General features: G+C 66.5%; 49 protein-coding genes and 2 pseudogenes (1 of these 51 cut by a window edge). 31 read left to right on the top strand and 20 right to left on the bottom strand.

Translation table 11 applies throughout. The features are described from left to right. Positions 1-161: pseudogene (locus A5777_RS24210) on the bottom strand (HAD hydrolase family protein); the annotation flags it as partial. Between A5777_RS24210 and A5777_RS24700 the strand changes: the two are divergent. The 3 genes and pseudogenes from A5777_RS24700 to A5777_RS13885 all read left to right on the top strand — a co-directional run. Next, positions 153-278, top strand: a pseudogene (locus A5777_RS24700) (phosphoserine phosphatase); the annotation flags it as partial. The pseudogenes A5777_RS24210 and A5777_RS24700 sit on opposite strands and share 9 nt — an antisense overlap. Beyond that, a complete protein-coding gene (locus tag A5777_RS13890) occupies positions 275-1,024 on the top strand; it encodes a peptidyl-tRNA hydrolase (protein WP_064863092.1) in 750 nt (249 codons plus the stop codon). The pseudogene A5777_RS24700 and the gene A5777_RS13890, both read left to right, overlap by 4 nt. After that, positions 1,021-1,485, top strand: a complete 465-nt coding sequence (locus A5777_RS13885) for a cupin domain-containing protein (protein WP_064863091.1) — start codon at positions 1,021-1,023, stop codon at positions 1,483-1,485. Before A5777_RS13890 ends, A5777_RS13885 begins: the two co-directional genes overlap by 4 nt. Before the next feature lie 7 nt (positions 1,486-1,492). Here the strand turns inward: A5777_RS13885 and A5777_RS13880 are convergent, their stop codons facing one another. Further along, positions 1,493-2,467 (bottom strand): metal-dependent hydrolase, encoded by a 975-nt coding sequence (locus A5777_RS13880; RefSeq protein WP_064863090.1) that lies wholly within the window; start codon positions 2,465-2,467, stop codon positions 1,493-1,495. A 98-nt stretch (positions 2,468-2,565) separates the two neighbouring features. After that, complete coding sequence (locus A5777_RS13875) at positions 2,566-3,564, bottom strand: LLM class flavin-dependent oxidoreductase (RefSeq protein WP_064863089.1); 999 nt, start codon at positions 3,562-3,564, stop codon at positions 2,566-2,568. Between the two features lie 132 nt (positions 3,565-3,696). Here A5777_RS13875 and A5777_RS13870 point away from each other — a divergent pair, with 132 nt between their 5' ends. Both A5777_RS13870 and A5777_RS13865 read left to right on the top strand, forming a co-directional pair. Beyond that, complete coding sequence (locus tag A5777_RS13870; protein ID WP_064863088.1) at positions 3,697-4,545, top strand: ABC transporter ATP-binding protein; 849 nt, start codon at positions 3,697-3,699, stop codon at positions 4,543-4,545. A gap of 121 nt (positions 4,546-4,666) precedes the next feature. Further along, positions 4,667-5,497: an NUDIX hydrolase gene (locus tag A5777_RS13865; RefSeq protein ID WP_064863087.1), complete on the top strand. Its 831-nt coding sequence runs from the start codon at positions 4,667-4,669 to the stop codon at positions 5,495-5,497. 33 nt (positions 5,498-5,530) lie between these two features. Here A5777_RS13865 and ligD read toward each other — a convergent pair whose 3' ends face one another. Then, complete coding sequence (gene ligD / locus A5777_RS13860; protein WP_064863086.1) at positions 5,531-6,547, bottom strand: non-homologous end-joining DNA ligase; 1,017 nt, start codon at positions 6,545-6,547, stop codon at positions 5,531-5,533. 77 nt (positions 6,548-6,624) lie between these two features. Between ligD and A5777_RS13855 the strand changes: the two genes are divergently transcribed. From A5777_RS13855 to A5777_RS13845, 3 genes are all read left to right on the top strand, one after another. After that, the gene (locus A5777_RS13855) at positions 6,625-7,413 is read left to right on the top strand and encodes an enoyl-CoA hydratase/isomerase family protein (protein ID WP_064863085.1); all 789 of its coding nucleotides are present in this window, start codon (positions 6,625-6,627) and stop codon (positions 7,411-7,413) included. A 141-nt stretch (positions 7,414-7,554) separates the two neighbouring features. Beyond that, on the top strand, positions 7,555-8,541 hold the full coding sequence (locus tag A5777_RS13850; protein WP_064863084.1) for a class I SAM-dependent methyltransferase: 987 nt from the start codon (positions 7,555-7,557) through the stop codon (positions 8,539-8,541). Positions 8,542-8,624: 83 nt separating this feature from the next. Beyond that, positions 8,625-9,851 carry a THUMP-like domain-containing protein gene (locus A5777_RS13845; protein WP_064863083.1) on the top strand — a complete coding sequence of 409 codons (1,227 nt, stop codon included), beginning with the start codon at positions 8,625-8,627 and terminating at the stop codon, positions 9,849-9,851. A gap of 124 nt (positions 9,852-9,975) precedes the next feature. Here the strand turns inward: A5777_RS13845 and A5777_RS13840 are convergent, their stop codons facing one another. Beyond that, the gene (locus A5777_RS13840; RefSeq protein WP_064863082.1) at positions 9,976-11,265 is read right to left on the bottom strand and encodes an alpha-amylase family glycosyl hydrolase; all 1,290 of its coding nucleotides are present in this window, start codon (positions 11,263-11,265) and stop codon (positions 9,976-9,978) included. Beyond that, a complete protein-coding gene (locus A5777_RS13835; RefSeq protein WP_064863081.1) occupies positions 11,265-12,593 on the bottom strand; it encodes an outer membrane protein assembly factor BamB family protein in 1,329 nt (442 codons plus the stop codon). The genes A5777_RS13840 and A5777_RS13835 overlap by 1 nt, the downstream gene beginning before the upstream one ends. A gap of 161 nt (positions 12,594-12,754) precedes the next feature. Between A5777_RS13835 and A5777_RS13830 the strand changes: the two genes are divergently transcribed. After that, positions 12,755-13,510: an acyltransferase gene (locus A5777_RS13830; RefSeq protein WP_064863080.1), complete on the top strand. Its 756-nt coding sequence runs from the start codon at positions 12,755-12,757 to the stop codon at positions 13,508-13,510. Between the two features lie 47 nt (positions 13,511-13,557). Here A5777_RS13830 and A5777_RS13825 read toward each other — a convergent pair whose 3' ends face one another. Genes A5777_RS13825 through A5777_RS13815 form a run of 3 tightly spaced genes read right to left on the bottom strand, consistent with a single transcriptional unit; the run spans position 13,558 to position 17,205 of the window. Then, the gene (locus A5777_RS13825) at positions 13,558-14,832 is read right to left on the bottom strand and encodes a glycosyltransferase family 4 protein (RefSeq protein WP_064863079.1); all 1,275 of its coding nucleotides are present in this window, start codon (positions 14,830-14,832) and stop codon (positions 13,558-13,560) included. Further along, positions 14,829-16,394 carry a 1,4-alpha-glucan branching protein domain-containing protein gene (locus A5777_RS13820; protein ID WP_064863109.1) on the bottom strand — a complete coding sequence of 522 codons (1,566 nt, stop codon included), beginning with the start codon at positions 16,392-16,394 and terminating at the stop codon, positions 14,829-14,831. The genes A5777_RS13825 and A5777_RS13820 overlap by 4 nt, the downstream gene beginning before the upstream one ends. A gap of 16 nt (positions 16,395-16,410) precedes the next feature. Next, the gene (locus A5777_RS13815) at positions 16,411-17,205 is read right to left on the bottom strand and encodes a class I SAM-dependent methyltransferase (RefSeq protein WP_064863108.1); all 795 of its coding nucleotides are present in this window, start codon (positions 17,203-17,205) and stop codon (positions 16,411-16,413) included. Between the two features lie 328 nt (positions 17,206-17,533). Here A5777_RS13815 and A5777_RS13810 point away from each other — a divergent pair, with 328 nt between their 5' ends. From A5777_RS13810 to A5777_RS13760, 11 genes are all read left to right on the top strand, one after another. Further along, positions 17,534-18,319, top strand: coding sequence for an electron transfer flavoprotein subunit beta/FixA family protein (locus A5777_RS13810; RefSeq protein WP_064863078.1), 786 nt, complete (start codon positions 17,534-17,536; stop codon positions 18,317-18,319). 83 nt (positions 18,320-18,402) lie between these two features. Further along, positions 18,403-19,356: an electron transfer flavoprotein subunit alpha/FixB family protein gene (locus A5777_RS13805; RefSeq protein WP_064863077.1), complete on the top strand. Its 954-nt coding sequence runs from the start codon at positions 18,403-18,405 to the stop codon at positions 19,354-19,356. Positions 19,357-19,468: 112 nt separating this feature from the next. Next, positions 19,469-20,371 (top strand): GNAT family N-acetyltransferase, encoded by a 903-nt coding sequence (locus tag A5777_RS13800; RefSeq protein WP_064863076.1) that lies wholly within the window; start codon positions 19,469-19,471, stop codon positions 20,369-20,371. 7 nt (positions 20,372-20,378) lie between these two features. Further along, on the top strand, positions 20,379-21,317 hold the full coding sequence (locus A5777_RS13795) for a lysophospholipid acyltransferase family protein (protein ID WP_064863107.1): 939 nt from the start codon (positions 20,379-20,381) through the stop codon (positions 21,315-21,317). A 115-nt stretch (positions 21,318-21,432) separates the two neighbouring features. Beyond that, positions 21,433-21,936, top strand: a complete 504-nt coding sequence (locus A5777_RS13790) for a DUF4334 domain-containing protein (RefSeq protein WP_064863075.1) — start codon at positions 21,433-21,435, stop codon at positions 21,934-21,936. Between the two features lie 267 nt (positions 21,937-22,203). Further along, the gene (locus tag A5777_RS13785; RefSeq protein WP_064863106.1) at positions 22,204-23,664 is read left to right on the top strand and encodes an MFS transporter; all 1,461 of its coding nucleotides are present in this window, start codon (positions 22,204-22,206) and stop codon (positions 23,662-23,664) included. 8 nt (positions 23,665-23,672) lie between these two features. Beyond that, entirely contained in the window at positions 23,673-27,245 is a 3,573-nt protein-coding gene (locus A5777_RS13780; protein ID WP_064863074.1) for a BTAD domain-containing putative transcriptional regulator, read from the top strand. 146 nt (positions 27,246-27,391) lie between these two features. Beyond that, a complete protein-coding gene (locus A5777_RS13775) occupies positions 27,392-28,768 on the top strand; it encodes an FAD-binding oxidoreductase (protein ID WP_064863073.1) in 1,377 nt (458 codons plus the stop codon). Between the two features lie 81 nt (positions 28,769-28,849). Next, positions 28,850-30,052, top strand: coding sequence for a cysteine desulfurase family protein (locus A5777_RS13770; protein WP_064863105.1), 1,203 nt, complete (start codon positions 28,850-28,852; stop codon positions 30,050-30,052). After that, a complete protein-coding gene (mnmA, locus tag A5777_RS13765) occupies positions 30,052-31,197 on the top strand; it encodes a tRNA 2-thiouridine(34) synthase MnmA (RefSeq protein ID WP_064863072.1) in 1,146 nt (381 codons plus the stop codon). Before A5777_RS13770 ends, mnmA begins: the two co-directional genes overlap by 1 nt. A gap of 11 nt (positions 31,198-31,208) precedes the next feature. Further along, on the top strand, positions 31,209-32,243 hold the full coding sequence (locus A5777_RS13760) for a vitamin-B12 independent methionine synthase (protein WP_064863071.1): 1,035 nt from the start codon (positions 31,209-31,211) through the stop codon (positions 32,241-32,243). Positions 32,244-32,393: 150 nt separating this feature from the next. On the opposite strand, the gene A5777_RS13755 is transcribed toward A5777_RS13760, so the two are convergent. Continuing rightward, a complete protein-coding gene (locus tag A5777_RS13755) occupies positions 32,394-32,777 on the bottom strand; it encodes an MmcQ/YjbR family DNA-binding protein (protein WP_064863070.1) in 384 nt (127 codons plus the stop codon). 66 nt (positions 32,778-32,843) lie between these two features. Between A5777_RS13755 and ligA the strand changes: the two genes are divergently transcribed. Then, complete coding sequence (gene ligA / locus A5777_RS13750) at positions 32,844-34,973, top strand: NAD-dependent DNA ligase LigA (RefSeq protein ID WP_064863069.1); 2,130 nt, start codon at positions 32,844-32,846, stop codon at positions 34,971-34,973. On the opposite strand, the gene A5777_RS13745 is transcribed toward ligA, so the two are convergent. Continuing rightward, complete coding sequence (locus A5777_RS13745) at positions 34,945-35,853, bottom strand: LysR family transcriptional regulator (protein ID WP_064863068.1); 909 nt, start codon at positions 35,851-35,853, stop codon at positions 34,945-34,947. The two genes, ligA and A5777_RS13745, sit on opposite strands and share 29 nt — an antisense overlap. Positions 35,854-36,005: 152 nt before the next feature. Here A5777_RS13745 and A5777_RS13740 point away from each other — a divergent pair, with 152 nt between their 5' ends. Both A5777_RS13740 and A5777_RS13735 read left to right on the top strand, forming a co-directional pair. Next, positions 36,006-36,788, top strand: a complete 783-nt coding sequence (locus tag A5777_RS13740; protein ID WP_064863104.1) for an SDR family oxidoreductase — start codon at positions 36,006-36,008, stop codon at positions 36,786-36,788. 55 nt (positions 36,789-36,843) lie between these two features. After that, a complete protein-coding gene (locus tag A5777_RS13735) occupies positions 36,844-37,167 on the top strand; it encodes a nuclear transport factor 2 family protein (protein WP_064863067.1) in 324 nt (107 codons plus the stop codon). 9 nt (positions 37,168-37,176) lie between these two features. On the opposite strand, the gene A5777_RS13730 is transcribed toward A5777_RS13735, so the two are convergent. Next, positions 37,177-37,689: an O-acetyl-ADP-ribose deacetylase gene (locus tag A5777_RS13730; protein ID WP_064863066.1), complete on the bottom strand. Its 513-nt coding sequence runs from the start codon at positions 37,687-37,689 to the stop codon at positions 37,177-37,179. 90 nt (positions 37,690-37,779) lie between these two features. After that, on the bottom strand, positions 37,780-38,448 hold the full coding sequence (locus A5777_RS13725; RefSeq protein WP_064863065.1) for a hypothetical protein: 669 nt from the start codon (positions 38,446-38,448) through the stop codon (positions 37,780-37,782). 57 nt (positions 38,449-38,505) lie between these two features. Here A5777_RS13725 and A5777_RS13720 point away from each other — a divergent pair, with 57 nt between their 5' ends. The 3 genes from A5777_RS13720 (at position 38,506) to gatA (ending at position 41,088) form a co-directional block, all read left to right on the top strand. Then, complete coding sequence (locus A5777_RS13720; RefSeq protein WP_064863064.1) at positions 38,506-39,096, top strand: antibiotic biosynthesis monooxygenase; 591 nt, start codon at positions 38,506-38,508, stop codon at positions 39,094-39,096. A gap of 166 nt (positions 39,097-39,262) precedes the next feature. Then, on the top strand, positions 39,263-39,592 hold the full coding sequence (gene gatC, locus A5777_RS13715; RefSeq protein ID WP_064863063.1) for an Asp-tRNA(Asn)/Glu-tRNA(Gln) amidotransferase subunit GatC: 330 nt from the start codon (positions 39,263-39,265) through the stop codon (positions 39,590-39,592). Beyond that, positions 39,589-41,088, top strand: a complete 1,500-nt coding sequence (gatA, locus tag A5777_RS13710; protein ID WP_064863062.1) for an Asp-tRNA(Asn)/Glu-tRNA(Gln) amidotransferase subunit GatA — start codon at positions 39,589-39,591, stop codon at positions 41,086-41,088. The genes gatC and gatA overlap by 4 nt, the downstream gene beginning before the upstream one ends. Here the strand turns inward: gatA and A5777_RS13705 are convergent. Further along, positions 41,040-42,233: an alpha/beta-hydrolase family protein gene (locus tag A5777_RS13705; protein ID WP_231895063.1), complete on the bottom strand. Its 1,194-nt coding sequence runs from the start codon at positions 42,231-42,233 to the stop codon at positions 41,040-41,042. The two genes, gatA and A5777_RS13705, sit on opposite strands and share 49 nt — an antisense overlap. A gap of 29 nt (positions 42,234-42,262) precedes the next feature. Then, positions 42,263-42,979, bottom strand: coding sequence for a hypothetical protein (locus A5777_RS13700; protein WP_231895062.1), 717 nt, complete (start codon positions 42,977-42,979; stop codon positions 42,263-42,265). A 178-nt stretch (positions 42,980-43,157) separates the two neighbouring features. On the opposite strand from A5777_RS13700, the gene A5777_RS13695 reads away from it, so the two are divergent. The 4 genes from A5777_RS13695 to gatB all read left to right on the top strand — a co-directional run bounded on the left by A5777_RS13695 (position 43,158) and on the right by gatB (position 48,025). Further along, positions 43,158-44,561, top strand: a complete 1,404-nt coding sequence (locus A5777_RS13695) for a sensor histidine kinase (protein WP_082933668.1) — start codon at positions 43,158-43,160, stop codon at positions 44,559-44,561. Between the two features lie 10 nt (positions 44,562-44,571). Then, a complete protein-coding gene (locus tag A5777_RS13690) occupies positions 44,572-45,267 on the top strand; it encodes a response regulator (RefSeq protein WP_064863103.1) in 696 nt (231 codons plus the stop codon). Positions 45,268-45,396: 129 nt separating this feature from the next. Next, positions 45,397-46,431: an ATP-dependent 6-phosphofructokinase gene (locus tag A5777_RS13685; protein WP_064863059.1), complete on the top strand. Its 1,035-nt coding sequence runs from the start codon at positions 45,397-45,399 to the stop codon at positions 46,429-46,431. A gap of 91 nt (positions 46,432-46,522) precedes the next feature. After that, positions 46,523-48,025 (top strand): Asp-tRNA(Asn)/Glu-tRNA(Gln) amidotransferase subunit GatB, encoded by a 1,503-nt coding sequence (gatB, locus tag A5777_RS13680; protein WP_064863058.1) that lies wholly within the window; start codon positions 46,523-46,525, stop codon positions 48,023-48,025. A gap of 20 nt (positions 48,026-48,045) precedes the next feature. On the opposite strand, the gene A5777_RS13675 is transcribed toward gatB, so the two are convergent. The 3 genes from A5777_RS13675 to A5777_RS13665 form a co-directional block, all read right to left on the bottom strand. Next, positions 48,046-48,483: an Imm63 family immunity protein gene (locus A5777_RS13675; protein WP_064863057.1), complete on the bottom strand. Its 438-nt coding sequence runs from the start codon at positions 48,481-48,483 to the stop codon at positions 48,046-48,048. Continuing rightward, entirely contained in the window at positions 48,480-49,208 is a 729-nt protein-coding gene (locus tag A5777_RS13670) for a TNT domain-containing protein (RefSeq protein WP_064863056.1), read from the bottom strand. The genes A5777_RS13675 and A5777_RS13670 overlap by 4 nt, the downstream gene beginning before the upstream one ends. 120 nt (positions 49,209-49,328) lie before the next feature. Further along, a complete protein-coding gene (locus tag A5777_RS13665) occupies positions 49,329-50,417 on the bottom strand; it encodes a PQQ-dependent sugar dehydrogenase (RefSeq protein ID WP_197502382.1) in 1,089 nt (362 codons plus the stop codon). Positions 50,418-50,685: 268 nt separating this feature from the next. Between A5777_RS13665 and A5777_RS13660 the strand changes: the two genes are divergently transcribed. Continuing rightward, the gene (locus A5777_RS13660; RefSeq protein WP_064863101.1) at positions 50,686-51,906 is read left to right on the top strand and encodes a DoxX family protein; all 1,221 of its coding nucleotides are present in this window, start codon (positions 50,686-50,688) and stop codon (positions 51,904-51,906) included. A 78-nt stretch (positions 51,907-51,984) separates the two neighbouring features. On the opposite strand, the gene ilvD is transcribed toward A5777_RS13660, so the two are convergent. Together ilvD and mgtE are read right to left on the bottom strand one after the other, a co-directional pair. Further along, positions 51,985-53,829, bottom strand: coding sequence for a dihydroxy-acid dehydratase (ilvD, locus tag A5777_RS13655; protein WP_064863055.1), 1,845 nt, complete (start codon positions 53,827-53,829; stop codon positions 51,985-51,987). A 328-nt stretch (positions 53,830-54,157) separates the two neighbouring features. Beyond that, positions 54,158-54,777, bottom strand: partial view of a magnesium transporter gene (gene mgtE / locus A5777_RS13650; RefSeq protein ID WP_064863054.1) — the 3' end only. It continues 724 nt past the right edge of the window; the window shows 620 of its 1,344 coding nt (coding positions 725-1,344); the start codon falls outside the window, past its right edge; the stop codon is at positions 54,158-54,160.

Here is a 54,777-nt window from a genome sequence, read left to right as displayed (position 1 = left end):
TCGATCTCATCGCGGGTCACGCCGAGGATGAACAGCACCGCATCGAGGAACGGGTGGTTGAGCGCGGCGTCGGCGACCTCACGAAGCGCGGGTTTGGCGTTGAAGGCGATCCCGAGGCCCGCGACCGAGAGCATGTCGATGTCGTTGGCCCCGTCGCCGACGCCGCGCTCAACCACCCGTTCCTCGATGCGGTGCTGTTCATCCTCGGCGTGACCCGCGATGAGATCGAGGCCGCCGACGCCGCGGACGGAACGTTGCGGCGCGTCCCGTTGCCATGACGTCCGCGGAGTCCGGCGTCGATCCCCTCGACGACGCCTATCGACGTCTCGTCGACTATGTCGGCGGCGCCGATGATCCCGACGACCCCGCCGACGTGCTCGCGATGCAGATGGTGTTGCGGATCGAGAAGTCCGACCCGCCCGACCGCACCGAGTTGCTCACCGCGGCAGCGCGGTCGGTCGCGTTGCTCTGTCTCGATGACCGATCCGGTGCAGACGGCCCGTGGTCTGAGCCGATGACGGCGTGGTGCGATGCGCGCATCCGCAAGATTGCTCGCCGTGCACGAGGGACGCATTGGCTTGCGGCACAAGAGGTGTGGGGTGTCACGGCCACTGAGGGTGACGCCCAGGCGCGGGCGTTCGTTCCCGGACGGGTCGGCGACGTCGACCGTCGTATCTCTCGTCTGCAGATCGGCGGCACCGACGTCGACGGGTCGTTGCCGTCGACGCCTGTTGGAGCGGGCGTATGTCTCTGGGTGAATCCCGACCTCGAGATGACCGTCGGCAAGCTCGCAGCGCAGGTCGGCCACGGGGCGATGCTCGCCGTCAAGCTTCTCAACGAGCCGTCGGCTCGTGCATGGCGTGACGCCGGGTGTCCACTGTCGGTGTGCCTCGCCGATCGAGATCGGTGGAAGAGACTGCTCGCCGCCGATGCTCAGCAGCGGGCCGTCGCCGTGCGCGACGCAGGTTTCACCGAGATCGCGCCCGGGTCCGTCACCGTGATTGCGGAGGTGGTCGACAAGTGAGCGAGGCGTCACGACTACCCGAGTGGGCACGTTCACTGGACCTGCAGCCCCACCCCGAGGGTGGTTGGTATCGCGAGACCTGGCGTAGCGGCGTCGAGATTCCTTGTGAAGCACTGCTTTTCGGATATGAGGGCACCCGCGTGGCTGCGACTGCGATCTACTTCGTGTTGCTTCCGGGCGAGCAGTCGTCGTGGCATACGGTGCGCGGTGCGGAGATGTGGCTCTTCCATCGCGGGGCCCCGGTGGAACTCGACCTCGGCGGTGAAGGGGAGGAGCCGAACGACGTCGAGACCGTGGTCGTCGGCCCCGACGTGGGCTCGGGGCAGCGTCCGCAAGCCCTTGTCCCGCCTGGGCATTGGCAACGCGCGCGTGCAGTCGGCGACGAGGCGTCGCTCGTCAGTTGCGTCGTCGCGCCGGGGTTCGACTTCGCGGATTTCGCGCTACTCGAACCGCGCCGTTAAGCGCGGTTCACGCCGTGGACGCCGCGTCGACGGCGTTGCCCTGGCCGTCGGGCACGCGCTTGGCGATCTCGCCGACGCCGACCGAGTACCAGCGCGCGGCCGCTCGTGGGTCCTCGTCGTAGCGTCGAAACCAGCGAGCTGCGAAGTCGGGGAGTCGCTCGTAGAGAGGATCGTGGTCGGGTGCCTGTGACCGCACGAGTCCGACGAACATCTCGATCATCTCGCGCAGCGGTACCTCGGCGTAGGTCGTGTCGTACTCCGCGTGTGTCCGATTGAACCGCCACACGGCGGCCATCGACCGTAACGTGACCCCTGCCGGGACCAGGTCGGCGAACTCGCCGCCCTCACCGACAGGTACGTGCTCACGAAAGCCGTCGCCGACGATCTTCAGCATCTCGTTCAAGTGCTTGACCACTCCCGCGATGGTCTTGAGCCGGTAGGGATAACTGTCGTGGACGGCGTCGTACACCCTCAGTGCCGAGCTCCGATGCTCCATCTCCTCGACGAAGTGCCAAATGAAGAGGGAGGAAATGCGCTCATCACCGGGTTCGAACAGCTTGTCGTCGTGGTCGAGGAACACGCGGAAGTAGGGCGTGAAGGTCGCCTCGACCACCGCGGCGTAGGCCAGACGCCAGGCGAGTGGCTTTGTCGCGAGCAACCGGTCGTAGGAGGCGACGACCTCGTCCATCGTGTGTTTGAGTCCGGGCCACCGACGGATGAGGGCTCGCAGGTGGGCCAGGTGCGCCGCCGTGTGCTGGCCCTCCTGCTTGATGTAGTCGGTTGCTTCGTCGACCATCTCCGGATCGCGCATCAGCGGCAGCGCTTCGCGTGTCGACTGCACTATCAGCTTCTCGAAGCCGGGCGCGAAGAACGACACGACGTTGCACTGCATCGCGAAGGCGGGTCGCTGTGGGTGCCAGTTGAACGGGATGTCGTCGCCGGCGAGGTCGAACTTGACTCTGCGGACCTTGAGGTCGGACATCCTGACTCCTCATCGCCTGCCGGGCCCGACTCGGCCTCGGCGTGATGAGGTTGATCATACATAGAACGACGGTGTGTATGACCAAAACGCTCGATCGATCACACCGGCTGCGTGGAGGGCTGCACCGCGGGAGCGAGGTGACCGAGCGTGCTCAGCCACACGTCGCGGTCGGGAGCGATCGACGCGACGATGAGTTCGTCGGCGTTGGCGTGCCCGGCGAACCAGTCGAGGTAGTCGCGGACCTCCGCGGGGGTGCCGACGCCCGCATAGGTCAGCATCGAGTCGATCTGCCCGCCCTGTGGCATCTCGAGGATCGCGTCGGCTTCGTCGTCGGTGAACTGCCGGCCACCGCGACCGAGGAGTGCGGTCACTCGTTGGCGCTTGGCCTGGCGGAGCTGCGCTGCAGCGACATCCGGATCGTCGTCGGCGATCACGCAGACGCCCGCGATGACATACGGTTCGGCGAGTGCCTCGGATGGCTGGAATTGGTCACGGTAGAGCGCGACGGCTTCTTCGAGTGCCTGCGGAGCGAAGTGCGACGCGAAGGCATAGGGCACTCCGAGCGCGGCAGCGAGTTGTGCACCGAACAACGACGAACCGAGGATGTAGAGCGGGACGTCGGTGCCTGCACCGGGTGTCGCGCCGACTCCTGGAATGCGCGATTCGCCGCGCAGATAGCCCTGGAGTTCGAGGACGTCGGATGGGAAGCGGTCGGCCGACGCCATGTCACGACGCAGCGCGGTGAAGGTCTGCTGGTCGCTGCCGGGGGCTCGACCGAGACCCAGATCGATGCGGCCGGGGTGTAGTTCGGCAAGGGTGCCGTACTGCTCGGCGATCGTCAGCGGCGCGTGGTTGGGGAGCATCACGCCCCCTGCGCCGAGGCGGATTGTCGAGGTGTGTGCCGCGACATGTGCGATGAGAACGGCAGGTGCCGACGACGCTATCGAGCGCATGTTGTGGTGTTCTGCGTACCAGATTCGCCGGTAGCCCCAGAGCTCGGCTTTGGTGGCCATTTCTGTTGAGGCGGCCAGGGATTGGGCGACGGTTTCGTTGCGACCGACCTGGGCGAGATCGAGGATGGAGAGATCAACGGGCATACCTAGGGCAAGGAGCGCGGCGTCGAAGGTATTCCCGTTCCGGGGCCGTTTCGGTGTGGGCGAACACGTCGACAAAAACGTCGATGCGAAGTGTCGCGTCCGGGCATCCGGGAGGCCGCGCGGTAGGGCACGATGGGACGGGTGAGTGACACTGCATCCTCGGACCCAGACCTCCTCGTCGATTTTCGTGACGTCACACTCGTGCGCGGTGGCAAGACGCTCGTCGGGCCGATCACGTGGCAGGTCGAGCTCGACGAGCGCTGGGTGATCATCGGTCCCAACGGTGCGGGCAAGACGTCGTTGTTGCGCATGGCCGCCGCCGAACTGCACCCGACGTCGGGCACCGCGTATCTGCTCAACGAGGAGCTCGGCCGAGTCGAGGTGCGCGAGTTGTCGACGCGCATCGGAGTGAGCAGTCCCGGCCTCGCGGATAGGGTTCCCGACGACGAGGTCGTCAGCGACGTCGTGATCTCGGCGGGCTATTCGGTGATCGGTCGGTGGCGCGAGGACTACGACGACGTCGATCGCGCGCAGGCCGTCGAATCGCTGGAGTCGATGGGCGCTGAACATCTCGCCGACCGGAGATTCGGCACGCTGTCGGAGGGTGAGCGGAAGCGCGTGTTGATCGCCCGCGCGTTGATGACCGACCCCGAGCTGTTGCTCCTCGACGAACCCGCAGCGGGCCTCGACCTCGGCGGTCGTGAGGAGCTCGTCGACCGGCTGTCGATTCTCGCGCAGGACCCCGACGCGCCCGCCACCGTGCTCATCACCCACCACGTCGAGGAGATTCCGCCCGGCTTCACCCACGCGATGCTGCTCTCCGAAGGCGGCGTCGTCGCGCAGGGCCTCCTCGGCGACGTGCTGACGAGCAAGAACCTCTCCGACACCTTCCGTCAGCAGATCACGCTGACCAAGGACGGCTCCCGCTTCTTCGCGCGTCGTTCGCGTCGTGCCGGATCCCATCGACGGGCCGCCGGGTAGCAGCGATAGTGTCGATTCGGTGACGCGGACCACAGGTGGTGGCCCACGTAGGAGTTGGCCATACCCGGTCGGCCCATACCGGTCAGCCCACATACCAGTCGGCACAGAGCAGGAGATCGACATGACCGATACAGACGCCGCGACAGCCCATGCGGAGACGGTCGCGCCGTTGCGCGACGCCGCGACGGTCGTGCTGGCGCGCGACGCTGACGGCGGCATCGAGGTCTTTCTGCAGCGTCGGGTCAAGCAGATGGCGTTCGCCGGTGGGATGACGGTCTTTCCCGGTGGCGGCGTCGACCCGCGTGATGCCGACGCCGATCTCGCGTGGACCGGCCCCGACGCGGCCTGGTGGGCACAGCAGTTGGGCACCACGGAAGAGCTCGCCCAGGCCCTCGTCTGTGCTGCGGTTCGCGAGACGTTCGAGGAGTGCGGTGTGCTGCTCGCGTCGCGGCCCGATGGGTCGTTCGCCGACCCGGCGACGCTGCGCGACGAACGCGGCAAGCTGGTCGACAAGACGATCTCGTTTGCCGAGTTCCTCCGCGCCCACGACCTCACGCTGCGCGCCGACCTATTGCGTCCGCTCGCGCACTGGATCACGCCGAAGAACGAGAAGCGACGTTACGACACCCGCTTCTTCCTCGCGGCCATGCCCGAGGGGCAGATTGCCGACGACGCGACGTCGGAGGCCGACGTCGCGCGGTGGGCCGGCGCGGCCGACGCTCTCGCGGCCTGGTCTGAGGGCAAGCACTTCCTCCTGCCGCCGACCTGGTCTCAGCTGACCGAGGTCGCCCGGTTCGACACCGTCGACGAGCTGCTGGCCGCCGAGCGCACGATCGAGGCGATCGAACCGGAGGTGAGCGCTGGGCATGGGCTGAGCGGCTTGAGCTTCTCCGGTTCCGACGCATACATGGCGACGCTCGCCGACCAGCCCATCCCTGACATCACGCTCTGAGGGCCCCTGCCTGAACCCGCTGCGTGCGGGTCTTCAGCGGTCGAGGTCGACGACGTCCGGGTCGTCGGTGCCGGTCCCCGCTCGATCGGTCTCTCCTCGATCGGCCTCGTCTCGGTCGGCCCACTCCAGCAGGGTGTCGATGCGGTAGGCGACGTCGTCGATCTCCGCGTGCAGGTCGCCGAGTTCGGCGAAGCGCGCGGGCATTGTCACGATGGTGAAGTCGTCGGGCGCGACGGCGTCTACCTCCGACCACAGGATCGGCGCCGAGACCGTTGCGCGCGGATTGCCTCGTACCGAGTACGCCGCGGCCATCGTGTGGTCACGCGTGTTCTGGTTGTAGTCGACGAACAGAGCGGCGGGGTCGCGGTCCTTACGCCACCATGTCGTGGTGACCTCGTCAGGTGCTCGACGCTCCACCTCGCGCGCGAAAGCCAATGCGGCGCGGCGTAATTGGTTGAAGCTCCACTCAGGTTGGATTCGTACGTAGATGTGCATGCCGCGTCCGCCGGACGTCTTGGGGAAGCCGCGCACACCGAGTTCGTCGAGCACCTCGTGCGCGACGTGCGCGACCCGCTGCACGCGATCAAAGGTGCACTCTGGCATCGGGTCGAGGTCGATGCGCCATTCATCGGGCAGCTCGGGATCCGAGCAGCGCGAGTTCCACGGATGGAACTCGACCGTCGACATCTGCACCGCCCAGATGACGCTGCCCAGTTCGGTCACACAGAGCTCGTCGGCGGTACGACCGAAGCGCGGAAAGTAGATCTCAGTGGTCTTCAGCCAGTCCGGGGCGCCCGCGGGCACGCGCTTCTGGTGGACCTTCTTGCCGTCGACCCCCTTGGGAAATCTGTGCAACATGCACGGCCGGTTGCGCAGCGCCCGCACGATGCCGTCGCCGACCGACATGTAGTAGTCGGCGAGGTCGCGTTTGGTCTCGCCGCGCTCAGAGAAGTAGATCCGGTCTGGACTCGAGAGTCGGATCGTCCGTTCACCGACGGACAGTTCGACGGGTTCGCCGGCCGACGACTTCGAGGACGGCGAAGATGCCATGAACCAACTGTATGTCGTCGGGTGTCTGCGGTGGCCCACATCACGGCTGGGCGTCGCTGGACGGTAGCCTTCGACACATGCCTGAGTTCGTGACTCTCGAGACCTCTGACGACCATCCAGGAGTGGGAACGATCCTGCTCAACCGTCCGCCGATGAACGCGCTGAACCGGCAGGTCCAGACCGAGTTGGAGGCGGCGGCGCGCGAGGCGACCGACCGTTCCGACATCAAGGCCGTCGTCGTCTACGGCGGACCCAAGGTACTGGCGGCAGGCGCCGACATCAAAGAGATGACCGACATGACGTTCGCCGAGATGTCGAAGGTGGCCGGTCGCCTGCAGCGTGCGCTCGGATCGATCTCCGAGATCCCCAAGCCGACCGTCGCCGCGATCACCGGATACGCACTCGGTGGCGGACTCGAGGTGGCGCTCGGCGCCGACCGTCGTATCGCGGGCGACAATGCCAAGCTCGGCGTGCCCGAGGCGTTGCTCGGTGTGATTCCCGGAGGCGGCGGCACTCAGCGGCTGGCGCGTCTCGTCGGCCCCGCCAAGGCCAAGGACATGATCTTCACGGGCCGCTTCGTCGGGGCGGAGGAAGCGCTGAGGATCGGTCTGGTCGACGAGGTCGTCGCACCCGACGAGGTCTACAACGCCGCACTCGCATGGGCCGGGCAGTTCCGCAACGCCGCGAGCTTGGCGCTGGCTGCAGCAAAGAAGTCGGTCGACCAGGGACTCGGCGTCGACCTGGAGACCGGTTTGAAGATCGAGGAACAGCAGTTCGCGTCGCTCTTTGCCACCGACGATCGCAAGATCGGTATGGATTCGTTCATCGCCAACGGACCGGGCAAGGCACAGTTCACCGGGAAGTGACCACGGATCTTCCTCCCGACGGCGGGTAGGGTTCAACGGCAACGTGTCGTTACCGGCGGGTAGGGACCCCGCTGTCGGCCACGGCAGTCGCGACGACACAGGGCTAGTGCGACGACACAGAACAGGGCGAAAGTAGGAGACATGACGACCACGGAGAACGAGTCGGCAACAGATCGCGTCGATCCGGCACCCAATCCGCATGCCACCGAGGAGCAGGTCAAGGCCGCGCTCGAAGACACCAAGCTCGCGCAGGTGCTCTATCACGACTGGGAAGCCGAGACCTACGACGAGAAGTGGTCGATCAGCTTCGACGAACGGTGCATCGACTACGCGCGCGGTAGGTTCGACGCCGTGGCCGCCGACGAGTCGCTGCCCTACGAGCGGGCAATGGAACTCGGCTGTGGCACAGGATTTTTCCTGCTCAACCTGATGCAGTCCGGTGTCGCGAAGAAGGGCTCGGTCACCGATCTGTCGCCGGGAATGGTCAAGGTCGCGCTGCGCAACGCGGAGAACCTCGGCCTCGACGTCGACGGCCGGGTTGCCGACGCCGAGCGGATTCCCTACGACGACAACACCTTCGACCTCGTCGTCGGTCACGCGGTGTTGCACCACATCCCCGACGTCGAGCAGGCGTTGAGTGAAGTGCTCCGTGTGCTCAAGCCGGGCGGGCGTTTTGTGTTCGCGGGCGAGCCGTCGACGATCGGCGACTTCTACGCGCGGTGGATGAGCCGGGCAACCTGGTGGGCCACCACCCACGTCACCAAGTTAGGGCCGCTCAAGGCGTGGCGTCGACCGCAGGAGGAGCTCGACGAGTCGTCGCGCGCGGCGGCGCTCGAGGCCGTTGTCGACATCCACACCTTCGATCCCGACGAGTTGGCCGACATCGCGCGTTCGGCGGGGGCCGACCGGGTCGAGACCGCGACCGAGGAGTTGGCCGCCGCGATGCTCGGCTGGCCCGTGCGTACCTTCGAGGCCGCCGTGCCGTCGGAGAAGCTCGGTTGGGGCTGGGCCGGATTCGCCTTCGGCGGGTGGAAGCGCATGACCTGGCTCGACGAGAACGTGCTGCGTAAGGTCGTGCCGCCGAAGTTCTTCTACAACGTCGTGGTGAGCGGGTACAAGCCGCGGTGATCGAGACTTCCGGCGCGGAGTGACGCTCACCGCGCATGTGCCAAGCTGTCTGTGGAACCGGCACGCGCCAGGGGAGTTGCGACTTGGGATACGAATTCACGCTCGACGATGTCGCTTTCCTTCGTGGTCGCTATGGGGAGAAGGCGCTCGAGGTGGTCTCGGGTATGGCGTTGACGCCGTCGTCGATGATCGCCGACGTCGAAGCGGCGCGACGACGCTACGCGCCTCACGACGCCGCGCTCATCGAGACCGTGCGCGATCGACGGCGAGCTGCGCGCAAACTGCGCGACGCCGATCAGTGGCTGCTCACCGACGATGCTCTCCAGCAGGCGACGCCGAGTGTGGTTGCGGCACATCGGGCTGCCGAGATCGCGCGCTGTTTCCCCGGTGCGGTGATCCACGACGTCACGTGTTCGATCGGTGGTGAGGTCGTCGAGCTCGCGTCGCAGGAGGGCATCGGTGGTGTGATCGGCAGCGACCTCGACCACGTGAGACTGTCCATGGCGCAACACAATCGGCACGTCCTCGGGCAGTTGTCCACTCCGACTGCGCTTCTCGTCGCCGATGCACTGACCCCCACCTCGACGGCCGACGTGGTGATCGCCGATCCGGCCCGACGTTCCGGCGCCGGACGGGTCTTCCGGCTCGATCAACTGACGCCGCCGCTTCCCGATGTGTTGATGACCTATGCGGGTCGCGTCGTGATTGTCAAATGTGCTCCGGGACTTGACTATCGGGCACTGCGCAATCGCTTCGGCTTCACCGGGGAAGTGCAGATCACCTCCCTTGACGGTGGTGTCCGTGAAGCCTGCCTGTGGAGCGGACCGGGGATCGTCGACCGAACACGAGCAACAGTGCTGCGTACCGGTGGCGACGCCGCGGTGGGCGGTTTCGAGGTCAGCGACGACGAGCCCGACGACGTCGACCAACACGGGCCGGTGGGTCGGTGGATCGTCGATCCCGACGGCGCCGTCGTCCGTGCCGGACTGGTGCGTCAGTACGCCGCACGGCACGCTCTGCGGCAGCTCGACCCGCAGATCGCCTACCTCACCGGCGAGCAGGTGCCGTTGGGCGAGCGAGGATTCGAGGTCATCGAGGAGGTTACGACGTCGGAGAAGGCGTTGCGGAAGACCCTCGCCGCGCACGACTGCGGCACGTTGGAGATACTCGTCCGCGGCCTTGACGTCGACCCCGACGCGTTGCGGAAGCGGTTGCGTCTCAAGGGTTCGCGGTCGCTGACGCTCGTGCTCACCCGCGTCGGCCGCAAGGGCGTCGGGTTCCTGTGCGAGGCCGGGGTCAGGGCGCGATAGTCGCGCGCAGAAAACCACACCCCTCGGGCCCTCCGCACGTACCGGTACATGCGAGCTACCCACGGGACGCGACTTTCTGCGCGGCCTCACTGCGACAGCGACCCAAAGGCTTCTCGGCGGCCGACTACGGCTGGCCCTGCGAGAGCTCGGCACCGGCGATGTACCAACCGCCCGGATCGAGGTGGATTGAGTCGCCCTCGCGATGCGAGGCCTCCGACTCGAGATGACCGGTGGTACCCAGCTCGACAGTCACATCAGCAGGTTCCTGAGCGGCGTTGAGCGCCACAGTGATCGGCTGTTCAGTGTGCACGCGGTAGACCAGTAGGCCCTGGTTCACGTCGAGTGTTTGCACGCGCGCGTGCTCGATGTCGGGGAAGCGACGTCGAAGTCCCAGCAGCCGCTGGTGGAGTCGGTAGATTGCGGGCAGCGAGGCGTCGTCGGGAGGTGTCTGCTGCAGCGGCGGACGGATCGCGTCATCGCCGCCGACGCGTTCTTCTTTCGTTCCGGTCCAACCCAATTCGTCGCCGTAGTAGATCGCCGGGGTGCCGGGCAGGGTGGCCAGGAGCACGACGGCGAGATCCGCGGAACGCTGGGCGAGGCGGGTCGCAATGCGGGTCACGTCGTGATTGCCGACGAACGTCCACGGTACGAATGTCGACAGCATCTCGTCGTGGCGTGTCAGCGCCCACTGCAGTTCGTGCATGTTGGCGTCGATGATGCTGCTCCACACGGCTTTCCACAGCTCGTACTGGGTCACCGAGTCGACGCCGCTGTCGGAGACGAATCCCGGATAGTCGCCGTGAATCACCTCTGCGAGCACATAGGTATCGGGGAATCGCTCACGCACGCGGGGTAAAACAGTGCGCCAGAAGGCAGGTGGGACCGCATAGGCCGCATCGAGACGCCACGCGTCGGCGCCTGCGTCGAGCCAGTGGCACATCACGTCGACGACCAGATCGGCTACGTCGGGATTGCGGTGATCGAGCGCGACCAGATCGTCGTGGCCTTCGAACGTCCGCACCGCGCCGTCACGTTGACGACGCGCCCAGCTCGAGCCGTCGGCAACTCGATCATGTCGGCGTGACACATGATTGAACACGCCGTCGAGCATGATCCGGATGCCACGCGACCGGCATGCGGAGACGAGTGCGTCGAAGTCGGCTTTGTCGCCAAGACGTTCGTCGATCGTGAAGTAGTCGAGGGTGTCGTAGCCGTGGGTCGCGGACTGAAAGATCGGACCGAGCGCGATCCCGTTGACTCCCAACGCGACTGCGTAATCGAGCCAGTCGATGAGTGCTGACAGCGGACGTTGGCAGGTCCGGTCGGCGCCGGTGGTGTCGGCGCCCAGAGCGCCCAGCGGGTACACGTGCCACCAGATCGACGTCGCGACCCAGTCCGGCGTGGTGGCTGTCATCAGTCGATGTTCTTCTTCGAGTCGAAGAAGAACACCTCTCCGATGTTCGTGGCCGTGGCGATCTGTCCCGACGGCGACACCGCGACGCCCGTCGCGAAGCCTTCCGCGCCGGGCATCGCCACAGTGCGCTTCGTGGCACCGTTCGACGTGTCGACCTCGACCAGCGACAGCGAATTCTTGCCCTGATCGCGTACGACGGTCCACGCGGTCTTCGATGACGTGAGAGTCGACAGGCTCACCGCGGCGAGATCCTTGCGCTGCCACACCTGCTCAGCTTTGTCGCCGCGGTCGCGAAGCAGGGTCAGCGGTGCGCCGATGACACCGGTCGGGATGATCAGGCCGTCGGGGGAGACGGTCATGGACGCGAATCCGTACCCGCCGTTGTCGTAGGTCCACTTGGTCTTGCCGGTCGCGGCGTCGAGCGCGACGATCTGACCGAGTCGGCTGAACGTGTAGAGGGTGTTGCCGTCGGCCGACAGCGTCGGTGCGCCGATCACACCGCCGGGAACGTCGGCATGCCAGACCTCGCGGACAACACGTCCGTCGTTCTGCTTCGCGTACGAGAAGCCGCGGATCTGCGACGCGATCGCGCCGGTCGGCCAGAAGTTCAGGAAGAAGCGGCTGTGCTGTTCGTCGACGGCGGGCGGCGCGGGCACGGCGCAGCGCGGGCCGTTGCTGACGCAGTCGCCGTAGCCCCAGAGCGGGTCGCCGGGGTCGGCCTCGGGTCGCAGGCGCACCTCGGGTGCGGTGAAGTCGCTGTTCTGGGTGTTGAGCATGAGGATCTGACCCTGCGTGGTCACCACGAGTACCTCGCCGGGAGCCGCGAACTTGGCCGACAGTGGCACCCCGATGACCGGCATCCGCCAGCGGATCGCGCCGCCGGCGTTGAACGCCACGAAGGTGGTCTCCTCGCCGACGTAGGGCTGATCGAACTGGTCGAGGAGGGTGGAGTTTCCCTCGATGCCCGCACGCATCCGTTTGCAGAAGTTCATACGCCCGGAGTTGGGATCGAGGGCGAACAGGTTGCAGCCGTTGGCGGTGCTCGCGGTGACGTTGACGTTCGAATGGTTCGACAGAGTGAGAGGTGCCGTCACCGGGCCGCCGGTCGGTCGGGTCCAGCTCAGGGCGAGGTCGTCGGGGATCGACGGGTAGGTGTAGTTCGAGTTCGCGCCGTTGCCGCCATAGCTCGCCCAGCCAGGACTGGCGACCGAACGTACGTCGATGTGCCCGTCGGAGCAGGCACTGAGCGCCAACACGCTGCCGAGCAGGAGCGCCAGGGGCACCAGAACCCGTCGCGGTACCCGAATCCGGCGGCCAACCTCAGCCATCCTGCTCCCGTCATGTTCGGTCTCCGGCCCTGCACCGGAACGCCAGCAGTTGAGCCTATCGTGCGACGCCCCGCCACTGGTTCGCACGGCGGTTCCGCCTCCGATTGGAGCTGCGGCGCCGCTGCCGAAGCTGCTAGTGGCGTCGATTAGGGTGAGTCGTCATGACGACGATGTGGAACGCCTCGTATCGGTCGCGGTGGCGAGCAGGTCGACGCCGCGACCCGCGACAGGCGCGCTTCCTCACCCTCGATTCGCTGCGCTGGGTGTTGCGCAACAAGGCGTACACACCCTGGTACCTGGTGCGGTACTACCGGCTCGCACGGTTCCGGATGGCCAACCCGCACATCGTGCTCAGGGGAATGCTCTTTCTCGGCCGGAACGTCGAGATTCACGCGACGCCGGAGCTCAGCAGGATGGAGATCGGGCGCTGGGTCCACATCGGTGACGGCAACTCGATCCGCTGTCACGAGGGCACCATGCGCATCGGCGACAAGACGGTCTTCGGCTGCAACAACGTGGTGAACTCCTACCTCGACCTCGAGATCGGCGGATCGGTCCTCGTCGCCGATTGGTGCTACATCTGCGACTTCGACCACAAGACCGACGACATCACGCTGCCCATCAAGGACCAGGGCATCGTGAAAGGTCCGGTCCGTATCGGTGCCGACACCTGGGTGGCCGCGAAGGTCTCTGTCCTGCGCAACACGATCGTGGGACGAGGGTGCGTGCTCGGGTCGCACGCCGTGGTCAAGGGCGTGATCCCCGACTATTCGATCGCCGTCGGCGCGCCCGCGCGAGTCGTCAAGAACCGTAAGGATGACTGGGCCTCCAACGCCGAGGAGCGCGCCGAACTCGAACGCGCACTCGCCGACATCGAACGTAAGAAGGCCCAAGCCCGCCAGGTTCCCGGCGCCTGACCCGTCCGCGTGCCCCCATCTGCGTGCCCCCTCGCCCGACTTGCGGCTCAGGGCTGCTCTGGATCGCGTTCCGGGAGTGGCCTTTCGGCGATGAACGGGCGTCCCACAGGATGGCGGACTCGACGCTTGGCGGAGAGGTGGACGCCGCTGGTGCGTTCGGCCACCTCCCGCCAAGAGAACTCAGCGGTCAATCGCGCACGGGCGCGTCGTGCCCGCGCAGCGGTCTGTACCGGATCCGACAGGCATGACCGCACAGCGGCGGTCAGGCCTGCGACATCGCCGGGCGTGAACGTCAGCCCGGTCACCGGCGCCACGACAGCCTCGCCGAGTCCGCCCGCCGTGGAAACCACGAGAGGCGCGCCGGTAGCAGCGGCCTCGAGGGCGACGATGCCGAACGGTTCGTACCGCGACGGCAGCACGATCGCGTCGCACCGATGCATCAGGTCGACGAGTTCGTCGTGGCCGACGCCGCCGAGAAAGCGCACCGCGCGCGACACCCGGTGGCGGCGAGCGGTGTCGACGAGCCAGTCGTACTGAGTGCCGTCGCCCGCAATGGCCAGCGTGGTCCCCGGATGGGTGCGTCGGATGCGGGGAAGCGCGGCGAGAAGATCCTGCACGCCCTTCTCGTATTCGAGGCGGCCGGCGAACAGCAACTCCGCGGGGCCCTGCGTGCGTGTTCGTTCGGCGTAGGGCCAGATGTCGACGTCGATGCCGTTGTGGATGATCTGGACGTCGGGCAGCCCTGGCCCGAAGAGCCTGGTCACCTCGTCACGCATCGACGCCGAACAGGCGATCAGCGCGTCGGACTCGTTGGCGAGCCACCACTCGACCGAGTGCACCTGACGGTTGGTTCGTCCGCTGACCCAGCCGCTGTGCCTGCCCGCCTCGGTGGCGTGGATCGTCGAGACGAGCGGAACGTCGAACAGTTCGGCGAGCGTGATCGCCGGGTGCGCGACGAGCCAGTCGTGGGCGTGCACCACCTCGGGTGTCCAGCGTGCGTCGGAATCGGCAGTGAGAATGCCAGCAGTGAGGATGCCCAGTCCGGCGCGGACGAACGCGTGCCCCATGGCGAGTGTCCACGCCATCATGTCCTGGCCGAATTCGAATTCGGGTGGATCCTCCGCGACGGCGATCACCCGCACACCCTCGACGACGGTGTCGGTGGTCGGGTGTGTCAGCGCGTCGGTACCCGACGGCCTGCGGGTCAGCACGGCGACGTCGTGTCCGATGGCCGCGAGCTCGGTGGCGAGGTGGTGTACGTGCCTGCCAAGCCCACCCACCACGACCGGCGGGTACTCCCACGAGACGAGCAGCACTCTCATGCGCGCTCGTCTTCGCGTAGTCGGCGGGCGTCGAGGTCGGCGAACAGGCCGTCGGCGAGATTCCAGTTCGCGGCGAGACGTGCCGCCTGCTCGGTGCGTCCGCGTAGCGCGGCGTCGGCGATCTCACGCGTGGCGTGTGCGTGGGTGTGGGCTCGACGCACCGCATACTCGGCAGCGGTGTCCTTGGAGACCATGAAGGGCCAGTCCGATGAGACGGTCAGCAGTGTTTCCCGGACGATCTGATCGGCAACGCGATCACGACCCGACTCCGCATCGAGAAGTTTGTCGACGGTGTCGAGTGCTGTCTCGACCACCTCGGCGTTGAGTTCGACGAGGTGCTCGACCTGCGGCCCGTTCCACACACGCCAATCCTTGCCCGAACCCCACGAGCTGTCGGTGAGGGAAACCGGTTCTCCGACAAGGCCATCGGCTCCTGCCGATGCCATCGTCCCGACCCGCACCCCGGCTTCGGGGAGGCGTCGAAGCACCTGTTCGAGCCACACGGGTCCCTCGTGCCACCAGTGTCCGAACAATTCCGTGTCGAACGCCGCGACGACCAGCGCGGGTCGGCCGATCCGCTCCGATTCCGAGATCAGGCGTGCGCGTACATGTTCGACGAAGTCGTCGACATGGCGATCGATCACGGGCGCGACGCGGGCGGGGTCGTAGGGCTTCTTATTCTGCGCCGCAACGGTTTTACCGGTCACACGCGACATCTTGAAGCCGGTCGTGTGGTCGTAGGTGTGGAAGTCGCGGTAGACAGAGTGGCCCGGATATCCCGATTTCGGTGACCACACTTGATAACTCACGGTCAGGTCGCGACCGAATGCGAGGACGTCGGAATCTCCGACGGGTCGAGCGAGCGAGGTGTCGCCGTGCAGCGCGGGGCCGTCGACCATGAAATGTCGCACGCCCGCAGCCGAATACTCGGACTCCATGCCTGGCGTGAACGCGCACTCGGGCGCCCAGATCCCTTGCGGCGCTGTACCCCACCGTGATCGAGCATCGGCAAGCCCCTCGGCGAGGGAGAATCGGCGCAACCGCGGGTCGAGCAGCGGAGCGAACGGATGGGCGAGCGGGCCACCGAGGATGTCGACGACGCTGCTGTCGGCCAGCGCTCGGATCAGCGGGCTCGCACCGTGTTGCCAGTGGCGTTCGAAGTCGCCCACTGCGCGTGCCGCACATCGGAATTCGTGCGCGGCTAGATCGCGTCGGATCGGGTCCGGATGGTCAGCGGCCGCCACCGCACGCAGTTGCCAGTCGGCGAGCCACTCGTGCATGGAGCGAAGGCAGTGCGGGTCGTCGAGTTGGGCGGCCAGCACAGGCGTGATGCCCAGAGAGAGCTGATCGGTGAATCCGTCGGCCGCCAGACGTCGGAGCATGGCGAAGACAGGAAGATACGACGCCGCCCACGACTGGTAGAGCCACTCCTCACCGACCGGCCAGCGACCGTGATTGGCCAGCCACGGCAGGTGAGAGTGCAGCACCAGGGTGAACTGGCCGGGCACGGCGTCGCCGCTGCCCTGTGGGTGCGCCGCAGTGCGGGGAGAGGAGAAAGTCATCGGGTGTGCCGGGTACTCAGGGCCGGACCGCAATGGCGAAGAGGTCGAGCGAGGCGTCGATGTCCGCGGTGGTGGCCCCGTCTTTGGCGTTGTCGGGGGAGGTTTCGACGATGACGAAGTCGTCCGCGGAGATCGCGGCGACGTCGGCGACGAGGTCGGCGGGCCAGTCCTCTCCCGCCAAGGCGCGCTCGATCTGTGCGTCGATCAGCGACCCGCCCCACTTGGCGTCCAACTCCGTCAAGCCCGCGCCGTGGTAAACGCCATGCATCACAACGGATTCGAGCCCACCATCGGTCAGTAGATCGGTGAGCTCGGCGGCGTCGAGTTCGCGCGTGTGGAACGGATTGAGCGGGGTGTCGCGGCCCGGCGAGAAGGTGATGCGATTGGGCGTCGAGATCAGGAGGCGCCCGCCGGGACGCAGCACTCGACGGCACTCGGCGATGAAGGCGGCTTGATCCCACAGATGTTCGATGACCTGGAAGTTCACCACCACGTCGACCGATTCGTCGGGAAGGGGGAGATCAACAAGGTTGCCCGCGATCATCGTCAGTTCCGGGTACCGCTTGCGGGTGTGTTCGACGGCCGACGCGTCGTAGTCGACGCAGGTGACCGTCGCGCCCGCAGCTGCAAGCATCGCGCCGCCATAGCCCTCACCGGAGCCTGCCTCGAGAACCTCTTTCCCGCTGCACGAGTCCGCGATGAACCGGTAGGCGATCTCGTGGCGGCGGAACCAGTAGTTCTCCGCCGGGATGCCGGGAACCGTACGCTCGCCGGTCAGCGCCAGTTGGGCATCGGTGTCCAATGCGTCCATGCCGGCCGCGGGTCGTGTGGCCTCGGAAGTCGTCCCTGGAGTTGCCTCAGGGGTGGCCTGCGAACCCGTGCTCACGGTCGGCAGACGGTCCGTTGTCGAGCCCTGTGCGTCGATCATCCCCATGAGACTAGTACCCGGGGCCGTCCCAAGAACGTGCCACAGTCCCTTCGTCCGCCCGCAGTCGTCACGTCCTGCCCGTGAGAACGCCGCCATAGTGTGAGGTAGGCGATGTTCTAAGGCAAAATAGGAGACGCTAAAGTGGGTGGAGACCGATGGCCTTACCCGCCGGTAAGTTGCCGAACCCGACGCAGGAGGTCGACGTAGACCCATGACAAACATTGTCGTTCTGATCAAGCAGGTTCCGGACACCTGGTCCGAGCGAAAGCTCTCCGAGACCGACTACACGCTTGATCGTGAAGCCGCTGACGCCGTGCTCGACGAGATCAACGAGCGTGCGGTCGAGGAAGCGCTGCAGATCAAGGAGGCCAACGGGGGCGAGGTCACCATCCTCACCGCAGGTCCCGAGCGCGCCACCGAAGCCATCCGCAAGGCACTTTCGATGGGTGCCGACAAGGCCATCCACATCAAGGACGATGCGCTGCACGGTTCGGACGCGGTTCAGACCGCATACGTGCTCGCCCGCGCACTCGGCACCGTCGAGGGCGTCGAGCTGGTCATCGCAGGTAACGAGGCCACCGACGGTCGCGTCGGCGCGATCCCCGCGATGATCGCCGAGTACCTCGAACTGCCGCACCTCACGCATCTTCGCAAGTTGACCGTCGAGGGCGAGTCCCTCAAGGGTGAGCGCGATACCGACGACGGCATCTACCACGTCGAGGCCGAGCTTCCCGCGATCGTCAGTGTCAACGAGAAGATCAACGAGCCGCGCTTCCCGTCCTTCAAGGGCATCATGGCCGCCAAGAAGAAGGAAGTTCAGGTCGTCGGCCTCGCCGAGATCGATGTCGAGCCTTCCGATGTGGGCCTCGAGAATGCGGGTACGACGGTCACCAGCTCGACCCCGAAGCCTCCGAAGACCGCGGGTGAGCGTGTGACCGACGAGGGCGACGGTGGCGTGAAGGTTGCCGAGTACTTGGTCAGCCAGAAGATCATCTAGGCGCCGAACGCACCGAGACCACCTCACCGGCCCGCGCGGTCAGCAGACTCGCCGCAGGCCACCAGACATCCAGGAGCAAAACAATGGCAGAAGTACTCGTTCTGGTCGAGCAGGACGCCGAGGGCGCCCTCAAGAAGGTGACCAACGAACTGATCACCGCCGCTCGTGCACTCGGTACGCCGTCGGCCGTCGTGGTCGGCGCACCCGGTGGCGCCGACGGCATCATCGACGACCTCAAGGCCGCCGGTGCCGAGAAGATCTACGTCGCCGAGTCTGACGACGCAGCCAACTACCTGATCAGCCCCAAGGTCGACGTCCTGTCGTCGGTCGCTGAGCAGGCAACGCCCGCGGGCATCCTCGTCGCGGCGAACGCCGACGGCAAGGAGATCGCAGGCCGTCTCGCCGTGCGTCTCGGCTCGGGCGTGCTCGCCGACGTCGTCGACGTCAAGGAAGGCGCTGTCGGCGTCCACTCGATCTTCGGTGGTGCGTTCACCGTTGACGCGCAGGCCAAGGGCGATACCCCCATCTTCTCCGTGCGCCCCGGTGGCGTCGAGGCCGCACCGCAGGCTGCTGCGGGCGAGCGCGTCGACGTCGAGGTCCCGGCGCAGGAGGGTGGCGTGAAGATCACCAAGGTCGAGCCGAACGTCGGTGGCGACCGTCCGGAGCTCACCGAGGCATCGATCGTCGTCTCCGGTGGTCGTGGCGTCGGAAGTGCCGAGAAGTTCTCCGTCGTCGAAGAGCTCGCCGATTCGCTCGGTGCCGCTGTCGGCGCCTCGCGTGCCGCCGTCGACTCGGGCTACTACCCGGGCCAGTTCCAGGTCGGTCAGACCGGCAAGACCGTGTCGCCGCAGCTGTACGTCGCGCTGGGCATCTCGGGCGCGATCCAGCACCGCGCAGGCATGCAGACCTCGAAGACGATCGTCGCCGTCAACAAGGATGAGGAAGCGCCGATCTTCGAGATCTCCGACTTCGGCATCGTCGGCGACCTCTTCAACGTCGCACCGCAGCTGACCGAAGAGGTCAAGAAGCGCAAGTGATCTCGACAAGCTCGATCAGCGGGTCTGCTGGTTGAGCTGCCCGCCGCTGGTTGAGCCTGTCGAAACCACCCTCAGCGATCCCCGGCCCACCTGGGTCGGGGATCGCTGCTTTTTGTTCACCAAGCGCGCCCCGACACGTCACGCGCACGTAGCAGGCCGGTCGTTGCGACTGGCTTTCATCTGGGGCATGACAGACGTACTGGACAGCCTGGGTGTTGTACACGGCCGCACCCTCGTCGACGCCGGGAGGCTGCGGATCGTTCTCACCGAGTCCGCGGAGCTGATCGACGCTGTCCAACGACTCCGTTACGACGTCTTCGCCGCAGAGCCCGGCTTCTCCGATCGCATCGGCGACCCGACAACCCGTCGCGACGCCGACCACGTCGACGAGTTCGCCGAGCACCTCGTCGCCATCGACGACGAGTACGGCGTCCTGGGCTGCGCCCGACTGCTCGCACCTCCGCGAGCCATCGCCGCGGGCGGTTGGTACTCGGCAAGCGAATTCGACCTCACCGAGATCAACCGGATAGGCGGGTCGGTCGTCGAGATGGGCCGCGCGTGCGTGGCGCCGGGCCATCGCCACGGCGCCATCACCGCGCTGCTCTGGGCCGCAGTGTTGCGATACCTCGACGATGCGGACTACCGCTACTTGATGGGCTGCGTCTCGGTTCCGCTCGGTGGTCCCGGTGACGAACAGCGAGGTTCGACGCTGCGCGGCGTCCGCGACCACGTACTCACCCGCCACCGGGCGCCGTGGCGAACCACCCCGTTGCACACCCCACTGATCGACGGTCGCATTCTCGACGAGATCGAGCCGCCGTCGACGCTCACCCTGCCGCCGCTCCTGCGTGCCTACCTACGTCTGGGCGCAACGGTCTGCGGTGAACCGGCGGTCGACGAGATCTTCGACGTCGGCGACTTCGTCACGATCATCGACCGCGAACACGCCAACACCCGCTACCTCGACAGACTTCGTGCGACAGGCGCGCGACTCGCAGTATCTCCCCGAGAGTGAGGTCCGTATGACGGCCGCAGCGATCATCAGCCCTCCGACGTCCCCCGCATCACTGCCGACCCAGACGGTGGTGTCGACCGCACATCCTGCTCCCGCCCACAATGCTTCGTCGTCCGCGACCATCAGGACCGAGAGTCACCGTCACGCGTGGTATCCGGCCAGCCCGTGCGGCGACCTCTGCCACGCCGACAACCCGTTCGCCAGGGCCAACGTGCTCGTCGTCGCGACTCGCGTGGTCCTGCTGGCGGCGTCGACCATTGTCTTCCTGCTCATGGGTTCGCTTGTCGCGGTGCTGCCGCGCCTCCTTCGTCGCGCATACATCCGCACGAGTGCGCGAACGCTGTTGTGGTCCTTGGGCGTGCGAGTGGTGATCGATGATCGTCGGCCGTTTGCGGCGAGCACCCGTGGACTCGTGGTGTCCAATCACATCTCGTATCTCGACATCCTGGCCGTCGCGGTCGTCAACCCGGCTCGGTTCGTCGCCAAATGCGACGTGATGTCGATGCCCGTCGTGTCAACGCTTGCTCGGCGACTCGGAATCATCTCGATCGACCGCGGCTCGCTGCGTACCCTGCCCGCGACCGTCGATCGGGCGGTGGCAGAACTGCAGGCCGACAACTCGGTGGCGGTGTTTCCGGAGGGCACCACATGGTGCGGACGTGCCCGCGGTGAATTTCGGCCCGCGTTCTTCCAGGCGGCGATCGACGCAGGAGTGCCCGTCATTCCGCTGCACGTCGAGTTCGAGGTCTCCGGAATGGTCACGGCCGCAGCAGGTTTCATCGGCGAAGATTCGCCTGCCGACACGCTTCGACGTGTGCTGCGCACCCGCGGCCTCGCGGTGCGAATCCGAGTGCATGAGTCGCAACTTCCCGGGACGGACCGTCGTGAACTCGCCCAGCGCTGCGCCGAACTTGTCGGTGGGGTGCCTGCACACGCTCATCCGTAGGCGATCGGAACAGCTGATTCGCATCGGTGACCGCGGACACACCTGATCGCTCGATCCGATACGGTGAGAAAAACCGCGCCGATCCGTACGGTGCGCCTGGCCGTCGGGAGATTTCGTGACCGCGAGTTCGCAGACAGACACCGAGAACGACGCGCGTCGCGAGGCCGCACGGACGCGCTTCGGTGAGCTGCGTGCCAGTCGGGGCGCTGTCGCCGACGCCGACCTCGACGCGGTCTGGGCCGACCTCGACACCATCAGACCTGCCGACATGCTCGGGAGTTGGCGCGGTGGCGAGTTCGTCACGGGGCATGCGATGAACGGGCTGCTGACCAAGATCGGTTGGTACGGCAAGAATTTCATCTCGCTCAGCGAGGTGCAGCCGCTGGTGTGCCGCAACGAAACGGGAGAGCTGTACTCCAACACCAGCGTCGGCAAGGGTGAGGCGTCGTTGTGGGCCATCGAATTCCGCGGCGAGGTCACGGCGTCGATGGTCTACGACGGCCAGCCCGTGATCGACCACTTCAAGCGCGTCGACGACACCACGGTGATGGGCATCATAAACGGCACCGGCGGACTCATCGGTGGCCGCCATTTCTACTTCTACCTCGAACGTGACTGAGTCCTGAGCGTCGACGCTCCCACCTCATCGGCCCCTACATCTGCGTCGCAACCGTCCGCGTCAAGAAGTCGGCAAGTGATCGCCAAGCGTGTCATCGCACTCTGTCGTCGTCCCTGAAGGATCGACACGAAGGCAGAAGCCATGGCGCAGACCCGACGCACCCGCACGCCACACATTCGCACATCACACACCCACGCGGCGCACCCAACGCCGGCAGCGCACCGGCCGGACGACGTCGGAAAGCAGAGATGGACCCCGGTTCAGCGCGTGACACTCGCCGTGGTGTGCGTGGCAACCGCGATGCTCATGCTCGACATCGCAGTGGTCAACACAGCGCTACCCGCGATGGCACGCGAATTCGACGCGGGGATGACCTCGCTCAAATGGGTGATCGACGGATACACACTCGCGTTGGCGACGATCGTTCTCAGTGCTGGCGCATGGGCTGACCGCATCGGCCGACGTCGCGTCTTCGTCGTCGGCGCCGTGGTGTTCACCATCGGGTCCGCGGTCTGTGCGGCTGCGGGTGACATCCTCACCTTGAACGCCGCACGCGTCGGCCAGGGGATGGGCGCCGCGCTGCTGTTCGCCTCCTCACTCGCGTTGCTGGCGAACGCATTTCCCGGGAAAGAGGAACGCGCCAAGGCACTGGCGGCCTACGGGGCGACCATCGGGGCGTCGTTCGCTGTCGGACCGCTGCTCGGCGGTGTCCTCACCGACTGGATCGACTGGCGCGCAATCTTCGTCGTCAACATTCCGCTGGGTATCGCCATGATCTACGCGACACGCTGGATCGATGAGTCGGCGAGCAGCAGGCCGCGACGGGGTGACGTGTGGGGTCAGCTGAATGTCGTTCTCGCGCTGGGTGCATTGACCTATGGACTCGTCGAGGCCAACTCGCGCGGGTGGGTGGATGCGGTAACGCTGAGCGCATTCGGCGTCGCCGGGATCGCGTTCGTCACATTCCTCGTTGTCGAATCCGTTGTCGCGCAACCTATGCTGCCGCTGCGCATGTTCACCAACCCTGCCTTTGCGGGAGCTCAGGTCGCAACGTTCGCGATCAGTGCGTCGATGTTCGCCGTGTTCGTGTACGTGACCATCTATCTGCAGGGCGTGCTCGGGATGTCGGCGATCGCCGCGGGCCTCGTGTATCTGCCGGGGACGATCGTCATGCTCGTCGTCGCGGGTCTCACCGATCGCGTCGTCGGACGCGTCGCGCCCTGGGTGCTGCTATCGACTGCCCAGTTCGCGGTGGCGGCGGGACTGGTCTGGATGACGTGCGCAGGCGAGCACAGCAGTGGCTGGATCATGGTGCCCGGCTTCCTCGTCGCCTGCGTCGGTGCGGGTGTGTTCAACCCCGTGATGAGCGGTGTTGTGTTGGCCGAGGCCGCGCACGACGACGCGGGTCTTGCCGCCGGTGTCAACGATGTCTTCCGTCAGTCGGGAATCGCGCTCGGCGTGGCAGCACTGGGTGCGGTGTTTCCTGCCGTCTCCGTCTTGCATGGCGGACAGCCCGGCGACTACGTCGACGCGCTTGGCCGTGCGTTGTGGATCAGCGCCGCGATCGCAGTGCTCGGTGCGCTCGTGGTGATCATGGCAATGAGGTCGGCACGCGCGAGCGTCGATGCTGTCGGGCCGGTCGCTCCGACGCGGACAGCCCACATCGTCGCGATGCCGGTCGTACACTCGGAATCGCCGTTTTTCCGACATTCCGGTCCACAGGTGTGAGGGGAGAGATGCGGGAGTATCTGATCCTCGGTCCCCTCGAGGTGCGTCGCGCGGGCGAGACAGTCGATCTGGGATCGCCCAAGCAGCGAATCGTCCTGGGCTCGTTGATCCTTGCGCGTGGCGCGGTGGTGTCGGTCGATCGGCTGATCGACTCGGTCTGGGGTACGCACCCGCCGCCCGCCGCAACGACGAGCCTGCAGGCCTACATCTCCAATCTGCGGCGCGCGCTACGCGGCGAGTCCGGTGGGCCGTCGCCCATCGAGCGGGTCAATCCCGGATATCGACTGACCATCGCCGACGACTCCGTCGACCTTGTCGAGTACCTTGCGCTCGCGCGCAGGATTCGCGACGAGGTCGACGCCGCCCGTTGGCATCATGCACTGCAACTCTGCGAACAAGCACGCAGGTTGTGGCGTGGACCCTTGTTGGCAGACATGGCGGACGAGAAGTGGGTTGGCCCCGATTCCGTTGCGGCGTCCGAGACGCGACTGTCCGTCACGGAGGCGTACATCACGACGCTGCTCGCGCACGGCGACACCGGTCAGGCGCTCACCGAGACGTCGACGTTGCGCACGCTCGATCCGCTCCGCGATCGTGCTGCCTGGCTGCACATGATGGCGCTCTACCGTGCGGGCCGCGGCGCTGATGCGCTCGCCGTGTACACAGAGCATGTTCGACGACTCGACGACGAACTCGGCCTCGACCCGAGCAACGAACTGCGCGAGTTGCAGGGCGCGATTCTGCGCCACGATCCCGAAATCGCAGCCTGGCCGCGAGCACCCCGCTGGTCGGGGGCCGGCCCGGCGCCGTCACCGGCCGGCGGGCCGGACGCCGACAATCCTCATGCGGAAGGTCCTCGCGCGGAAAGTCCTCGTGCGGAAAGTGCCGATACTGCGCATGCCGGCGTCCAAGGCGCATACGTCGCGCCGGAGGTCGTCACTGCCCGAAGCGGTCCGGCAGCCGGCCCGGACGGCGCACTTGTCGGGCGTGATGCGCAGCGGCGCACGCTGGCAGAGCTCTTCGTCGACGATCGGGGTCCGGTCACGCGGTGGCTGGCCCTGTCGGGTGCGGCAGGGATCGGCAAGACCAGGCTCGCCGAGGAGGCAGCTCGGATGGCGTCGGCCAACGGCGACGTCGTCGTGTGGGTGAGATGTCCTGACTCACAAGGCATTCCGGCATGGTGGCCAATGCGTCAACTCTGCCGCGAACTGAATGCCGACGCCGACTCCGTGTTATCGGTTCCACCGGGAGTCGACGCCGACGCCGCGCGGTTCGCCGTCTACGAACGGGTGCAGGGCCTCCTCGAGTCACGCGCTGCGGCGCGACCGGTCACCGTCATCGTCGACGACGCGCAGTGGGCCGATCCCATGTCGATCGACCTGCTGATCTACCTGACCACGGCGCTGCAACGGGTGCCGGTACGGGTCCTCGTCACGGTGCGCGACGAGGAGGGTGGGCCTGCGATCGCTCGCCTGCGCTCGGCGATGGTGCGGGCAGGGGGTCGTGTCGTCGACGTTCCCGCATTGACGCGTCACGAGGTCACCGCATTGGTGCGGGAGATATCCGACGTCGAGCTCTCGCCGGGCGAGCTCGACGAACTCGTCGCCCGTACCGGCGGTAACCCGCTCTTCGTCGCGGAGTATGCGCGGCTCCCGGATTCGCAACGCGGAGAAGTCGTTCCGGCCGCCGTTCGTTCGGTACTCGATCGACGGCTCGCCTCGCTCGACCCCGCGACGCGTGAGGTGGTCGGCTATGCCGCGGTCATCGGCGACGACATAGACGTCCCGCTCCTCGCGCACGTGATGGACCGTGATGTCGACGAGGTCGCCGACTGCATCGACGATGCGGTCGACGAGCGGATCGTGGTGACCGGCGTGGGCCACGGACGCACCGTGTTCGCGCACGCGCTGCTGCGCGGGGAGGCGATGGCGGGCATCAAAACGTTGCGACGCTGCAGAATTCACCTGCGCACGGCCGAAGTGCTTGCGTCGGCGACGGATTCGGCGTCGTCGGCGCGGCGGGCAGGTCACCTCCTGCAAGCCCTGCCATTGGCCGAGGTGGTCGACGTGGTGGAGGCGTGTCGTCGGGTCGCCGCCGACGCGACGTCACGATGGGATTCGGTCAGCGCCGCCTACTGGCTCGATGCCGCACTGCGCACCTATGAGTCCTCCGAGAGCGCTGCCGCCGACGTCGCCATGCGCGATGCTCTGCTCGTCGACCTCCTCGACGCGCATCTGCGTGCCGGAAACGTCGCGACGGTGCTCGAGATGGTGGCGCAACGACTGAGCGATGCGATGCGTTCGGGTAGTCCGCAAACGGCTGGACGGCTGGCCGCCACGCTGATCAGGTCCGGCGGGGGATGGCCGTGGGTTGCGCCGGGAACCGAGACCGGCCCGCTCCAGGACCTATTGGCGACCGCAGGCGAGTTCACCGACGGCGACGCGGCGAGCAGCGCACGGGTATTGGGCGCGTTGGCCATCGGCACCTGCTACAACCGTGACGCCGCGATCCCGGCGACACTTCTCGCCCGCGCGGAGGCGCTCGCGCACGAGCTCGGTGATTCCGACGTGCTCGCCGACGTCATGGTCGCGCGCTTGCTGACATATTCCGGCGTCGCAGAACGGGCGCAGGAGTCGGTCGCACTCGGTATCGCCATTCGTGAGCTGCCGCATACGTTCTCGGCGCTCGACGAGGTGATCGTCGACTCGGTGCTGTCGATGGCGACGATGACACTCGGCGACCTCGACGCCACCGAACGGCACCTACGGCGCGGGATCGTCGGCAGCGAACGGATGCGTCTACCGATACTGCGCGCACAACTGCGGTGGATGGAGGCCGCCGTCGCGGTCTGGCACGGTCAATTCGACCGTGCGCGTAAGCATTTCGAGACCGCCTATGCGGTCCACCAGCAGACGCAACTCTACGTCGCCGGAAGTGGAGCGCTTGCGATGATGGCGATGGCAACGCAGGAGGGGATGTTCGAGCAGATCGTCGACGACGTCCTGGGAATCGATGGAAACGACCGGCTCCAGTGGGTGCGCTCGGTGATGTCCGGTGCCTCGGGTAGTTCCGTTGCGACACTTCTGGCCTCGGGTGTCGCCACCGTTGCGGGTGTGCACGGAGACGCCGACCTCGCGATCGACATGATCGACGCCTGGTTGGGTGAGCGGGAACCGATGATGTGGACGTCGCTCGCGCAGGCGGTCATCCTTGCCGGCGTTGTTGTCGAACTCGAGTTGACCGATCGCGCTGAGCTCTTCATCGACTATCTCAGTCGATTCACGCGGTGCATCGCCACCGTCGGGCAGGTCGGATGCATCGGCCCGGTCGATCTGGCGCTCGCGGAGCTGTACTTCTTGATCGGTGACGACGACGCCGCCATCGAGGCGCTCGACCGCGCACGAGAATTGTCCGAGACCCAGGCCAGTACGCCAGGGGTCCTGCGGTGTCGGATGGCCGCGGCATCCCGCGCCCCGGCAGGAGCGCGGCGTGACCGTGAGCTTGCCGATATCTCCGCGCTTGCTGCTGCTGCGGGCATGAGCGCACTCGCTTCGGCGGCGACCGCTTCGCGCACTGTCTGACCTGCACGAATTGATGTGCGCGGAACGACGGACATCGGCTGGCGTGCACTCCAAGAAGACCGCAAGATCATCCCAAGGGTGTGCCGACATCGTGTGAGTGCGGCCGGACCAGCCGGTCGCCACGTGCACATTCGAGGAGCATCGTCATGACACAGACACCGACCGGGATCGACCAAGCCGACATCGCGGGTTTGCGCGCCAGGATTCGCGGAAATGTCTTCCGTCCGACCGAGGAGGGCTACGCGACCGTGAGCTTCAACGCCTCGGTGTCGCGGCGCCCGTGGGCGGTCGTCGACGCGGCAGGCAGCGACGATGTCGCCGCGGCAGTCGCGTTCGCTGCAGCAAACGACATGACGGTTGCCGTCCATGCCACCGGACACGGCGCGACGCCGACCGACGGACGGTCGTTGTTGGTCCGGACCGGTGCGCTCGACACGTGTGAGATCGATCCAGCAACGCGGACAGCACGGGTCGGTGCAGGCGTCCGCTGGCAGCGGGTCATCGAGACGGCAGCGCAATTCGGACTCGCGCCGCTGTGCGGATCGGCGCCTGACGTTGGCGTAGCGGGATTTTTGTCCGGCGGTGGTATCGGGCCGCTCGTCCGGTCGGTCGGGGTGTCGTCGGATTATGTCCGCGCCATCGAGATGGTCACCGGTGACGGGCTTGTCCGGCGGGTCAGCGCCGATGCAGATCCCGATCTGTTCTGGGGTTGCCGCGGCGGGAAGGCCACGCTCGGCATCGTCACCGAGTTGGAGATCGACTTGCTGCCGATCGCGGAATTCTATGGCGGCGCAGTCTATTTCGACGGCGCTGACGTGCCGTCGGTACTCACGGCATGGCAACGGTGGACACAGGATCTTCCTCGCGAGGCGTCGACGTCGATCGCGCTGTTGCGGCTGCCCGACATGCCGGGGGTTCCGCCGATGCTCGCGGGCAAGGTCACCGTCGCCGTGCGCTACGCCAGCGTCGCCGACGCCGAGACCGCGGCGTCGACCTTCGCGCCGATGCGCGCGGTGGCGACCCCGATTCTCGACGCGGTGGGCACGATGCCCTACGCCGCCGTCGGCATGATCCATGCCGACCCCACCGACCCGATGCCTGCGTACGAGAACGGCATGCTGCTGTCGGGGTTGCCTGACGACGCGGTGCGCACGCTCCTCGACCACGCAGGACCCGAGGTCGCTTCGCCGCTACTGCTGGTGGAACTGAGGCTGCTCGGAGGGGCGTTCGCCGAGCAACGCGGACCCGACAGTGCGGTCTGCCACCGCGACGCCGCGCTCAATCTGCACGTCGTCGGGGTCCTGGTGCCACCGATCGCCGACACCGTGCCCGGGCACGCCGACCGGCTGATCGGCGACATGTCGGCGTGGGCGACCGGAGGACGACTTCCCAACTTCACCGCCAGCGCCGACCCCGAGCGTATCCGGTCCTGCTACGACGAGGAGACGGCGGCCTGGCTGGCGGCGCTGGCGCTGCAGCACGACCCCGGTGGCGTGCTCGCTGTGGGCCAAGTGGTCCGCTGATACCCGGTCCGGTGTAACCCGACTCCGCACGACGGAATTGGTCCCGGGTGTTCGCGCGTTTATCCTGGGGTGCGTATGTCCATGTCATCCCGCGCCCCGGTCTACCTCGACAATGCCGCGACGACAGCTCTGCTGCCGGAGGCACTCGAGGCGATGACCGCCTGCTACCTGCAGCCGGGTAACGCGTCGTCGCTGCACGGTTCGGGTCGTCGTGCCCGGCGTCACCTCGAGGAAGCCCGCGAGACCGTTGCGTCGGCACTCGGCGCGCGGCCGTCGGAAGTGATCTTCACCAGCGGCGGCACCGAGGCCGACAACCTGGCGATCAAGGGCATCTACTGGGCACGCAGGCGTGGAGACGCGCAGCGTCGTCGACTCATGGTGTCCGCCGTCGAGCATCACGCCGTGCTCGACGCCGCGCAGTGGTTGGCCGACAACGACGACGCCGAACTCGTCGTGATCCCGGTCGACGCCGACGGTGCGGTGTCGGTCGCGCACGTGCGTGCCGAACTCGAGCAGCACGCAGCGCAGACGGCACTGATCTCGGTGATGTGGGCCAACAACGAAGTCGGGACGATCCAGCCGGTGAGCGAGATCGCGGCGCTGGGTATCGAGTTCGGCGTTCCCGTCCATTCCGACGCCGTGCAGGCCGCCGGTCACATCCCCGTCGACTTCGCGGGCAGCAGGCTCTCGGCGATGAGTATTGCCGGGCACAAGTTCGGTGGACCGTACGGATGCGGCGCGCTGCTTCTCGGCCGCGACGTCGAGTGTGTTCCGTTGCTCCACGGCGGCGGTCACGAGCGGGATCTGCGATCGGGCACCCAGGACGTACCGGGGATCGTCGGATTGGCTGCCGCGCTGCGACGGTCGGTCGACACACTCGACGAGACGCTGCCGCAGGTGGCAGCGATGCGGGATCGCCTGTTCGACGTGCTGCTCTCGATCGACGGAGCGACCGCCAACGGGCCTCGCGACGATCGCCGACTGCCCGGCAACGTGCACGTGTCGTTCGCGGGCTGCGAAGGGGATTCGCTGCTGATGCTGCTCGACGCCAACGGTGTCGAGTGCTCGACGGGTTCGGCGTGTACCGCAGGCGTCGCCCAAGCCAGCCACGTGTTGCTGGCGATGGGGGTCAGCATGGCCGACGCGCGCGGGTCGCTGCGCTTCTCGCTCTCTCATCGCACCACCGACGCCGACATCGAGTCGGTCGCCGAGATCATCGGCGAGGTCGTCGACCGCGCCCGCGTCGCCGGTTTGGTCTCCACTCCCGCGGGGAAGGGGAACTGATGCGCGTACTGGCAGCCATGAGCGGAGGAGTCGATTCGGCCGTTGCGGCGGCACGTGCGGTCGACGCGGGTCACGAGGTGGTCGGCGTGCATCTCGCGTTGTCGACTGCACCCGGAGCGCTGCGCACCGGCTCGCGCGGATGTTGTTCGCGCGAAGACGCCGACGATGCGCGACGCGCCGCGGACGTCCTCGGCATCCCGTTCTACGTCTGGGACTTCGCGGAGAAGTTCAAAGACGACGTGATCGACGAATTCGTCGAGGCCTACGCCGCCGGGCAAACACCCAATCCGTGCCTGACATGCAACGAGAAGATCAAGTTCTCCGCACTCGCCGAGAAGGCGGTCGCGCTCGGTTTCGACGCCCTCGCGACCGGCCACTACGCACGACTCGCCGACGGTGAGCTGCGTCGTGCCGTCGACGATGACAAAGACCAGTCGTACGTGCTGGCGGTTCTGACCCAGCAGCAGTTGTCGCGGGCCATGTTCCCGGTCGGCGACACCTCCAAGCCGCAGATCCGCGACGAGGCGGCCCGACGCGGCCTGTCGGTCGCGTCGAAGCCGGACTCACACGACATCTGCTTCATCCCGACCGGCGACACCCGAGCGTTCCTCGGTGCACGTATCGGTGTGCGTCCCGGTGCCGTCGTCGACGCCGACTCGGGCGAACGCCTCGCCGACCACGAGGGCGTACACGGCTTCACCATCGGCCAGCGCAAGGGACTCGGGATCGAGGCGCCCGCCGCCGACGGGCGTCCGCGCTACGTCACCGACATCGACCCCGAATCGGGCACCGTGACCGTCGGGGCCGCAGAGAACCTGCAGGTCTGGTCGATCAGCGCCACCAAGGCCGTGTGGACGTCCGGACAGGTTCCGAGCGGCCCGATCGAGTGCATCGTGCAGGTGCGCGCGCACGGCGGGCTCGCGCAGGCGGTCGCGACGCCGGTCACCGGCGACGACGGACGCCCCGGAATCGACATCGAGTTGCGCGAGCCGCTGACCGGCGTCGCACGTGGCCAGGCGGCCGTGCTGTACCTGCCCGACGCCGAGCGAGGCGATCTCGTCGTCGGCTCGGGTCGTATCGCGGGCACCTCGCACATGCGTCGCAGCGACGCGGCCGTCGCGGGTGCGTCGTCGAGTGGGCACTGACCGGTGATGTGATGACGTCGCTGCCGACGGGTGTCGGTACGGGTGTCGGCTCCATGCCGGGCACCGATCCGACAGAGGCCGCGGCGATCGTGGGCGGCGAACTCGACTTCACCTACCTCGCCGAGTTGCCCGCGCGCGGGATCGGAGCCGATATGGTCGGCCGGATGGGCACCCTGCTCGTCGACATGCCGATCGATGCCGGACCGTGGGGCTATCGTCTCGCGGCACGACCCTCGGCCGTCACCCGAGCGGCGTCGGACTATCTGAGATTCGACCTCGACGCACTCGAAGAACTGTGGGACACAGCGGGATTCATCGGTACCGGGCGGAATGTAAAGGTGGCGGTGTGCGGGCCGTTCACCTTCTCCGCCTCGGTCGAGCTGCCCAACGGACACAAGGTGCTCCGCGACGTGGGCGCGTGGCATGACGTCGTCGAATCGACGGCCGAGGGGCTGCGTGAGCACGCTGCGGAGGTTGCCCGACGCCTGGGCGCGCAGGTGACGGTGCAACTCGACGAACCTCTGATCGGCGCCGTCCTCGACGGCACGGTGACTCCGCTGACCCGCCTCGATCCGATCCGCGCGATCCCGCTTCCCGAGGTCGTGGACGCGCTCGCGGGCATCGTCGAACAGGTGGGTAGACCGGCGATCGTGCACAACTGCGGTGCGCCACGCTGGGATGTGATCGGACGATTGCGCGGCGTCGGACATTCGGTGATTCTCGACTCCGCGATCTCCTCGGGGCCCGACGTGCTCGACACCGAGACCCTCGACGGAATCGGAGCCTTGATCGAACGTGGGGATGTCCTCGTCTCGGGCGTGGTGTCGGCACAGCGGGCTGACCCACGCGCCCGAGCCGAAACGGTCGCCAGCGGGTTGGCCGCGATCACCGATCGCATCGGATTGGATCGAAAAGTGCTGTCCGACAACGTGATCGCGACTCCGACGTGCGGTCTGGCCGGGGCCTCGCCTGCGTGGGCGCGCGCAGCCCTGGGCATCTGCGCACGCGCCGGTGAGCTGCTTTCGGAGGACCCGCAGGCGCTGTGACGGCTGCGTGAAGGCTGGCGTCGGCCAGGAACTCTTAATTGTGTGTCGGTTCGAAAGATGTGGGTGCTGCAGCACACACATCCTCGGATTCGACACACATGCATGCGTCTCGGCGGGTCGGTCGCTCAGTCCGGCAGAGCCGTCGACGCCTCAGAGCGGCGGAAGCTTGGCCAACGACTTCTTCGGGGCCACGTGGCGGTAGCTCGCGTCGAGAAGCTCGGCGACCTCGTCCCAGTCGGTCTTCTTGTCGAGAAGTAGTCCGAGCCAGCCGTACACGCCGACGTACGCGGGTAGGAAGAACCGCGGATCGTCGACGAGGGCGGCGCGTTCGGCGTCGTCGGGGATGAACAGCACCGACTGGTCGTGACGCTCGCCGCCCTTGACGCTGCCGCCGTACGTGCCGAACATCTTCCCGCAGCGAAACGTCGGTCGGCCGTGTGCGACGACCTCGGTGGCGTCGGGTAGCGCGAGTGCGATGGTGCGTACTCGGCCGAGCAGCGGATCGGCATCGTCGAACGCGATTGGGTGCGGCATAGGTCGACGATAAGGGGCGGTAGCCGAGCGGGAGGGCGTGTCGGTGCCCTTCGATAGTCTTTGAGGGTGGCACAAGACGTCGGAACCACGGATCACACGACGAGGGATCCCAGCGCGGACCTGCGTGAGCAATGGTCGAAGCTCGCTGAAGAGATACGCGACCACCAGTTCCGCTATTACGTCAAGGATGCGCCGATCATCTCCGACGGCGAGTTCGACCATCTCCTGCGTCGACTGCAGGAACTCGAGGACACGCATCCCGAGCTCGCAACGCCCGATTCACCGACCAAGCTGGTCGGTGGGGGATTCTCCACGGCGTTCACCCCGGTCGACCACCTCGAACGGATGCTGTCACTCGACAACGTCTTCGACGGCGACGAGATGCGCACGTGGGTCTCGCGGGTCGAAGAGGAGGTCGGTGTCGGCACCGAGTACCTCTGCGAACTCAAGATCGACGGCGTCGCGCTCGCGCTGGTCTACATCGACGGCGTACTCGACCACGCCGTCACCCGCGGCGATGGACGCACCGGCGAGGACGTCACGCTCAACGCCCGCACCATCGAAGACGTCCCGGCGCGGCTGACCGCAACCGACGAGTACCCGATCCCGCACATTCTCGAGGTCCGCGGTGAGGTGTTCTTCCGCGTCGAGGATTTCGAGGCGCTCAACGCATCGCTCGTCGACGACGGCAAAGCCCCCTTCGCCAACCCTCGCAACTCCGCGGCGGGGTCGCTGCGGCAGAAGAACCCACAGATCACAGCCAGACGTCGGCTCAGGATGATCTGTCACGGGCTCGGCCACACCGAGGGCTGGAAACCGAAGTCCCTGCACGACGCCTACCTCGCCATCGGGGCGTGGGGGCTGCCGGTGTCGACTCACACGACCAAGGTGTCGGGAGCCGACGCGATCCTCGACCGTATCGCCTACTGGGGCGAGCACCGACACGACGTCGAGCACGAGATCGACGGCATCGTCGTCAAGGTCGACGACTTCGCGAAGCAACGTCGGCTCGGCTCCACCTCGCGCGCACCCCGCTGGGCGATCGCGTACAAGTACCCGCCCGAGGAGGCCACCACCAAGTTGCTCGACATCAAGGTCGGTGTCGGCCGAACGGGTCGCGTCACGCCGTTCGCTTTCATGGAACCGGTGCTTGTCGCAGGCTCGACGGTTTCGCGTGCCACGTTGCACAACGAGTCGGAGGTCCGCCGGAAGGGTGTGTTGATCGGCGACACGGTCACCATCCGCAAGGCGGGCGACGTGATCCCCGAGGTGCTCGGTCCGGTCGTCGAGCTGCGCGACGGTAGCGAGCGCGCATTCGTGATGCCGGAGCGCTGTCCGGAGTGCGGTTCCACGCTGCGGCCCGAAAAAGACAGCGACGCCGACATCCGTTGTCCCAACGCGAAATCCTGTCCCGCGCAGCTGCGCGAGCGGCTGTTCCACCTCGCGGGCCGCGGCGCGTTCGACATCGAGGCGCTCGGGTACGAGGCAGCGACCGCACTGTTGAGCTCGGGGGTCATCGTCAACGAGGGCGACCTTTTCTCACTGACCGCCGATGATCTCGCCAAGGTCGACCTGTTCACCACCAAGGACGGCAAGCTCTCGGCTAACGGCAAGCGGCTGCTCGTCAATCTGCAACGCGCCAAGGATGTTCCGCTCTGGCGGGTGCTCGTCGCGCTGTCGATCCGTCACGTCGGCCCCACTGCGGCGCGTTCTCTCGCAACCGCATTCGGCTCGCTACAGGCGATCGAAGACGCGACGCCCGAGCAACTCGCCGACGTCGAGGGACTCGGCGGAACCCTCGCGCAGAGCATTCACGACTGGTTCGCCGTCGACTGGCACCGCGAGATCGTCGAGAAGTGGCGTGCCGCAGGGGTTTCCATGGAAGACGAGCGCGACGAGTCCATCGTGCGCACACTCGAGGGCAAGACCGTCGTGGTGACCGGTTCGCTTCAGGACTTCTCCCGCGACGGCGCCAAGGAGGCCATCTTGGCGCGTGGAGGCAAGGCGTCGGGGTCGGTATCGAAGAAGACCGACTACGTCGTCGTCGGGGACTCGCCGGGAAGCAAGGCGGCGAAGGCTGAGCAACTCGGTGTGCCGGTGCTCGACGAGGACGAGTTCACACATCTCCTGGAGACGGGGGAGCCCCCTGCGCGTGCTGTCGAATCGTCTACCCCGAGTGCTGAGGAATCGAGCTGAGCACGGCGTCGCGGAACTCGGATACCGTGTGGGGCAACCACAGAGCCTGTACCGGGGTCAGCGGCGGACTGTCGAAGTCCCGCACGACGATGCGGCCCCCGTGCGTCGTTCCCGGCGGGTCGGTGACGAAAGCGACGGCGTCGTTGTCGACGAGGACGGCGGTCGCCGGTGGCGCCCCTTGGATACGACACACGCGCAGGCGCGGCTCGACGCCGCCGCGTCGTAGGTGGGCGACGAGGAAGTCGGTGTAGAACGAGCGTCGTTCCGGCGCCCAGACGATGATCGGTACATTCGCGAGGTCGCGAACCCGAATCGGGTCGTGGTCGGCGAGGCGATGGTGGGCGGGTATGGCCAACCGCAACGGGTGATAGGTGACGATCGACGACGTCAGTTGTGGTGGCGGCTCCACGCCACGTCGCAGCACGAGGTCGAGTTCGCCGGCGAGAAGGCCGTCCCTGAAGTGTCGGGGAAACGTCTGGGCGAAGGTCACCGAGACCTCGGGGTGCAACCGGAGCGCTGGTTCGACGAGCGAGAACGCTTCGTCGTTCGACAGTGCGGGTGAGTGTCCGATGACGAACGCCTCGGCCGTGCCCGCGGCACGGCGTTGAACCGACCGTGCCAACTCGCGCGCGCCCGCGAGGAGAGGTAGGGCGCCCTCCAGCAGGGCTTCGCCGGCGCTCGTCAGTACCAATCTGCGGCCGGAGCGGTCGAAGAGCGGCACACCGACCTCGCGTTCGAGCTGTCGAAGCGCAGTCGAGAGCGCCTGTTGTGTGAGGAACATCTGCTCCGCGGCGGCGGAGAGTGTGCCTGCCTGGGCCACAGCGACGAACTGCTCGAGGCGTCGGGTGTCGAGTGCTGGCGAGTCTCCGGCTTCCCTCATGCACAAATCCTACTTGAGGAAGGTCCATTTGGTTTCGATTGAATTTGATTATTTATGTTCCTAACGTCGATGGTGTTCGTCCGGGACCGACCGTGCGCGACGTGGTCGGCCCGGCGACAGACGCAGACAGGATACGAAAAGAACGGAACCACATGACTCAGACACAGGATCTGTCAGCGACCACCACCCGTAAGCTCGACGGAAAGAGTGCTGTCGTTGCGGCGGGTGCCAAGAATCTCGGCGGGCTCGTCTCGCGCAACCTCGCCGCGCTCGGCGCGAACGTCGCGGTCCACTACAACAGCGACTCGAGCCGATCCGATGCCGAGAAGACCGCTGCCGCGGTGGAGGAGCAGGGTGCCAAGGTTGTCATCGTGCAAGGCGATCTCACCGTGCCGGCGAACGTGACCGCGCTCTTCGACGCGGCTGTCGACGCGTTCGGTGGTGTCGATATCGCGGTGAACACCGTCGGCAAGGTACTGCGTAAGCCGATCGTGGAAACCATTGAAGCGGAATATGATTCGATGTTCGACATCAATGCCAAGGCTGCCTACTTCTTCCTTCAACAGGCAGGCAAGCGGCTGAACGACAACGGTACGATCATCAGCATCGTGACCTCTCTGCTTGCGGCCTACACAGATGGCTACTCGACGTACGCGGGCGGAAAGGCTCCGGTCGAGCACTTCACGCGAGCAGCATCCAAGGAGTTCGCCGATCGCGGGATCTCGGTGAACAGCATCGGACCTGGACCGATGGACACACCGTTCTTCTACCCGCAGGAGACGCCGGAGCGCGTCGAATTCCACAAGTCGCAGGCGATGGGGAACCGGCTGACCGACATAGAGGACATCGCACCGATCGTGACGTTCCTTGCGACAGAGGGCCATTGGATCACCGGTCAGACGATCTTCGCCAACGGTGGGTACACAACGCGGTGAGGCGAATCATCGTGAAGTGAGCACGCCGCCAACCCGAAAGACATGAGGAGTTCACATGACCACGTCACTACCCGCTCAGGTCGCAGCTTCCATCGACGCGACGAATGCCGGTGACCTGCAGGCATTTCTCGACGTCTTCACGCCCGACGGTGCCGTCGACGACTGGGGTCGCGTCTTCACCGGACCTGCCGAGATCACCGGATGGAGCGACAACGAGTTCATCGGGAAGAACGTGACCCTCGCGGTCACCGAGGCGACAACGACCGGCGCCGACACGGTCGTCATCGCAACGGTCGGCGGCGACGGTTTCAACGGACCGTCGACGTTCACCTACACCGTCAGCGGAGACAAGTTGTCGCGCATGACGATTCGAGAGTAACTGAGTCACTCATTCCGCGGTGGCCGTCTTGAAGGCGGCCACCGCGGCGTCATCGAACAGGACGAAACGGATGGCGGTGACCGCGGTGTCGGCGTCGCGGACGGTCCTCACCGCGATGCGGGAGCCGTCGTCCATGGGCCAGCCGTAGACACCCGTCGAGATGGCGGGGAAGGCCACGCTGTCCGCGCCGAGTCCGTCTGCGACACGAAGAGATTCCCGGTAACAGGACGCGAGGAGCTCTGATCGGTCGGTCGACTTCGAATACACCGGTCCGACCGTGTGTATCACCCATTGCGCGTCGAGGTCGCCCGCGGTCGTCGACACCGCGGCACCGGTGGGCAGGCCGTCGGGGTAGCGAGTGGCCCGCAGCTCCCGGCACTCGGCAAGGATCGCGGGACCACCCCTGCGGTGAATCGCGCCGTCGACACCCCCGCCGCCGAGAAGCGACGAGTTCGCCGCGTTGACGATGGCGTCGACCTGTTGCGCGGTGATGTCGCCGCGTACGAGCTCGATATAGGCCATGCCTGCACGCTACGCCGGTATGCCCTGCGGGCACAGGGTCCTACATGCACCCCGCATATCCCTTGCGGCGCAGAGCTTCTCGATGTAACTCTAGGATTCCGCGCGGAGCACTGTGCTGACGATGCCCGAAAGATAGCCCAGCCGCGCGATCTCCGACGGTCGGAAGTCCGGGCCGCCGATCCGGCCGAGCAGCACGGCCTTCCGGCCGTCGCCGAGGGGTGCTGCGGCCAACCGCGTGTCCATCTCCTGCCAGGCACCGGGCACCCAGTCCGCTTCGGGATCGAGCTGCGCGGCCTCGCTGAGCGGAAGCCAGTCGGCGCTGGTCAGCGGAGTTTCGGGCGCACCAGAACTGCCGTAGAGCTGCAGCACCCCGCTCGCCGCCCGGGTGACGACCATCGCCCACGACACCCGCAGCACGCGCGGCGCATTGTCGACGAGTACCTGGAGCCGGTCGTGGTCGGCGGTCGCCACCTGGTCGACGAGTTCGAGTTCGCGGTGGGTGTCGAGCAATCCGCTGTAGGGGCGGATGGAGTCGACGCGCACGCCCGTCACCTTCTCTGCGGCGGTGATCAGTGCGTCGGGGAGCGATCCGGGCGCGGTGTCGACCACGAGGTCGTCGACCGCATAACCGTCACCGCGTTCGACGACCTCGAGAGACAGGATGTCGGCGCCCACGGACCCGAGCTGCACGGCGAGCAGTCCGAGGCTGCCGGGGCGGTCCTCGAGGTACACGCGCAGCAGATATGACACGTGCGACATTGTCGCACCGTGGCAGCGGGCGTGCTCGGATGGCATGGGCCGCGCGCTGTTGTCACGATGGAGGACATGGTTTCGGTTCCCGATCACGACGACGCGCCCGCCACGCAGCACGTCACGACGTCCGTCGCACGACGCATCGAGTCCGGGCGTGAACACGACTTCGTCACCTGGACAGACGCCGGGATCGCGCTGGCCCGCACGTTCCCCGGCTTCCTCGGCGGTGGATGGTTGCGGTCGAGCAGCAAGCCCGACGAGTACTACGTCGTCTACCGCTTCGCCGACGACGATGCGCTCGAGGATTGGAACTCCTCACCGGTGCGTAGAGCGTGGTTGTCGCGCGGTGAGGGTGTGGCCGTCGAGTATGCGACGCATCGCCTCTCGGGTATCGAGGGGTGGTTCGAACCACAGTCGACGTTGACCAACGCGGTCCGGGTGATGGGTGCACCGCCGCCGCGGTGGAAGCAGGCGGTCACCATCTGGCTGGGCTTCTTCCCGATGTCGCTGCTGATCAACTTCCTGGTGATTCCCCATCTCGGTGCGATGCCCCTGGTGTTCAAGACGTTGATCGCGACGCTGATCAACACGCCGATCATGGTCTACCTGGTGCTGCCGTGGATCACCCGCCGACTCAAGCCGTGGCTTCATTGAGGAGCGTCGTGTATTCGCTGTCGGGGCGCAGCCTTGTCGAGAAGTCCATCGTCGAGGACCGCGTCGAATCGGCCGAGAGCGTCGTCGCCTAGGCTTGATGGGGTTGTCGGTGCGCTGTCGCCGATGCCGGCGGGTTTGCTGGTGAGGAAGGACGTGATCTCTTCAAATGTCTGACGGATCTGGGTCGAAGGACGCAGGCTCGACGATCTCGCGTGAGCAGGTCGCGCACCTGGCGCGTCTGTCGCGGCTCGCGCTGAGCGACGACGAGCTCGATCTCTATGCGCAACAGCTCGATTCGATCTTGACGCATGTCGCGCAGGTCTCCGAGGTCGCTGCCGACGACGTTCCCCCGACCGCCCACCCGGCAGCGCTGGCCAACGTCTTGCGTGACGACGTCGTCAAGCCCGGACTGACCACCGAACAGGCGCTCTCCGGTGCGCCCGCCGTCGAGCAGGACCGGTTCGCCGTCCCGCAGATCCTGGGGGAGGAACAGTGAGTTCTCAGACACCGGCCACCCGCGCCGCCACAGACATCACCGGACTCTCGGCCGCAGAACTCGGCGAGAAGATCGCGTCCCGCGAGCTCTCGTCGGTCGAGATCACCCAGGCGCACCTCGATCGCATCGCCGAGATCGACGACCAACTCGGTGCGTTCCTGCATGTGAGCAGCTCCGAGGCGCTCGTCGCCGCCAAGGCCGCTGACGACGCTGTCGCGGCCGGAGAGGCGTCGTCGCCGCTCACCGGCGTGCCGCTCGCGCTCAAGGACGTGTTCACCACGACTGACGCGCCCACCACGTGCGGCTCGAAGATCCTCGAGGGCTGGGTTCCTCCGTATGACGCGAACGTGACCGCGCGGCTGCGCGCGGCGGGCATTCCGATCCTCGGCAAGACCAACATGGACGAGTTCGCGATGGGCAGTTCCACCGAGAACTCCGCCTATCAGCTGACGCGCAACCCCTGGGACACCTCGCGCATTCCGGGCGGTTCCGGCGGTGGCAGCGCCGCGGCCCTCGCGTCGTACCAGGCGCCGCTGGCGATTGGCACCGACACCGGAGGCTCGATCCGTCAGCCCGCCTCGGTCACCGCGACGGTCGGCGTCAAGCCGACCTACGGCACGGTGTCCCGCTACGGACTCGTCGCCTGCGCGTCGTCGTTGGATCAGGGTGGCCCGTGTGGCCGCACCGTCCTCGACACAGCGCTGCTGCACGAGGTCATCGCGGGACACGACCCGCGCGATTCCACCTCGATCGACGTGGCCGTACCCGACGTCGTCGGCGCCGCGCGTGCCGGAGCGTCCGGTGATCTGACGGGCGTGCGGGTCGGCGTCGTGACCGAACTGCAGGGTGAGGGTTACCAGCCCGGCGTGCTCGCCTCGTTCGAGCAGGCAGTCGCCACGCTCACCGAGCGTGGCGCCGAGGTCGTCGAGGTCTCCTGCCCGCACTTCACCTACGCTCTCGGCGCCTACTACCTCATCCTCCCCAGTGAGGTGTCGTCGAACCTCGCTCGCTTCGACGGCATGCGCTACGGGCTGCGCGTCGGCGACGACGGCACGCATAGCGCCGAAGAGGTCATGGCACTGACGCGTGAGGCCGGATTTGGTCCAGAAGTCAAGCGCCGCATCATGATCGGTACCTACGCCTTGTCGTCTGGCTACTACGACGCGTACTACGGCCAGGCGCAGAAGGTCCGCACACTGATCGCGCGCGACTTCTCGACGGCGTTCGAGAGCGTCGACGTCCTCGTTTCGCCGACGACGCCGACGACCGCGTTCCCCATCGGCGACAAGGTCGACGATCCGCTGAGCATGTACCTCTTCGACCTGTGCACACTCCCGGTGAATCTTGCGGGTGTCGGAGCGATGTCGGTGCCGTCCGGTCTGTCGGCCGATGACGGGCTGCCCGTCGGACTGCAGATCATGGCTCCCGCACTCGCCGACGACCGGCTCTACCGGGTGGGCGCTGCGTACGAGGCCGCCCGCGGTCCGATCGTCTGATCGGTTCCGCGCAGGCCTCGGGCCTGATCCGGCCCCGAGTACCGGTGGCCGACGCCTGCGGGGCCGTCGAGCGATCCCGCGAGGTCGGCGGAGTTCTGCACGAAGGTGACCACTGGCAACCACGGGACATGGCGGGTGGGTCTGCCGACCGTGACCGTCTCGGAGGGGCGGGACGGGGTGCGCCAGATCTCCGCCGCCGACCAGGTGGTCACCGGATCGGTCGCGTTCGCGATCACGATGCGCGGCGATCCGTGCGCGTGCGTGGCGACGGTGTCCGCGGGAATCCCGGAGAGAACGGTGGCACTGACGGTGCCGGGTCGATGGTCGTCGGCCCAGACCCGCGCTGTCTCCGCTCCGATCGCGCCGAGGCTCTGGCCGTAGAGGATGATGCGCGGACGTTGCTGTGCGGCAACGGAATCGAGTGCGGAGGTCACCGCCGCAACGACAGCGACAGACGCGCGTCCGGCAGCGTCCCGGTCGGAGACGAACGCCCGCCACGACTGCGTCGACGCGTAGCGGGGCGTGATGGTGTGCATCCGGCCGACGCGCTCACCGATCGCGGTGACCGCACCGGCGTCGATCCATCCCGAACCCGTCGGGACCGCGATCAGCACCGCGTCGTCGCCGGGGCCACCCGCGTCGACCCATTGCTGCACAAGAGCGTTCGCGTCGCGTGCGCTGGTTACCCGAGCACTCAGCGTCGACGCCGACGCTGTGGCCGAGGCGGGCGTGAGCAGTCCGGCGACAACTGAAATGGCGCCTGCGACTGCCAGCGCGCTCAGCCGTGGCGACCAGACGATCGCGGCGGCCACCGCTGTTGTCGGCCCGACCAGGAACGCCAACCACTCGATGCCGACCGGGGCGTAGCCCAGCTCGCTGCGAATCCCGTTCTGCCACCACATGTTTGCCGTGGCTGCGACCATCAGGAACGCACCCGCGGCGATGGTCGGTGACCATCGAGTCGCTCGCCGCGAACGATGACACAGTCTCAGCACGATCAGGGTGATGCTCACGGCAACGGCGGCGCACACGGCGACCACGACGCCCGCGAGCCACGGCGTCCGCGGAAGGGGAGACGGCCAGAGACCTACCCCGGCGGCGAGCACTATCGCCCAGGCGACCGCCGGATGGGGAGGTGAAGGCATGGTGAGTGCTCGATCGGTCCCCGGGATCGTCATCGTGTCGCCCCCGACGGTGACTGTGCGCCCTCGCGCTCGGCGTCGATGTTGCGGTCGGGATCGCCGTGGACATCGCCGTGGAGGAAATGTTCGATCGCCGAGAACGCCGCCGTGAGAAGGTTGTTGCGGTCTTGTGGCGGGCCCTCGCCCTCGTGCCAGGTGTTGAGTCCGAGTCCTACGCGTGCCAGCTCGGCCGCACTCCAGCACAGCGGGTCGTGACAGGTCTCGCGCATCCGTGTCACAAGCGACGTGTCGAGGCCCAGGCGCGCCCAGGCTCCCAACGGATGGCCGACCCGCGCCGAATAGCGCAACAGGTCATAGCCGAAATCGTGAGTGCGACAAAGTGGTTCGAACGACGAGGGCATGGGGACCGGTGACGAGCAGCCGCCATGCGGATTGCTCGCCTTGCCGTCGTCGAGCACCGGTCGGTACCCCATCGTCGGCGCGAACCCGGGTGGGAGGGCAGCTAGTGCCCCGACGCCGTCACCGTCGAGAAGGTGCCTGACGACCGCGGCCGCCGCGGGGTCCTCGGTGGTAGCGGTGTGGTCGGAGGTGTCGGTGTTCGACGTCGAAGCGACCGCCGACTGCGCGGCCGCGTGGCCGGCAGGCGTGATGGGTAGCGTGGCGAACGCGGCGACGCTGACGAGCAGAACTGCGGCTGACCAGCGTCGACGTCGGTGGGTGCGATGGGGGACTCGGTGGCTCGAAGTCATGTCATCGACGCTAGAAATGCAGAGCACCAACCCACATCGGCCGCGAGTCGGGTTGTCGCACAGTCCATTCGCGGTGCTCGGCGTCGTCGACCCGCTACCGGAGAGCGACCCCGATCTCCCTCTCAGGTATGAGGACATCGAGAGCTGACTCGCCTACGGTGGACGGCGAGGTGATCTGATGATGAAGCACGTGCGGACCGGGCTCCGTAAGGCCGGCTCCGCCCTCGTCGACGAGGTGCGCGCTATTCCCGCGCTGTCGGATCCTGATGTGCGACGTTATTTTTCGTCGCGCGCGAATGTGTTCTTCTTCCTAAGCGCCGCAGTGCTTTTCGCTGTGGCGTGGCCGACATCGAGCATGACGCACGACGTCCCGGCGTACGCGATGCCCGCCGTGGCCGCGGCGATCGCATGGCCGGTTGCGCTGGGATGGTCGGCTCCCGTTGTGGGATGGGCGATCTCGTTGCTTGCGGCGATGATCATCGGGTCGGTGGTTCCCACGGTGGGCGGGTGGCCGTGGTCGATCCAGGTCACGCACATCATCGCGATTCTCGTGCTGTCGTTCATGGCCGCACTCCGATGTCCGCTCCGGTGGCTGCCGGTGATCTGGTTGGCGTCGACGTTGGTGATGACGAATTCGGCCCCCGACGACCAGCGGCCGGGATGGATCTTCGGTCTGACGTTCGGTGCCATCGTCATCGCCCTTGTGCGCGGGCTGCTGGCATCGCGTAGGCAGCTGGCCGAGCGCACCCAGGAGACCAGAGCAGCTGAATCCGAGGCAGCGGTCCTGCAGGAGCGTGCACGCATCGCGCGTGACCTCCACGACGTCGTCGCCCACCGGATGTCCATGGTGGTGGTGATGGCCCAGACCGCTCGGTATCGACTGCCCGACGTCAGCGACGCCGCTGCGGCCGAATTCGACGCGATCGCCGTCGCAGCGCGCACCTCGCTCGACGAGGTGCGCCAGCTTCTCGGCGTGCTGCGTGAACCCGACGACACCTCTAATGAGTCGAGTGCGCGGACAGCGCCCAACCCCGGGCTCGAACACATCGAGTCGTTGGTCGAGGCAACACGTCGGGCAGGCGCCGACGTGCAGTTGCATCTGGCGCCCGGAACCGACGTCGGCGAGGCGTCGGGGCTGGCCGTGTACCGGATCGTGCAGGAGTCCCTGGCCAACGCCACCCGCCATGCGCCGGGAGCGCGGACGGACATCTGGCTGCGCGACGGTGCGCAAGGCCAGCTCGAGCTCGCAGTCGTCAACGGTCCGGGCACCGAACCGCCGCTGAATCTTGCGGGCAACGGAGCCGGTATCCCCGGTATGACGGATCGGGCGCGCAGCGTCGGCGGATCACTCGTCACAGCGCTCACCCCTGACGGCGGATTCGCCGTCCGCGCGTGGGTTCCCTCCGGGAACCAGCGCGCGATCGCTTCATCTGACCCAACTGCTACGTCGGACCCAACTGCTTCGTCGGACCCAACTGCTTCATCTGACCCGGTTGCTTGGTCGGACCCCACAGGTTCATCAAAAGCAGGTTCATCAGATACAGATTCATCAGATACAGATTCATCGGATACAGAAAGGTAGCGTGCATCCGGTGTCGATCACGCTTGTCATCGTCGACGACCAGGCGATGGTCCGACAGGGATTCTCGGCGTTGCTCGCCGCCCAACCCGACTTCTCGGTGCTCGGTGATGCCGCCGACGGTGTCGAGGCGGTCGAACTGTGCGCCAGGGTGAGCCCCGACGTCGTGCTCATGGATGTGCGGATGCCCAGGCGTGATGGGCTGTGGGCCGCGCAGCGCATCCTGGCGAGTCAGGCGGGCGTCGAATCCGGTACGGGCGCAGGCGTTCCGGCGAACGGTGCCGCGGGCAGGACGCGCGTGCTGATGTTGACGACCTTCGACATCGACGACTACGTGTATGAAGCGCTGCGGATCGGAGCGTCGGGATTTCTGCTCAAGGATGCGCCCGCCGACGAACTCGTCCGAGCTGTGCGGGTCGTCGCGGCGGGCGATGCATTGCTCGCGCCGTCGATCACCCGCCGACTCATCGCCGAGGTGACCTCGCGCCGTGAGCGACGCACCACATCGCGGGAACTCGCATCCCTCACCCCGCGCGAGCGTGAAGTGTTCGAGTTGGTCGCCGAGGGCAAGTCGAACGCCGAGATCGCGGGCGAACTGTACGTCACCGAGCAGACCGTCAAGACACATGTGAGTGGATTATTGGGAAAACTCGGCCTGCGCGATCGCGCCCAAGCCGTCGTCTACGCCTACGAGCACGGTGTGAAGTGATGAACACCGGCTGTCGCACGGCGCACGGCACGACGGCCAACTAGATTGGACAGCGTTCACCCAGTAAGCGTTCACCCAGGCGGCTAACTCGGATAGCGGCAACTCGGACGGCGGAAGGCACGAAGAGACATGGCGAAGAGATACGGCATTCTCACCTCCGGAGGCGACTGCCCGGGTCTGAATGCGGTCATCCGCGGTGCGGTTCTCAAGGGAGAAACCGTCTATGGGCAGGAGTTCGTCGGCTTTCGTGACGGCTGGTACGGACTCGTCTACGGCGACATCATCGAGCTCGACCGCGCGCGTGTGCGTGGTCTGAGCCACGAGGGCGGAACCATCCTCGGTACCAGTCGATTCGGTCCGTACTCCGAGCCGGACGGTGGCGCGGAGAACATCAAGAAAGTCCTCAAGAACCTCGAGATCGATGGTGTGATCGCCATCGGCGGCGATGGCACGGCCGCCGCGTCGCAGCGCCTGTTCGAAGACGGCATCAACATCGTCGGCGTGCCGAAGACCATCGACAACGACATCGCCGCGACCGACTACACGTTCGGTTTCAACACTGCGGTCGAGATCGCCACGGAGTCCATCGACCGGTTGCGTACCACCGGCAACTCGCACAAACGCTGCATGGTGCTCGAGGTGATGGGCCGTCACGCGGGGTGGATCGCATTGCACTCCGGCATCGCGGGCGGCGCGCATGCCATCTTGATCCCGGAGCATCCCGAGAGTCTCAATCAGATCTGCGCCTGGGTGACGAGCGTGAAGAACCGCGGTCGCTCACCGATGGTCGTCGTCGCCGAGGGCTTCAAACTGCCCGACATGGAGACCGCACATTCGACGAAGGGGCTCGACGGCTTCAACCGGCCCCGACTCGGCGGCATCGCCGAGGTCCTCGCCCCGATGATCGAGGAGCGCACGGGAATCGAGACCCGCGCAACCGTGCTCGGCCACGTGCAGCGCGGTGGAGTGCCGACGGCTTTCGATCGCGTCCTGGCCACCAGACTCGGTATGGCGACGACCGATCTCGTCGCCGACAAGGGCTGGGGGCAGATGGTGGTGCTGCGTGGCACCGAGATCGAGCGCACCACCTTCGACGAGGCGCTGGCCAACCACAAGCAGGTCCCCGCGGCCCAGTATCAGGAAATGCGGGTCATCTTCGGCTGACGGGCCCCGCTCGGCGCGGCTCGGTGATGCGCGGGGTCGATACACACGACCCGACCGACCGGGCGATGCGCGCACGCATAAACTGGACGCCATGACTGCCGCGACCGCCGAACTGATGGACTACGACGAGGTCATCGAGAAGTTCGATCCCGTGATGGGACTCGAGGTGCACGTCGAGCTCGGTACCGATACCAAGATGTTCTGTGCGTGCCCGACCACCTTCGGAGCCGATCCCAACACGCAGGTGTGCTCGGTGTGTATCGGCCTGCCCGGATCTCTCCCCGTGGCCAACGCCAAGGCCATCGAGTACGCGATACGCATCGGACTGGCGCTGAACTGTTCCATCCGGCCGTCGAGCACCTTCGCGCGGAAGAACTACTTCTACCCCGACCAGCCGAAGAACTACCAGATCTCCCAGTACGACGACCCGATCGCCTACGAGGGATACCTCGACGTCGCGCTCTCCGACGGAACGACCTGGCGTGTCGAGATCGAACGCGCTCACATGGAGGAGGACACGGGCAAGTCGCTGCATGTGGGTGGCGACGGCCGCATCCACGGCGCAGATCACTCCCTCCTCGACTACAACCGCGCAGGCGTGCCGCTCGTCGAGATCGTCACCAAGCCGATCACCGGTACCGGAGCGCGTGCCCCCGAGGTCGCGCGCGCCTACGTCACGGCGTTACGAGATCTCCTCAAGTCACTCGACGTCTCGGACGTCCGCATGGATCAGGGATCGCTGCGCTGCGATGCCAATGTGTCATTGATGCGCAAGGATGCCTCCGAGTTCGGCACCCGCACCGAGACCAAGAACGTCAACTCGCTCAAGAGTGTCGAGGTCGCCGTCACCTACGAAATGCGAAGGCAGGCAGCGGTTCTCGAATCGGGCGGCGAGGTCGTGCAGGAGACTCGTCACTTCCACGAATCCGACGGCACCACGTCGGCGGGGCGTCGGAAAGAGACCGCGGAAGACTACCGCTACTTCCCGGAGCCCGATCTGCCTCCCGTGCAACCGGATTCGGCGTGGGTGGCCGAGATCCAAGGCGCATTGCCTGAGTTGCCGTGGGTGCGACGCGCGCGGATCCAGACCGAGTGGGGCGTGTCGGACGAGGTCATGCGCGACCTGGTCAACGTCGGCGCCGTCGACCTCATCATCGCGACCGTCGACGCGGGTGCCGCTCCCGAGGCCGCGCGCGGCTGGTGGGTGTCATTCCTCGCGCAACAGGCCAATACGCGCGACGTCGAACTCGCCGATCTGGCCATCACTCCGGCGCAGGTCGCCTCGGTCATCGGACTCGTCGACGAGGGCAAGCTGACCACCAAGCTCGCGCAGCAGGTCGCGGTCGCGGTGCTCGACGGCGAGGGCGAACCGGAGCAGATCGTGGCCGACCGTGGCCTCGAGGTGGTGCGCGACGACTCCGCACTGCAGAAGGCCGTCGACGAGGCACTGGCCGCCAACCCCGACATCGCCGACAAGATCCGAGGCGGCAAGGTTGCCGCTGCCGGCAAGATCGTGGGCGACGTCATGAAGGCGACGCGCGGTCAGGCCGACCCGGCCCGTGTGAAAGAACTGGTCATCGCCGCCTGCTCCTGACCTGATGACGCCCGAGCCGTTTAGCTCGCGTGCGGAAGAAGTGCGAGCACATCGTCGTCGACGCCGGCGTCGACCAGTCGTGACCGCGTCTGACCGAGCCACGTGTCTGCCCACTCCTGGTCGACGCCGTGCAGGATGTCGTACTGCGCCTGCCACGACACCCTGCGGAAATCCGGGGTGCCGGGCGGGTGCAGTCGTCGCGACATCGCCTCCGATATCTGTTCGGCGGCGAAGAAGAGAAACTCGTCGGCAGAGGTGGTCTGTCTGTCGGAGAGAATGCGTGCACGTTCTCTGACCGTCAGATGCCACACGCCGTCCTGCTGCCAACACGACGGAACACCGTCGTCGCGCAGACGTGACAGCTCGGGGAGGTCGTCGGCGACCGCCCCCATACGATGGCCGAGCTCGACGATGCGGGTCGTCATCGACTCACCGAGCCCGCTGTCGATACCGGTCATCCGGTGGTCACCGGCGGGAACGTCTGCAGCAGGTATCCCGCGCACAGCAGCCAGCCGACGTTGACATCGGTCCCGCACTCCGGGCGGCTCGGCAGAAGCTGTGGGACCACTTCGTACTGAGTGCCGAGACCGGGTTGTTCGAAGGCCGGAGCAATCGGGCCGGTGTAGATCGGGAGTTGCTTGACCACGCGGTACACGTGGTAGTTGCAATACCGGGGACTGGAGCTGTTGACGAGATTCGACGGCGGCAGTGACCGTTTGATGTAACTCGTGCCGGTGGGCGCGAAGAAGTTGCCACCCTCACCGCCATACCGGTCGATGCTCTTGCCGACGTCCAGCGCGGCGCGATGCTTGATGGGCTTGCCGTTCCTGATGACGTAACCCTGTTGCTCCGGATAGCGCCAGTTCGCTTTGGGCTTTGCGTCCGGGTCCCACCACTTCGTCAGGAAGTCCTTGCCGTCGGTGAAGTTGCCGAGGCGCTTATAACCGGCCAACTCAGGTCCGACCGGCGCCTCCGTGGCGAACTCCTTCGGGCCGAGGCGCCAATCACCTGGGCTGTAGAGTTCCGCCGAACAGCCGGCCGAGGTGCCCGGCAAGCCGGGAATGCCGCCGAGACTGCCGAAATCGGAGGAGCCCAAACCCGGTGCCGCGGTGGCTACACCGGCAGACCCGAATGCGAGGGCGAGGATGAACGAGAGTACGAGAACCAGAATGCGACGACGCATGGGCCGTGCCTTTCGCTGAATGATCAGTGGTGAAGGCAGCGTAGAGCGCGCCAACGCCTCCGAAGGGCGGTATTGCGAAACCCGTATGACGAACCGGTGACAGAAAACGAGGCTCGTCCCTTAGGTCCGATTCTCCGACGACGCGGGCGGAATGAAGCGCACGACGCGGTCGTCAGTGGCGACGGGTTTACCCGACGCCTTGTTCACGGTCGCGAAAAGCATTGCGCCACTTGCGGAGCTGACTATCCGACCCAAAGCGCCGTAACGCTTCTCGAGAACGACGGCAGGCGGAGTGATCGTCGGCTTCTCTCGTGTCGGTTCGGTGAGCGCGAGGATCTGCTGGGTGCGCGTGGTGGTCACGAAGATCTGGCCTGATGAGACCGCGCAACCCGCGACATCGGGTTTGTCCGGCCACGTCCACAGCACCTTGGGCCCGCCCGACTCGACGATCTGCAAGCGATCCTCGGTCGCGGTGCGATCGGCGACGTAGAGCGCCCCGGTGTCGTTGTGGCACAGTGCCACGTTCGATCCGAATCCGGAGGCGACGACTTTCGGTGGCGGATTGGCGCCCGACCCGAACGAGGTGACGGACAGCAGTTTGCCCGCGAGCGACGCAGGGTTTGCCGCCGCTGACGAATCACCCGCATCGCTCGTCGCGACGAGGAGTTCGGTGGGGGAGCGGAAGTACAGTGCCCCCATGTTTCCGGTGGCACCCTTCGGAATCCCGGTGAGAATCGGCTTGGCGACGTCGCCCGGCGCGATCCGGACCACCCGATTGTCCGACGGGGTGGTGATGAGGGCGTAGATGAGCCGGTCCTGGCTGTACGTCGGAGACAATGCGAAGTCGACGAGTCCGCCGTCGCCCGAGCCGTCGACGTCGAACGAGGCGATCGCTCGTTGCGGTCCGTAGCGCTTGGCAGTGATCAGTTTGCCCGTCGTGCGCTCGGCGACGACCGTTGTGGTCGCCTGATCGTCGCCGGGCATGAGTCCTCCGGTCGACGCGAGACATGTGGCGATGACCTGGGGGTCGGGGTCGACGCACGGGCCAGTCGGCGGCGGACCTTGATTCTCCGGTGTGCTGGGCTCCGGGGTTGGCGTCTGCTGCTGCTTCTGGGGTGAATCGTTGTTGGCAGAGAAGTCGCCTGCCGCGCGGTCGCGGTCCTGAGCGGAGAAGTCTGCGCAGCCGGTGAGTACGACCGCCGCCAGCATGATCGCCGCGGTCAGCAGTGCCCACAGGCGCACCCGCCGGGATCTGGCGGTTCGATGCCGCTTGTTCCGCCCCTCTCGCATGCACACCACAGTAGGCGATGGTCGACGACTCACCGCGCGCTGTTGGGCGGTGGCCCGTCGGCGACGCTCTACAGTCGAGTGTGTGACTGAACGAGACGACCGGGCTTCTACCGACGACGTCTCCGGAGCGGCGTCGAACTCCGACGATCGCGGTCTGAGGGGAAGTTCGGGCGGCGGTGCCGGACGCGTGGCGGCAGGCAACGCGGAGACGGGCAGCAACGAACCCTACGTTGGTTCCGACGGCGACTCCGCGAGTCCGTACGACGAGACGACCGGGCAGATCCCCATCCAACAACGCCCTGCCGACGACCGTGATGCCTTCTACGACAGGCACTCTCGCGGACGGATGACTCGCGTCGATGAACTCGACGATCTCGATCCGGACGAGGTGCAGACGCGCCCGTTCTCCGCCACGGCCCCGCCTGCTGGGAAGTCGGCTCCGCCTGCCGGGAAGTCGATGCCGCCGGCAGCTTCCTCAGAGTCGGCCGCGGAGGCGACGGGGCATCGACGGCGCCGCAGGCCCGCGCCGCAACGTATCGACGACGCCGCGACCGAACGTTTCGCGAGCTCCGAGCCCGCAACGCCCGAACCTGCACGCGAGCACGGGGACGTTGCCTACCCGGTCACCGCCGCCTCGACCGAGCGCCACGACACCGCGATCATCGACACGGCCACCCCTCAACCCGAACACGACGCCGCCGACTCCGCGACGGCCGAACCCGTCGACCCTGCCACTCCTGAGCCCGTCGACACTGCCAGATTCAGCAGTGCGCGGGCCGATGTCGACGCCGTGCCTACGCCGGTACACGCCGACCATGACGAGTCGCTCGCGGTAGCAGAGCCGCGCGTGCGACGCGGCACCCTCGACCTCGGGCTGCTGCTGTTACGCGTGGCCGTCGGAGTCGTCGTGATGGCGCACGGTTTGTCACACCTGTTCGGTTGGTGGACCGGTACGGGCCTCGACGGGTTCCAGAACGAACTCCTCAATCCCGCGAACCCCGCGATCGGATTCGCAGTGGACGCCGCCAAGCCGCTGGCGGCGGGTATCGCGCTCGCCGAGACGATCGGCGGTCTGATGGTGATCGTCGGACTGCTCACGCCGATCGGCTCGTCGGCGATTCTTGCGGTGATGCTGCTGGCAGCCGCATTCAAGACAACGATTGCCGGTGGGTTCGAGTTCTTCGCGAGCGCGAACGGCGTCGAGTTCGAGCTCATGATGGCCGCAGCGGCCGCCGCCATCATCCTCACCGGACCGGGACTCTATTCATTGGACTATCCGCGTGGCTGGGCCCGCAGACCGTTCATCGGCTCGGTGTTGTGGCTGGTCGTCGGGATCGCCGTCGCGTGCGTGATCTGGATCTTCTGCAACGGCACCGACCCGTTCACCTCTCCGGGTAACCCGACCTGACCGATATCCCGTAACGAGAGGGCTCGACCAGCTGATGTCGCTGGTCGAGCCCCGTTGTTTGACGAGTGCCGCTGACGATCAGTCGACCTTGCGGACGGCTCCCTGGTCGGCGGACGTCGCGAGTTTGGCGTAGGCGCGCAGCGCCGTCGACACCTTGCGGTCACGGTCCTTGGGCTGCCATGGCCGCTCGGAAGCCTCCATCTTGGCGCGACGCTCTGCGAGCACGTCGTCGTCGACGAGCATCTTGAGGGTGCGCGTCTTGACGTCGATGAGGATCTCGTCACCGTTTTCGACGAGAGCGATGTCGCCGCCTGCGGCGGCCTCGGGCGAAGCGTGGCCGATGACGAGTCCCGACGATCCACCGGAGAATCGTCCGTCGGTGACCAGCCCGCACTTCTTGCCCATACCGGTGCCCTTCATAAAGGCCGTCGGGTGCAACATCTCCTGCATGCCCGGGCCACCCGCAGGACCCTCGTAGCGGATGACGAGGACTTCGCCGGCCTGCAACTGCTTCGACAGGATGGCGTGGACCGCGTCTTCCTGGCTTTCGACGACTCGCGCCGGGCCCTGGAAATGCCACAGCGACTCGTCCACGCCTGCGGTCTTGAGGACGGCACCCTTCTCTGCGAGGTTGCCGTGAAGCACGCACAGGCCACCCTCGACGGTGTAGGCGTGTTCGACGTCGCGGATGCAGCCGTCGACGGCGTCGGTGTCCAACGACTCCCAGCGGTTCGACGTGGAGAACGGCTCGGTTGTCCGGACACCGCCGGGTGCCGCGTGGAACAGTTCGATCGCCTCAGGCGTCGCCGTACCGCTGCGGATGTCCCAGTCGGCCAGGTACGACTCGAGCGACGGCGCGTGCACCGGATGCACATTGGTGTTCAGCAGTCCGCCGCGGTTCAGCTCGCCGAGGATCGCCGGGATACCGCCCGCGCGATGCACGTGCTCCATGTAGTACTTGGGCGAGTTGGGTGCGACCTTGGACACACATGGCACGTTGCGCGAGATGCGGTCGATGTCGGTGAGGTTGAAGTTGACCTCGCCCTCCTGCGCCGCGGCGAGGATGTGAAGCACGGTGTTGGTGGAACCGCCCATGGCGACGTCGAGCGCCATCGCATTCTCGAAGGCCTCGCGGGTTGCGACGCTGCGGGGGAGCACCGACTCGTCATCGTCGTGGTAGTAGTTCTTGGCGATCTCGACGACCAATTCGCCCGCCTTCGTGAACAGGTCGCGGCGAGCGACCTGAGTCGCGAGGGTCGATCCGTTGCCGGGCAACGATAGTCCGAGTGCCTCGGTGAGGCAGTTCATCGAATTGGCGGTGAACATACCCGAACACGAGCCGCATGTCGGGCAGGCCGAACGCTCCACCGTGAGCAGTTCCTCGTCGCCGACGTTGCTGTCGGCCGAGGCGGTGATTGCGTCGATGAGGTCGGTGCCGGGGTGGACGACGCCGTTGATGACGACGGACGTTCCCGCTTCCATCGGTCCGCCGGAGACGAAGACCGTTGGGATGTTCAGTCGCATCGCGGCGTTGAGCATGCCCGGAGTGATCTTGTCGCAGTTGGAGATACAGACCAGCGCGTCGGCGGTGTGCGCGTTCACCATGTATTCGACGGAGTCGGCGATGATCTCGCGGCTGGGCAACGAGTAGAGCATGCCGCCATGGCCCATCGCGATGCCGTCGTCGACGGCGATCGTGTTGAACTCCTTGGACACTCCACCCGCGGCCGCCACGGCCTCGGCGACGATCTCTCCGACGTTCTTGAGGTGAACGTGTCCGGGCACGAACTGCGTGTAGGAGTTCGCGATGGCGACGATCGGCTTACCGAAGTCGTCCTCCGTCATTCCGGTTGCGCGCCAGAGTGCGCGAGCGCCGGACGCTTCGCGCCCGACGGTGGTGGTTCGTGACCTCAAGGCTGGCATGGGGTTCCTCGATCGTTCGGTGTCCGCGCGAGGCGGACCGTGTGGACTCGCGATGCGCCGACTGCGGCGCTGTGGATGTCTCAACGCCACACCAGACGCGAATATTCGCTCACCGTTTTCGTGTGCGACCGGAAACGGTCGTCTGGCCTGACACCTCGGCGGGTCCGCACCGGGTTCGACTGGGCTGAGCCAACTCGCGTCGTCACTCCGATGGGCGTGGCGAAGCGGGTTCGCTCATCAACGGTACTCCCCGCTGACGTGCGGGAACAAAACAGATCTCGGCCGACGACCCGCGCGCGTCGGCCGCCCGGCGATGGATTCACACGGCTCAGATACCCAACACCGATTTGGCGATCATGAAGTAGAGCAGGAGGCCTGTTGCATCGCAGAAGGTCGAAATGAACGGAGTGGAGAACACTGCGGGGTCGACTTTGATCGACTTGGCGATCAGCGGCATGAGCCCGCCGACCGTCGCGGCCATGGTGCAGATCGACACGATGGTCACGCCGATGACCGTGCCGATTCGGAAGTCGTAGACCAGGCCCGCGATGACGAACCCGACGAGCCCGAGGCTGACGCCGAGTGTCAGTCCGACTCGGAACTCCTTGCCGACGACCCGGACCACATCGCGAGGCGCGACGTCGTTGACGGCGAGTGCTCGGGTGACCGTCACCGCGGCTTGCGAACCGGTATTGCCGCCGATGCCGGTCAGCAGGGGAATGAACAGCGCAAGCGCCACCATCTCGTCGAGCGTCGCCTCGAAGATCTCGAGGACGTTGACGGTGAGGATCGCCGAGATGGCAAGGACGAAGAGCCACACGATCCGTGATCGGGTGATGGAGAAGACCGAGGCGAGCAGATACGGCTCGTCGAGCGGCTCGCTTGCGCCGGCACGCGCCTCGTCGACGTCTCGGGCCTGCTCGATGACTTCGACGGCGTCGTCGAGAG

Source organism: Gordonia sp. 852002-10350_SCH5691597 (assembly GCF_001665715.1).
Taxonomy (GTDB): domain Bacteria; phylum Actinomycetota; class Actinomycetes; order Mycobacteriales; family Mycobacteriaceae; genus Gordonia; species Gordonia sputi.
The sequence above is the reverse complement of the archived record's forward strand: the minus strand, read 5'-3'. Positions and strand labels throughout refer to the sequence as shown.

Bases quoted from the DNA above. Each gene is read 5' to 3' on its own strand.
- A5777_RS13795 (WP_064863107.1), top strand. From the start codon at position 20,379: ATGACGGCCGCAGCGATCATCAGCCCTCCGACGTCCCCCGCATCACTG.
- A5777_RS13720 (WP_064863064.1), top strand. From the start codon at position 38,506: ATGGAGGACATGGTTTCGGTTCCCGATCACGACGACGCGCCCGCCACG.
- A5777_RS13880 (WP_064863090.1), bottom strand. From the start codon at position 2,467: ATGTCCGACCTCAAGGTCCGCAGAGTCAAGTTCGACCTCGCCGGCGAC.
- A5777_RS13665 (WP_197502382.1), bottom strand. From the start codon at position 50,417: ATGCTGGCGGCGGTCGTACTCACCGGCTGCGCAGACTTCTCCGCTCAG.
- A5777_RS13775 (WP_064863073.1), top strand. From the start codon at position 27,392: ATGACACAGACACCGACCGGGATCGACCAAGCCGACATCGCGGGTTTG.
- A5777_RS13840 (WP_064863082.1), bottom strand. From the start codon at position 11,265: ATGACAGCCACCACGCCGGACTGGGTCGCGACGTCGATCTGGTGGCAC.
- A5777_RS13755 (WP_064863070.1), bottom strand. From the start codon at position 32,777: ATGCCGCACCCAATCGCGTTCGACGATGCCGATCCGCTGCTCGGCCGA.
- gatC (WP_064863063.1), top strand. From the start codon at position 39,263: ATGTCTGACGGATCTGGGTCGAAGGACGCAGGCTCGACGATCTCGCGT.
- gatB (WP_064863058.1), top strand. From the start codon at position 46,523: ATGACTGCCGCGACCGCCGAACTGATGGACTACGACGAGGTCATCGAG.
- A5777_RS13760 (WP_064863071.1), top strand. From the start codon at position 31,209: ATGACGTCGCTGCCGACGGGTGTCGGTACGGGTGTCGGCTCCATGCCG.
- A5777_RS13875 (WP_064863089.1), bottom strand. From the start codon at position 3,564: ATGCCCGTTGATCTCTCCATCCTCGATCTCGCCCAGGTCGGTCGCAAC.
- ligD (WP_064863086.1), bottom strand. From the start codon at position 6,547: ATGGCATCTTCGCCGTCCTCGAAGTCGTCGGCCGGCGAACCCGTCGAA.
- A5777_RS13810 (WP_064863078.1), top strand. From the start codon at position 17,534: ATGACAAACATTGTCGTTCTGATCAAGCAGGTTCCGGACACCTGGTCC.
- A5777_RS13770 (WP_064863105.1), top strand. From the start codon at position 28,850: ATGTCATCCCGCGCCCCGGTCTACCTCGACAATGCCGCGACGACAGCT.
- A5777_RS13670 (WP_064863056.1), bottom strand. From the start codon at position 49,208: ATGCGTCGTCGCATTCTGGTTCTCGTACTCTCGTTCATCCTCGCCCTC.
- A5777_RS13705 (WP_231895063.1), bottom strand. From the start codon at position 42,233: ATGCCTTCACCTCCCCATCCGGCGGTCGCCTGGGCGATAGTGCTCGCC.
- A5777_RS13825 (WP_064863079.1), bottom strand. From the start codon at position 14,832: ATGAGAGTGCTGCTCGTCTCGTGGGAGTACCCGCCGGTCGTGGTGGGT.
- A5777_RS13780 (WP_064863074.1), top strand. From the start codon at position 23,673: ATGCGGGAGTATCTGATCCTCGGTCCCCTCGAGGTGCGTCGCGCGGGC.
- ilvD (WP_064863055.1), bottom strand. From the start codon at position 53,829: ATGCCAGCCTTGAGGTCACGAACCACCACCGTCGGGCGCGAAGCGTCC.
- A5777_RS13835 (WP_064863081.1), bottom strand. From the start codon at position 12,593: ATGGCTGAGGTTGGCCGCCGGATTCGGGTACCGCGACGGGTTCTGGTG.
- A5777_RS13730 (WP_064863066.1), bottom strand. From the start codon at position 37,689: ATGGCCTATATCGAGCTCGTACGCGGCGACATCACCGCGCAACAGGTC.
- A5777_RS13865 (WP_064863087.1), top strand. From the start codon at position 4,667: ATGACCGATACAGACGCCGCGACAGCCCATGCGGAGACGGTCGCGCCG.
- A5777_RS13700 (WP_231895062.1), bottom strand. From the start codon at position 42,979: ATGACTTCGAGCCACCGAGTCCCCCATCGCACCCACCGACGTCGACGC.
- A5777_RS13870 (WP_064863088.1), top strand. From the start codon at position 3,697: ATGGGACGGGTGAGTGACACTGCATCCTCGGACCCAGACCTCCTCGTC.
- A5777_RS13890 (WP_064863092.1), top strand. From the start codon at position 275: ATGACGTCCGCGGAGTCCGGCGTCGATCCCCTCGACGACGCCTATCGA.
- A5777_RS13675 (WP_064863057.1), bottom strand. From the start codon at position 48,483: ATGACCGGTATCGACAGCGGGCTCGGTGAGTCGATGACGACCCGCATC.
- A5777_RS13695 (WP_082933668.1), top strand. From the start codon at position 43,158: ATGATGAAGCACGTGCGGACCGGGCTCCGTAAGGCCGGCTCCGCCCTC.
- A5777_RS13685 (WP_064863059.1), top strand. From the start codon at position 45,397: ATGGCGAAGAGATACGGCATTCTCACCTCCGGAGGCGACTGCCCGGGT.
- A5777_RS13805 (WP_064863077.1), top strand. From the start codon at position 18,403: ATGGCAGAAGTACTCGTTCTGGTCGAGCAGGACGCCGAGGGCGCCCTC.
- A5777_RS13740 (WP_064863104.1), top strand. From the start codon at position 36,006: ATGACTCAGACACAGGATCTGTCAGCGACCACCACCCGTAAGCTCGAC.
- A5777_RS13850 (WP_064863084.1), top strand. From the start codon at position 7,555: ATGACGACCACGGAGAACGAGTCGGCAACAGATCGCGTCGATCCGGCA.
- A5777_RS13735 (WP_064863067.1), top strand. From the start codon at position 36,844: ATGACCACGTCACTACCCGCTCAGGTCGCAGCTTCCATCGACGCGACG.
- A5777_RS13725 (WP_064863065.1), bottom strand. From the start codon at position 38,448: ATGTCGCACGTGTCATATCTGCTGCGCGTGTACCTCGAGGACCGCCCC.
- A5777_RS13855 (WP_064863085.1), top strand. From the start codon at position 6,625: ATGCCTGAGTTCGTGACTCTCGAGACCTCTGACGACCATCCAGGAGTG.
- A5777_RS13830 (WP_064863080.1), top strand. From the start codon at position 12,755: ATGACGACGATGTGGAACGCCTCGTATCGGTCGCGGTGGCGAGCAGGT.
- A5777_RS13820 (WP_064863109.1), bottom strand. From the start codon at position 16,394: ATGACTTTCTCCTCTCCCCGCACTGCGGCGCACCCACAGGGCAGCGGC.
- mnmA (WP_064863072.1), top strand. From the start codon at position 30,052: ATGCGCGTACTGGCAGCCATGAGCGGAGGAGTCGATTCGGCCGTTGCG.
- A5777_RS13815 (WP_064863108.1), bottom strand. From the start codon at position 17,205: ATGGACGCATTGGACACCGATGCCCAACTGGCGCTGACCGGCGAGCGT.
- A5777_RS13745 (WP_064863068.1), bottom strand. From the start codon at position 35,853: ATGAGGGAAGCCGGAGACTCGCCAGCACTCGACACCCGACGCCTCGAG.